The organism is Arthrobacter sp. NPDC093125, assembly GCF_044754225.1.
Classification (GTDB): Bacteria; Actinomycetota; Actinomycetes; order Actinomycetales; family Micrococcaceae; genus Arthrobacter.
The window spans coordinates 517421-572388 of record NZ_JBIVOQ010000002.1 but is presented as its reverse complement, the minus strand read 5'-3'; the positions used below and the strand labels follow the sequence as shown (position 1 = coordinate 572388).

General features: G+C 62.3%; 67 protein-coding genes and 1 pseudogene (2 of these 68 running past the window's edge). 41 read left to right on the top strand and 27 right to left on the bottom strand.

The genetic code is table 11. The features are described 5' to 3' along the window. From fusA to ACIP9X_RS07160, 4 genes are all read left to right on the top strand, one after another. On the top strand, positions 1 to 1341 hold the 3' portion of the coding sequence (gene fusA, locus ACIP9X_RS07175) for an elongation factor G (protein ID WP_400479022.1). Its footprint begins 774 nt before the window's first position; 1341 of the gene's 2115 nt are visible here — the last part of the coding sequence; its start codon lies off the left edge, out of view; it ends in the stop codon at positions 1339 to 1341. 245 nt (positions 1342 to 1586) lie between these two features. Continuing rightward, positions 1587 to 2777: an elongation factor Tu gene (gene tuf, locus ACIP9X_RS07170; RefSeq protein ID WP_400479021.1), complete on the top strand. Its 1191-nt coding sequence runs from the start codon at positions 1587 to 1589 to the stop codon at positions 2775 to 2777. A gap of 396 nt (positions 2778 to 3173) precedes the next feature. Further along, positions 3174 to 7082 carry a hypothetical protein gene (locus ACIP9X_RS07165; RefSeq protein ID WP_400479020.1) on the top strand — a complete coding sequence of 1303 codons (3909 nt, stop codon included), beginning with the start codon at positions 3174 to 3176 and terminating at the stop codon, positions 7080 to 7082. A gap of 79 nt (positions 7083 to 7161) precedes the next feature. Continuing rightward, the gene (locus ACIP9X_RS07160) at positions 7162 to 7287 is read left to right on the top strand and encodes a hypothetical protein (protein ID WP_400479019.1); all 126 of its coding nucleotides are present in this window, start codon (positions 7162 to 7164) and stop codon (positions 7285 to 7287) included. 28 nt (positions 7288 to 7315) lie between these two features. Here ACIP9X_RS07160 and ACIP9X_RS07155 read toward each other — a convergent pair whose 3' ends face one another. Then, complete coding sequence (locus tag ACIP9X_RS07155; protein ID WP_400479018.1) at positions 7316 to 8812, bottom strand: GH1 family beta-glucosidase; 1497 nt, start codon at positions 8810 to 8812, stop codon at positions 7316 to 7318. 447 nt (positions 8813 to 9259) lie between these two features. On the opposite strand from ACIP9X_RS07155, the gene rpsJ reads away from it, so the two are divergent. The 33 genes from rpsJ (at position 9260) to ACIP9X_RS06990 (ending at position 29324) form a co-directional block, all read left to right on the top strand. After that, a complete protein-coding gene (gene rpsJ, locus ACIP9X_RS07150; RefSeq protein WP_003803825.1) occupies positions 9260 to 9568 on the top strand; it encodes a 30S ribosomal protein S10 in 309 nt (102 codons plus the stop codon). A 17-nt stretch (positions 9569 to 9585) separates the two neighbouring features. Beyond that, a complete protein-coding gene (gene rplC / locus ACIP9X_RS07145; RefSeq protein ID WP_400479017.1) occupies positions 9586 to 10236 on the top strand; it encodes a 50S ribosomal protein L3 in 651 nt (216 codons plus the stop codon). A gap of 4 nt (positions 10237 to 10240) precedes the next feature. Continuing rightward, a complete protein-coding gene (rplD, locus tag ACIP9X_RS07140) occupies positions 10241 to 10861 on the top strand; it encodes a 50S ribosomal protein L4 (RefSeq protein ID WP_400479016.1) in 621 nt (206 codons plus the stop codon). Further along, complete coding sequence (rplW, locus tag ACIP9X_RS07135) at positions 10858 to 11163, top strand: 50S ribosomal protein L23 (protein WP_400479015.1); 306 nt, start codon at positions 10858 to 10860, stop codon at positions 11161 to 11163. Before rplD ends, rplW begins: the two co-directional genes overlap by 4 nt. 29 nt (positions 11164 to 11192) lie before the next feature. Beyond that, positions 11193 to 12032, top strand: coding sequence for a 50S ribosomal protein L2 (gene rplB, locus ACIP9X_RS07130; RefSeq protein ID WP_400479014.1), 840 nt, complete (start codon positions 11193 to 11195; stop codon positions 12030 to 12032). Positions 12033 to 12044: 12 nt separating this feature from the next. Then, complete coding sequence (rpsS, locus tag ACIP9X_RS07125) at positions 12045 to 12326, top strand: 30S ribosomal protein S19 (protein WP_003803803.1); 282 nt, start codon at positions 12045 to 12047, stop codon at positions 12324 to 12326. Between the two features lie 38 nt (positions 12327 to 12364). After that, on the top strand, positions 12365 to 12730 hold the full coding sequence (rplV, locus tag ACIP9X_RS07120) for a 50S ribosomal protein L22 (RefSeq protein WP_009358304.1): 366 nt from the start codon (positions 12365 to 12367) through the stop codon (positions 12728 to 12730). Further along, a complete protein-coding gene (gene rpsC / locus ACIP9X_RS07115; RefSeq protein WP_400479013.1) occupies positions 12731 to 13573 on the top strand; it encodes a 30S ribosomal protein S3 in 843 nt (280 codons plus the stop codon). Continuing rightward, on the top strand, positions 13574 to 13990 hold the full coding sequence (rplP, locus tag ACIP9X_RS07110; protein WP_003803795.1) for a 50S ribosomal protein L16: 417 nt from the start codon (positions 13574 to 13576) through the stop codon (positions 13988 to 13990). It begins immediately after the preceding gene. A 2-nt stretch (positions 13991 to 13992) separates the two neighbouring features. Further along, the gene (gene rpmC, locus ACIP9X_RS07105) at positions 13993 to 14328 is read left to right on the top strand and encodes a 50S ribosomal protein L29 (protein ID WP_205652791.1); all 336 of its coding nucleotides are present in this window, start codon (positions 13993 to 13995) and stop codon (positions 14326 to 14328) included. Continuing rightward, the gene (rpsQ, locus tag ACIP9X_RS07100; RefSeq protein ID WP_400479012.1) at positions 14325 to 14630 is read left to right on the top strand and encodes a 30S ribosomal protein S17; all 306 of its coding nucleotides are present in this window, start codon (positions 14325 to 14327) and stop codon (positions 14628 to 14630) included. Before rpmC ends, rpsQ begins: the two co-directional genes overlap by 4 nt. A gap of 552 nt (positions 14631 to 15182) precedes the next feature. Continuing rightward, complete coding sequence (rplN, locus tag ACIP9X_RS07095; RefSeq protein WP_003803789.1) at positions 15183 to 15551, top strand: 50S ribosomal protein L14; 369 nt, start codon at positions 15183 to 15185, stop codon at positions 15549 to 15551. Between the two features lie 3 nt (positions 15552 to 15554). Continuing rightward, positions 15555 to 15914: a 50S ribosomal protein L24 gene (gene rplX, locus ACIP9X_RS07090; protein ID WP_400479011.1), complete on the top strand. Its 360-nt coding sequence runs from the start codon at positions 15555 to 15557 to the stop codon at positions 15912 to 15914. Beyond that, entirely contained in the window at positions 15914 to 16495 is a 582-nt protein-coding gene (rplE, locus tag ACIP9X_RS07085) for a 50S ribosomal protein L5 (protein ID WP_400479010.1), read from the top strand. The genes rplX and rplE overlap by 1 nt, the downstream gene beginning before the upstream one ends. Before the next feature lie 82 nt (positions 16496 to 16577). Further along, entirely contained in the window at positions 16578 to 16976 is a 399-nt protein-coding gene (rpsH, locus tag ACIP9X_RS07080; RefSeq protein WP_400479009.1) for a 30S ribosomal protein S8, read from the top strand. Between the two features lie 18 nt (positions 16977 to 16994). Next, positions 16995 to 17531, top strand: coding sequence for a 50S ribosomal protein L6 (gene rplF, locus ACIP9X_RS07075; protein ID WP_400479008.1), 537 nt, complete (start codon positions 16995 to 16997; stop codon positions 17529 to 17531). A gap of 2 nt (positions 17532 to 17533) precedes the next feature. After that, positions 17534 to 17917, top strand: coding sequence for a 50S ribosomal protein L18 (gene rplR, locus ACIP9X_RS07070; RefSeq protein WP_400479007.1), 384 nt, complete (start codon positions 17534 to 17536; stop codon positions 17915 to 17917). Next, positions 17914 to 18633, top strand: coding sequence for a 30S ribosomal protein S5 (gene rpsE / locus ACIP9X_RS07065; RefSeq protein WP_400479006.1), 720 nt, complete (start codon positions 17914 to 17916; stop codon positions 18631 to 18633). Before rplR ends, rpsE begins: the two co-directional genes overlap by 4 nt. Before the next feature lie 3 nt (positions 18634 to 18636). Then, positions 18637 to 18843 (top strand): 50S ribosomal protein L30, encoded by a 207-nt coding sequence (gene rpmD / locus ACIP9X_RS07060; RefSeq protein ID WP_267275868.1) that lies wholly within the window; start codon positions 18637 to 18639, stop codon positions 18841 to 18843. Further along, the gene (gene rplO, locus ACIP9X_RS07055) at positions 18844 to 19332 is read left to right on the top strand and encodes a 50S ribosomal protein L15 (protein WP_400479005.1); all 489 of its coding nucleotides are present in this window, start codon (positions 18844 to 18846) and stop codon (positions 19330 to 19332) included. A gap of 213 nt (positions 19333 to 19545) precedes the next feature. After that, entirely contained in the window at positions 19546 to 20856 is a 1311-nt protein-coding gene (gene secY / locus ACIP9X_RS07050) for a preprotein translocase subunit SecY (protein ID WP_400479004.1), read from the top strand. A 5-nt stretch (positions 20857 to 20861) separates the two neighbouring features. Next, positions 20862 to 21431 carry an adenylate kinase gene (locus ACIP9X_RS07045; protein ID WP_400479056.1) on the top strand — a complete coding sequence of 190 codons (570 nt, stop codon included), beginning with the start codon at positions 20862 to 20864 and terminating at the stop codon, positions 21429 to 21431. Between the two features lie 117 nt (positions 21432 to 21548). Next, positions 21549 to 22376 (top strand): type I methionyl aminopeptidase, encoded by an 828-nt coding sequence (gene map, locus ACIP9X_RS07040; protein ID WP_400479003.1) that lies wholly within the window; start codon positions 21549 to 21551, stop codon positions 22374 to 22376. A 100-nt stretch (positions 22377 to 22476) separates the two neighbouring features. Next, on the top strand, positions 22477 to 23478 hold the full coding sequence (locus ACIP9X_RS07035) for a P1 family peptidase (protein WP_400479002.1): 1002 nt from the start codon (positions 22477 to 22479) through the stop codon (positions 23476 to 23478). A gap of 247 nt (positions 23479 to 23725) precedes the next feature. After that, positions 23726 to 23947, top strand: coding sequence for a translation initiation factor IF-1 (infA, locus tag ACIP9X_RS07030; RefSeq protein WP_011775571.1), 222 nt, complete (start codon positions 23726 to 23728; stop codon positions 23945 to 23947). A gap of 71 nt (positions 23948 to 24018) precedes the next feature. Then, positions 24019 to 24132, top strand: coding sequence for a 50S ribosomal protein L36 (rpmJ, locus tag ACIP9X_RS07025; RefSeq protein WP_009358722.1), 114 nt, complete (start codon positions 24019 to 24021; stop codon positions 24130 to 24132). Between the two features lie 181 nt (positions 24133 to 24313). Next, complete coding sequence (gene rpsM / locus ACIP9X_RS07020) at positions 24314 to 24688, top strand: 30S ribosomal protein S13 (protein WP_400479001.1); 375 nt, start codon at positions 24314 to 24316, stop codon at positions 24686 to 24688. Between the two features lie 102 nt (positions 24689 to 24790). Then, complete coding sequence (gene rpsK, locus ACIP9X_RS07015; protein ID WP_102973678.1) at positions 24791 to 25192, top strand: 30S ribosomal protein S11; 402 nt, start codon at positions 24791 to 24793, stop codon at positions 25190 to 25192. A 129-nt stretch (positions 25193 to 25321) separates the two neighbouring features. Next, positions 25322 to 26332, top strand: a complete 1011-nt coding sequence (locus tag ACIP9X_RS07010) for a DNA-directed RNA polymerase subunit alpha (RefSeq protein ID WP_003803733.1) — start codon at positions 25322 to 25324, stop codon at positions 26330 to 26332. Positions 26333 to 26410: 78 nt separating this feature from the next. After that, positions 26411 to 26980, top strand: a complete 570-nt coding sequence (gene rplQ, locus ACIP9X_RS07005; RefSeq protein ID WP_400479000.1) for a 50S ribosomal protein L17 — start codon at positions 26411 to 26413, stop codon at positions 26978 to 26980. Between the two features lie 31 nt (positions 26981 to 27011). Beyond that, on the top strand, positions 27012 to 27902 hold the full coding sequence (truA, locus tag ACIP9X_RS07000) for a tRNA pseudouridine(38-40) synthase TruA (RefSeq protein WP_400478999.1): 891 nt from the start codon (positions 27012 to 27014) through the stop codon (positions 27900 to 27902). 104 nt (positions 27903 to 28006) lie between these two features. Beyond that, on the top strand, positions 28007 to 28753 hold the full coding sequence (locus ACIP9X_RS06995; RefSeq protein ID WP_400478998.1) for a response regulator transcription factor: 747 nt from the start codon (positions 28007 to 28009) through the stop codon (positions 28751 to 28753). Between the two features lie 88 nt (positions 28754 to 28841). Then, positions 28842 to 29324: a sensor histidine kinase gene (locus ACIP9X_RS06990; protein WP_400478997.1), complete on the top strand. Its 483-nt coding sequence runs from the start codon at positions 28842 to 28844 to the stop codon at positions 29322 to 29324. Between the two features lie 36 nt (positions 29325 to 29360). Here the strand turns inward: ACIP9X_RS06990 and ACIP9X_RS06985 are convergent, their stop codons facing one another. The 6 genes from ACIP9X_RS06985 to ACIP9X_RS06960 all read right to left on the bottom strand — a co-directional run bounded on the left by ACIP9X_RS06985 (position 29361) and on the right by ACIP9X_RS06960 (position 34595). Next, positions 29361 to 30479: a signal peptidase I gene (locus tag ACIP9X_RS06985; protein WP_400478996.1), complete on the bottom strand. Its 1119-nt coding sequence runs from the start codon at positions 30477 to 30479 to the stop codon at positions 29361 to 29363. 4 nt (positions 30480 to 30483) lie between these two features. Next, the gene (locus tag ACIP9X_RS06980) at positions 30484 to 31062 is read right to left on the bottom strand and encodes a TasA family protein (protein WP_400478995.1); all 579 of its coding nucleotides are present in this window, start codon (positions 31060 to 31062) and stop codon (positions 30484 to 30486) included. A 33-nt stretch (positions 31063 to 31095) separates the two neighbouring features. After that, positions 31096 to 31692 carry a signal peptidase I gene (locus ACIP9X_RS06975; RefSeq protein WP_400478994.1) on the bottom strand — a complete coding sequence of 199 codons (597 nt, stop codon included), beginning with the start codon at positions 31690 to 31692 and terminating at the stop codon, positions 31096 to 31098. Beyond that, a complete protein-coding gene (locus ACIP9X_RS06970; RefSeq protein ID WP_400478993.1) occupies positions 31689 to 32243 on the bottom strand; it encodes a hypothetical protein in 555 nt (184 codons plus the stop codon). The genes ACIP9X_RS06975 and ACIP9X_RS06970 overlap by 4 nt, the downstream gene beginning before the upstream one ends. Positions 32244 to 32274: 31 nt before the next feature. Next, complete coding sequence (locus ACIP9X_RS06965; RefSeq protein WP_400478992.1) at positions 32275 to 32859, bottom strand: alternate-type signal peptide domain-containing protein; 585 nt, start codon at positions 32857 to 32859, stop codon at positions 32275 to 32277. A 173-nt stretch (positions 32860 to 33032) separates the two neighbouring features. Next, on the bottom strand, positions 33033 to 34595 hold the full coding sequence (locus ACIP9X_RS06960) for an ATP-binding protein (protein ID WP_400478991.1): 1563 nt from the start codon (positions 34593 to 34595) through the stop codon (positions 33033 to 33035). Positions 34596 to 34972: 377 nt separating this feature from the next. Between ACIP9X_RS06960 and ACIP9X_RS06955 the strand changes: the two genes are divergently transcribed. After that, on the top strand, positions 34973 to 35752 hold the full coding sequence (locus tag ACIP9X_RS06955; protein ID WP_400478990.1) for a response regulator transcription factor: 780 nt from the start codon (positions 34973 to 34975) through the stop codon (positions 35750 to 35752). Between the two features lie 44 nt (positions 35753 to 35796). On the opposite strand, the gene ACIP9X_RS06950 is transcribed toward ACIP9X_RS06955, so the two are convergent. The 19 genes and pseudogenes from ACIP9X_RS06950 to ACIP9X_RS06860 all read right to left on the bottom strand — a co-directional run bounded on the left by ACIP9X_RS06950 (position 35797) and on the right by ACIP9X_RS06860 (position 51771). Then, complete coding sequence (locus ACIP9X_RS06950; protein WP_400478989.1) at positions 35797 to 36249, bottom strand: Hpt domain-containing protein; 453 nt, start codon at positions 36247 to 36249, stop codon at positions 35797 to 35799. Positions 36250 to 36355: 106 nt separating this feature from the next. Continuing rightward, positions 36356 to 37243, bottom strand: coding sequence for a type II secretion system F family protein (locus ACIP9X_RS06945; protein WP_400478988.1), 888 nt, complete (start codon positions 37241 to 37243; stop codon positions 36356 to 36358). 7 nt (positions 37244 to 37250) lie between these two features. Then, the gene (locus ACIP9X_RS06940; protein WP_400478987.1) at positions 37251 to 38183 is read right to left on the bottom strand and encodes a type II secretion system F family protein; all 933 of its coding nucleotides are present in this window, start codon (positions 38181 to 38183) and stop codon (positions 37251 to 37253) included. A gap of 5 nt (positions 38184 to 38188) precedes the next feature. Beyond that, on the bottom strand, positions 38189 to 39769 hold the full coding sequence (locus ACIP9X_RS06935; protein WP_400478986.1) for a CpaF family protein: 1581 nt from the start codon (positions 39767 to 39769) through the stop codon (positions 38189 to 38191). Beyond that, entirely contained in the window at positions 39770 to 40963 is a 1194-nt protein-coding gene (locus ACIP9X_RS06930; RefSeq protein ID WP_400478985.1) for a CpaE family protein, read from the bottom strand. Then, on the bottom strand, positions 40960 to 41742 hold the full coding sequence (locus ACIP9X_RS06925) for a Flp pilus assembly protein CpaB (RefSeq protein WP_400478984.1): 783 nt from the start codon (positions 41740 to 41742) through the stop codon (positions 40960 to 40962). The genes ACIP9X_RS06930 and ACIP9X_RS06925 overlap by 4 nt, the downstream gene beginning before the upstream one ends. Positions 41743 to 41783: 41 nt before the next feature. Beyond that, positions 41784 to 42812 carry a pilus assembly protein TadG-related protein gene (locus ACIP9X_RS06920; RefSeq protein ID WP_400478983.1) on the bottom strand — a complete coding sequence of 343 codons (1029 nt, stop codon included), beginning with the start codon at positions 42810 to 42812 and terminating at the stop codon, positions 41784 to 41786. Continuing rightward, on the bottom strand, positions 42800 to 43021 hold the full coding sequence (locus ACIP9X_RS06915) for a hypothetical protein (protein WP_400479057.1): 222 nt from the start codon (positions 43019 to 43021) through the stop codon (positions 42800 to 42802). Before ACIP9X_RS06915 ends, ACIP9X_RS06920 begins: the two co-directional genes overlap by 13 nt. A 15-nt stretch (positions 43022 to 43036) precedes the next feature. Continuing rightward, positions 43037 to 43174: pseudogene (locus tag ACIP9X_RS06910) on the bottom strand (TadE/TadG family type IV pilus assembly protein); the annotation flags it as partial. A 77-nt stretch (positions 43175 to 43251) separates the two neighbouring features. Beyond that, a complete protein-coding gene (locus ACIP9X_RS06905; RefSeq protein ID WP_400478982.1) occupies positions 43252 to 43476 on the bottom strand; it encodes a Flp family type IVb pilin in 225 nt (74 codons plus the stop codon). 266 nt (positions 43477 to 43742) lie between these two features. Next, positions 43743 to 44621, bottom strand: a complete 879-nt coding sequence (locus tag ACIP9X_RS06900) for a type II secretion system F family protein (RefSeq protein ID WP_400478981.1) — start codon at positions 44619 to 44621, stop codon at positions 43743 to 43745. A gap of 15 nt (positions 44622 to 44636) precedes the next feature. Next, entirely contained in the window at positions 44637 to 45578 is a 942-nt protein-coding gene (locus tag ACIP9X_RS06895; protein WP_400478980.1) for a type II secretion system F family protein, read from the bottom strand. A 2-nt stretch (positions 45579 to 45580) separates the two neighbouring features. After that, positions 45581 to 47074: a CpaF family protein gene (locus ACIP9X_RS06890; protein ID WP_400478979.1), complete on the bottom strand. Its 1494-nt coding sequence runs from the start codon at positions 47072 to 47074 to the stop codon at positions 45581 to 45583. Beyond that, positions 47071 to 48276 (bottom strand): CpaE family protein, encoded by a 1206-nt coding sequence (locus ACIP9X_RS06885; protein WP_400478978.1) that lies wholly within the window; start codon positions 48274 to 48276, stop codon positions 47071 to 47073. Before ACIP9X_RS06885 ends, ACIP9X_RS06890 begins: the two co-directional genes overlap by 4 nt. Further along, complete coding sequence (locus tag ACIP9X_RS06880; RefSeq protein WP_400478977.1) at positions 48273 to 49040, bottom strand: Flp pilus assembly protein CpaB; 768 nt, start codon at positions 49038 to 49040, stop codon at positions 48273 to 48275. Before ACIP9X_RS06880 ends, ACIP9X_RS06885 begins: the two co-directional genes overlap by 4 nt. A gap of 20 nt (positions 49041 to 49060) precedes the next feature. Beyond that, complete coding sequence (locus ACIP9X_RS06875; RefSeq protein WP_400478976.1) at positions 49061 to 50158, bottom strand: pilus assembly protein TadG-related protein; 1098 nt, start codon at positions 50156 to 50158, stop codon at positions 49061 to 49063. After that, entirely contained in the window at positions 50146 to 50535 is a 390-nt protein-coding gene (locus ACIP9X_RS06870) for a TadE family protein (protein WP_400478975.1), read from the bottom strand. The genes ACIP9X_RS06875 and ACIP9X_RS06870 overlap by 13 nt, the downstream gene beginning before the upstream one ends. A 93-nt stretch (positions 50536 to 50628) precedes the next feature. Beyond that, the gene (locus ACIP9X_RS06865; RefSeq protein ID WP_400478974.1) at positions 50629 to 50835 is read right to left on the bottom strand and encodes a Flp family type IVb pilin; all 207 of its coding nucleotides are present in this window, start codon (positions 50833 to 50835) and stop codon (positions 50629 to 50631) included. Between the two features lie 270 nt (positions 50836 to 51105). Further along, on the bottom strand, positions 51106 to 51771 hold the full coding sequence (locus tag ACIP9X_RS06860; protein ID WP_400478973.1) for a prepilin peptidase: 666 nt from the start codon (positions 51769 to 51771) through the stop codon (positions 51106 to 51108). 299 nt (positions 51772 to 52070) lie between these two features. Between ACIP9X_RS06860 and rplM the strand changes: the two genes are divergently transcribed. The 3 genes from rplM to glmM all read left to right on the top strand — a co-directional run bounded on the left by rplM (position 52071) and on the right by glmM (position 54641). After that, a complete protein-coding gene (gene rplM / locus ACIP9X_RS06855) occupies positions 52071 to 52514 on the top strand; it encodes a 50S ribosomal protein L13 (RefSeq protein WP_400478972.1) in 444 nt (147 codons plus the stop codon). Positions 52515 to 52550: 36 nt separating this feature from the next. Beyond that, positions 52551 to 53057: a 30S ribosomal protein S9 gene (gene rpsI / locus ACIP9X_RS06850; RefSeq protein ID WP_102973654.1), complete on the top strand. Its 507-nt coding sequence runs from the start codon at positions 52551 to 52553 to the stop codon at positions 53055 to 53057. A 228-nt stretch (positions 53058 to 53285) separates the two neighbouring features. Beyond that, positions 53286 to 54641 (top strand): phosphoglucosamine mutase, encoded by a 1356-nt coding sequence (gene glmM, locus ACIP9X_RS06845; RefSeq protein ID WP_400478971.1) that lies wholly within the window; start codon positions 53286 to 53288, stop codon positions 54639 to 54641. 127 nt (positions 54642 to 54768) lie between these two features. Here glmM and mscL read toward each other — a convergent pair whose 3' ends face one another. Beyond that, positions 54769 to 54968, bottom strand: partial view of a large conductance mechanosensitive channel protein MscL gene (mscL, locus tag ACIP9X_RS06840; RefSeq protein ID WP_400478970.1) — the 3' portion only. It continues 196 nt past the right edge of the window; the window shows 200 of its 396 coding nt (coding positions 197-396); its start codon lies beyond the right edge, outside the window; the stop codon is at positions 54769 to 54771.

Below are 54968 nucleotides of genomic sequence, written 5' to 3'. Positions count from 1 at the left end.
TCCGAGATCTACCCGGTCTTCTGTGGTTCTGCATTCAAGAACCGCGGCGTCCAGCCGATGCTCGACGCCGTCGTGGACTACCTGCCGAACCCGCTCGACGTCCCGCCCATGATCGGTCACGATCCGCGCGACGAAGAGAAGGAACTGACCCGTAAGCCTTCTGCGGAAGAGCCGTTCTCGGCTCTGGCGTTCAAGATTGCTGCGCACCCGTTCTTCGGTCAGCTGACCTTCGTCCGCGTGTACTCCGGTCACGTGGAAGCAGGCGCCCAGGTGGTCAACTCCACCAAGGGCAAGAAAGAGCGCATCGGCAAGCTGTTCCAGATGCACGCCAACAAGGAAATGCCCGTTGAGGGCGCTACCGCCGGCCACATCTACGCAGCCATCGGTCTGAAGGACACCACCACGGGCGACACCCTGTGCGATGCCAGCAACCAGATCGTCCTCGAGTCCATGAGCTTCCCGGAGCCCGTGATCTCGGTTGCCATCGAGCCGAACACCAAGGGTGACCAGGAGAAGCTCTCCACGGCCATCCAGAAGCTCTCCGCTGAGGACCCGACCTTCCAGGTCTCCCTCAACGAAGACACCGGCCAGACCATCATCGCCGGCATGGGCGAGCTCCACCTGGACATCCTCGTGGACCGCATGCGCCGCGAGTTCAAGGTTGAGGCCAACGTTGGCAAGCCGCAGGTTGCTTACCGCGAAACCATCAAGCGTGCTGTAGAGCGTCACGACTACACGCACAAGAAGCAGACCGGTGGTTCCGGCCAGTTCGCAAAGATCCAGATTGCGATCGAGCCGCTGGACACCGCTGAAGGCGAGCTGTACGAGTTCGAGAACAAGGTCACTGGTGGCCGTGTTCCGCGCGAATACATCCCGTCGGTGGACGCTGGTATCCAGGATGCGCTGAACGACGGCGTCCTGGCTGGTTACCCGGTCGTCGGCATCAAGGCCACGCTGATTGATGGCGCGTACCACGATGTTGACTCCTCGGAAATGGCGTTCAAGATCGCCGGCCGTATGGCTTTCAAGGAAGCTGCACGCAAGGCGAACCCTGTTCTGCTCGAACCGCTGATGGATGTCGAGGTCCGCACCCCTGAGGAATACATGGGTGAAGTTATCGGTGACCTCAACTCCCGCCGTGGCCAGATGCAGTCCATGGAGGACGCACAGGGCGTCAAGGTCGTCCGTGCACACGTCCCGCTGTCCGGCATGTTCGGCTACATCGGTGACCTGCGCTCCAAGACCCAGGGCCGCGCTGTTTACTCCATGACGTTCAACAGCTACGCCGAGGTCCCGAAGGCAGTTGCCGACGAGATCATCCAGAAGACCCGCGGCGAATAGTCTCCGGACTGCTCACGCGAGCAACTCGGGTGTGTTTCCGGCAACGGCAGCCCACCTGGCGCAGACGGCCGGCCCTGGTTCAGGCCGGAACCGGCCGTCTGTGCGAACAGGCTCTAGGCACTAGTATTAGTTCCTGAATCTGCAATTTCATCAATCCAAAGCCCCCCAAGTAGACTTACTGGAGTTTCTGCCGCGACAAGCGCGGTCGAAGGTAAGTCATTTGAAAAACGTTCTAGGAGGAACCTGTGGCAAAGGCAAAGTTCGAGCGGACTAAGCCGCACGTTAACATCGGTACCATTGGTCACGTTGACCACGGTAAGACGACGTTGACGGCCGCCATTTCCAAGGTGCTGTACGACAAGTACCCGACTCTCAACGAGAAGCGTGACTTCGCGTCGATCGACTCTGCTCCGGAAGAGCGTCAGCGCGGCATTACCATCAACATCTCCCACGTTGAGTACCAGACCGAAAAGCGCCACTACGCACACGTAGACGCTCCCGGTCACGCTGACTACATCAAGAACATGATCACCGGTGCTGCTCAGATGGACGGTGCAATCCTCGTGGTTGCCGCCACTGACGGTCCGATGGCCCAGACCCGCGAGCACGTTCTGCTCGCCCGCCAGGTTGGTGTTCCCTACCTGCTGGTCGCGCTGAACAAGGCTGACATGGTTGATGACGAGGAACTCCTCGACCTCGTCGAAATGGAAGTTCGTGAGCTCCTGAGCTCGCAGGGCTTCGACGGTGACGAAGCTCCCGTCGTTCGCGTTTCCGGCCTCAAGGCTCTGGAAGGCGACCCGGAGTGGGTCAAGTCCGTTGAGGACCTGATGGCTGCTGTCGACGAGTCCGTTCCGGACCCCGTACGTGACCGTGACAAGCCGTTCCTCATGCCCATCGAGGACGTCTTCACCATCACCGGCCGTGGCACCGTTGTGACGGGCCGCGCCGAGCGCGGTACCCTCGCCATCAACTCTGAGGTCGAGATCGTCGGTATCCGCCCGGTCCAGAAGACCACCGTTACCGGTATCGAGATGTTCCACAAGCAGCTCGACGAAGCATGGGCCGGCGAGAACTGTGGCCTCCTGCTCCGCGGTCTGAAGCGCGACGACGTCGAGCGTGGCCAGGTTGTCGTCAAGCCGGGTTCCATCACCCCGCACACCGACTTCGAGGCTAACGTCTACATCCTGTCCAAGGACGAAGGCGGGCGTCACAACCCGTTCTACTCGAACTACCGCCCGCAGTTCTACTTCCGTACCACGGACGTGACCGGCGTTATCACGCTGCCGGAAGGCACCGAAATGGTCATGCCCGGCGACAACACTGAGATGACCGTTGCGCTCATCCAGCCGATCGCTATGGAAGAGGGCCTCGGCTTCGCTATCCGTGAAGGCGGCCGCACCGTTGGTTCGGGACGTGTCACCAACATCATCAAGTAACTACTTGACTGATTCACGGATCTGAGGGCCGGCTGACGGTCCGAAGAACCTAAGAACAGCCCCGCTGCTATTGCAGCGGGGCTGTTTTTTGCTACCATTAATCCATTCGTTGGATTAACTGTTGCCGTCACTTTTGTGTCCGGCAGCGGACGGAAGGCTGCAAAAATGTGGAGCTCCATGGGCGAGGCATACAAGGACGGCTACCGGGCAGGGCATTACCAGGGATGGCAGGATGCTTTGGCTGCAGCTGCCGTGTCCACTGGCGCGTCAGCGCCCGGAGCGGCAGTTCCTCCACAGCCGGCATCAAAGCCTGCTGAACCGCCGACGATACGGACTCCTGCGCCGGCACGGCCTGCGCCACCCCGGACTGCGCCAGCGTCGCGTCCCTCCGTCCCGGTGAAGACGAACGCCCAGCTGCAAGCCGAGCGGGAGAAAGCACGTGAGCGGCGCGAGCAGCAGAACATCAATGTCACGCTCTACGTCGCCAGCCTGCTTCTGGTCGCGGCCGGCGCACTGTTCATTGGCGCCGGCCTTCCGGTGCCGCTGCGGTTTGCGGGCGTATGTGCCGTCACTGCCCTGTTTTACGCGGCAGGCCTTTTGCTGCACGCACGTGCCCCGCGGCTGAAGCCCGCAGCCGTTGCATTCTCCGGCACGGGACTGGCCCTGGTTCCTGTGACAGGTCTGGCGCTGCATACCCTGGTTCTCCACCACGCTCCGCTCGCGTGGCTGCTGACGTCGGTTGCCGGTACAGCTGCTTACGTCCTGGCGGCCGTCCGGCTGGAAAGCAGGGTGCTCGTGTACCTGTCGCTGACGTTCGTCGCCTCGACGGCATGGTCGGGGGTTTCCGTCCTTGGCGGGGCGCTCATGTGGTACTTTACGGCCCTTATCGGGGTGGCGGTGCTCTTCACCCTTCTGGCCGTGGCAAAGCCGCGCTGGCTGCCGCCGCTGTACCTCAGGCCCCTCGCGCAGCTGCATCCGTACATGGTTCCGGCAGTAGCGGTGGCCGCCACGGTGGTCCCGCAGCTGCTGGAGCGCGGGGAATACGCACGGGTCATTGCCATCTGCGGAATCTATTTTGCAGTGACCTCCGTGGCACCACGGGTGCCATTCAGAAGTGCGCAGTTTTTGGCCGCCCGGGCCAGCCTGACAGTTGCTGCTGCTGTGGCTGTCTGGGACCAAACCGGCCGGGGGAGTGCCGGCCTGGCCGCTGCGGCCGTGCTCCTGGCTCTCCAGGTTTTCCTTACGGTCCCGGGAGCGGGACAGCTTCCGCCCGTATTTGCCAGCGTCCTGCGCCACAGCCGGTGGAACGTCGACGCGGCGCTCACCTTCGCGCTGCAGCTGCTGTTGACCGCTGCCTTCGCAGTGGTGCAGCAGCTGGACTTCCTGCCGGGGCTTTCCGGGGCTGACGTCAACCTGCCGTTGGCAGGCCTCACCGTGCTCGCTCTGCTGGCAGGCATGGTGCTCGCCGTCAGGCACAGGGCTGCCGCCGAGTGGGCTCCTGTCGCCGCCCTTGGCCTGGCCATCCTGCTGGCGGACGCGCTGGGTGCCTGGACGCTGACCATACTGCTCGTCGCCGGTGCGGTCTTCTGGCTGGGGCGCTCCCTGTCCGCCGGTGAACCGCTGCGGCTTCATTTTGTCCTCGGCGGCCGCCTTGCACTCACAGTTGCGGCGCCGATCCTGATGGCGGCGATTGTCGCTGATGATGACTCCCGCTTTCCGGCAGCAGTCCTGGCACTGTGCCTTGCCCTCGTGCTTCAACAACTCGTCACCGCTGTGCTGATCCGCGGACAGAAGCGCTCCGTGGCCCCACATCTGAGCCTGGCCCTGTTCACCGCGTCAGGTGTGGGAACCATGACTCTCCTTACGCTCGTGGACCACATCAGCGTCATGCCCCAGCCGGCCTTCCTTCCGCCGGCCGAACACTACGGGGCCATCGCCATTGGGGTGCAGCTCCTGGCAGCACTGGCCGTCGGTCTCATGCTGTTTCCCGTCTATGGAAAGAACGGGACATGGCGCCCCATCGTTGCGGAGGGGGTACCGCTCGGAGTAGCACTCCCTGCCGTGCCTTTGGCCTGCGACGCCGTTTCGCTTCAGATGGGAAACGCAGCGCTGATGCTCGTCGCCGGATACCTCGCTGTCACGGCGCTCCGCGCCAGGAGAGCATCTTCTCCCGGGACGCCAGGTGCGGCAACGCCCGGGGCAGCCATCCATGGCACGCCAATGCTGCAGCGGTGCTACTGGTGGCTCTGCCGAGCCGCAGGAACAGTGCTTGTACTGACACTGTTCCACCAGTTGCAGCGCGACGCCGGGCCCGTGCTGATGGGCGGCGAGACACTCACCCCGTCGACGGTGTTCGCTGCCGCGCTGTCCCTTCAGCTCACTGTTCCCCTGTGGGCGGCGTTCAGGGGCAGGGCGCGGGGACTCGACACGGCGGATGCCGGCGTGCTCCTTGCCGCGCAGGCGGTATCGATGGCCATCACGGAGGCGTCTATGCAGGTGTTCGCTTCCTCACCGGCTCCGTGGCAGGCCATGCTCACGACGGTGCTCCTGGCCGGCGGAGCTGCGGGGGCCGGATATCTGCTGCGCCGGCAGCAGATATCCGCTGCCTTTGCCCCGGCTGCCTTAACCGTGCTGCTGATGCTGCGCGGTGGAACGCTTCCGCACGTCGAAACCGTCCTGGCCATCTTCGCAGTCTTCAGCACAGCAATGGTGGTGGCAGTCGAAGCGCGCATTCTAAAGGGCATCTATTTTGCCGCCGGCCGCGTACTCACTGCGGCCCTGGCCCTGGTGCTCTGCTATGACGTTTCAGCCTCGCCAGCGGCCGTCGCTGTCACCTTCGCGATCGTGTTCGTGGCACAGCACGTGATCCGCTGGCTCATGCGCCACCGCCTGCTGGAAGTGCCATTCCAGCAGGCGGCCGTCTGGATCACACTCGCCGGCCAGGCGGTTCTCCCACTCGCCTACCTGGCCCAGCCCTTCCGGGCGGAACTCCGTTCGGATGACGGCGGGCGGTGGGTGCTGCTGCTGTGTCTGCTTCTGTTGCTGCTATCGGCCATTGTGGCCGGCCGTTTGTTCGCAGCCCGGGGTGCCGTCTACCTGGCCGTCTACGCGGCGCTGTTCGGAGCTGTAGCTCTGGGGCCCCTGATGTCATTTCCGGGTTCTTCCCCGTCCGGTTTCCTAGCTGCGCCGGTACTGAGCCATGCAGGAATGGCACTGGCGCTGCTTGGAATGTCCCTGGCGGCCACCGCCGCTGGAATACTATTCCGGCACAGAAACACCGACGGCGTGGACCACTGGTTATGGCTGACGGCGGCGGGTTCCTTTGGAACCGCATCAGCCGGGCTGGCCCCATCCACGTGGGACTGGATCACCGGTGCTGCCGTGCTCGCCCTTTCGGTGGCATGCTTCGCAGCCTCGCATGTGGAACGCATGCCCTGGTTCTACCGGCCTGCTGCCCTGGCCGCGCTCGCCGGGGGCATTGGGACGGTGGAGGGCATCATCGGGGAGGCGGCGGGGCCGTGGGGCCCGTACCTCCCGTGGCTGGCAGGCGGCGGGACTGCTGCCGCAGCGCTCTATGCCGCCGCAAGGATCCGTGGCCGCATGCTTCGGCGGACGGCCCCGCATCCAGCGGGCCGCGGCGACGACCGGTACCGCTCCCTGGTTGGGGCCGCGGTGCTGGGCCTGGCCGCCGCCGGGTTTGGAGGGCTGCTCCACAGCGCAACGTCGTGGGTAGGCGCAGCTCTGGTGACCCTTACCGCCGTCGTGGTCTGGCTGGAAGTTCCGGCAGCGGTACGACGGCGGGCAGCGGAACTTGGTGCGCTGGCCGTTACCGCCGCCGTCCAGCGGGCAGCCCTTTTTCCGGCAGAGCCGGAGCCCGGCTTCCCGGGGATGGCGGATGACACCTGGTACTACGCCGCAGGCCCTGACCCCTTCTGGACCGTGCAATGGTACGTGGTCCTCGCCGCCATGCTGGGGGTACTCAGATATGGCGCAAGCCAGCGCGACGCCGGCAAGGTGTACCTCGCTGTTGCGGCCGGGCTGCTCTCGGTGAGCGGCCTGCTGGTGATCTTCAGCGGAGACGGCGTCCAGCAGTTCTGGGTGCTGGCACTCTTCGCGGTGCTGCTGGTCGCAGGACTGACATTCAGTGAACGGATGTTTGTCTGGTGGGGAGCTGCCGGGGTGGCACTGTGCATCCTCTGGGCGGTGCGCCACTACACGTACGTGCTGCTCGCCATGATCGCCGGCGCACTCATTGCGCTCGCGCTCTGGAAACTCAGCCAAAGCAAGCCGGCGGGCCCCGAATAAGGGCGGTGCCTGAATAAGCGGGCCGCGGTCGGCAGGCCGGGCCCCCTGCTATCGTTGCTGCAAAGAGAGGAGGCGTGTCATGGAATTCCTGATTTTCCTGGTTGTGGCCGCTGCCGTCGTGTTCGGTCTTGTCCGCGCCAGGAAGTACTTCCGCCACGAGATTGACCGCGCGAAGCGCATCAACCGGTCCAACAAGAACAGATAGTCCAGGCAAGGACGAACCGCCGGATGACTCAGGCCCGTGCCGTCCGTGCACGGCTCAGGGCCTGCAGCCAGTAAAAGGACTTCTTGGGCGTGCGTTGGAGCGTGTCGAAGTCCACGTGGACCAGCCCGAAGCGCTGCGAATAACCGGCCGCCCATTCAAAGTTGTCCAGCAGCGTCCAGACGTAGTACCCGAGCAGTTCCACGTCGTGCGCGATCCCGCCGGGCGAGGTAGACACCATGGCCTGGTGCAGGTGGTGCGCCAGATAGTCGATGCGCCGGGCATCTGCCAGAGGGCCGGTGACATGTTCCGGTTCCGGGAAGCTGGCGCCGTTCTCGGTGATGTAGAGCGGCGGCAGGGCAGGCCCGTACCTGTCCTTCAGCTCACGGAGCAGGATTCCCAGGTGTTCGGGGGCAACGGGCCAGCCGAAGCCTGTGGTGTCGTACTCCGGGAAGGCTGCCAGGTGGAACGGCACCCGCGTCATGGTCTCGGCGGTGCCCGCGGGACTGGTGGCCGGCCCCTGGCCGGCTGCCACCTTCACCGGGTAGTAGTAGTTCACCCCGTAGAAATCCAGCGGCTGGCTGATGAGGCGGAGGTCGTCGTCGGACGCCTTGGCGAGATATCTGAACCAGGGCCGGGCGGCGGCGGGCGGCTTGGGATACCGGCCCAGCAGAATCGGGTCGGCGTAAACGCGGTTGAGCACCAGGTCAAACACCTTGGCCAGCAGGCGGTCCACAAATGTCCGTGATGCCGGGCGCACAGGGGAATGCAGGTTGGTGACGCCGATGCCGCCGGTGACACCGGCCGCCCGCAGGGCCTGGACGGCAAGCCCGTGCGCCAGCAGCTGGTGGTGCACTGACGGTAGGGCCTTGAACAGCAGGTCCCGCCCTGGCGCGTGCACTCCGAGCGCGTAGCCGTTGAGCGTCACGGAGACCGGCTCGTTGAGCGTGACCCACTGTGCCACCCGGTCGCCCAGCCGTTTGCCCGCTGCTGCGGCGTACTCCGCGAAATGCTGCGCCGTGGCGCGGTTCATCCAGCCGCCGCTGCGTTCAAGGGGGAGCGGGGTGTCCCAGTGGTAGAGGGTCGCCATGGGGGAGATGCCGGCGGCCAGCAGCTGGTCGACGAGTCTGTCGTAGAAGTCCAGGCCCTGGGTATTGATTGCCCCGCGGCCGTCAGGCTGGATTCGCGGCCAGGAGAGCGAGAACCGGTAGGAATCGATGCCGAGGTCCCGCATCAGGGCGATGTCCTCAGAAGCCCGGTTATAGTGGTCGCAGGCTACCGCAGGGGAGTGGCCGTTTACGATGTTGCCCGGTTTCTCGGCGAACGCGTCCCAGCCCGAAGGTCCGCGGCCGCCCGAAGTGAGGGAGCCCTCGATCTGGAACGCGGCTGCAGCGACGCCCAGCGTGAAGCCCGGCCGGAGGCGTCCGGCAAGGTCCTGCACAGTCTCCTGCCCAGGGTCCTGCCCAGTGTCCTGCCCAGTGTCCTGCGGAGAAGAGCCTCGTACGGCGTCAGCGTTCTGCCCGGCCATGGTTCTATCATCCATTCGGTGATCGGCTGGGGCAATGAGCGGACAGGGAGGTTGAGCCGGGGAGGTTGAGCGCCGCCCGGCAGGAGTGTCAGGGAAGGACCACAAGGGCTGATTCGCATCCACGGACAAATTCCGGCATACTAGATGAGTTGTTCAAGCGCTTCTTCGCGTCCCGATCCGGATAATGCCGGGTGACAGGGTCCAAGTCGAAGTCCAAACATAACCCACTCCCCATGGAACTGCGGGCTCGCATGTTGTGAAAAGTGCGACACGCCCGACCGCGGGGGTCGGTTACGTCGGCAGGTTGAGGAACCCGGATTCATCCGGATTCAGCTTGTGCGGCGGGTGGTAGTTACGACTTCAAATGCTTCGGCAGCCACATACAACAGGAAAGTGAACAGGGCGGCCCCAACCCGGGGAAGCACGACTGAAAGAGAGTCAGGCGACATGGCGGGACAAAAAATCCGCATCCGGCTGAAGTCATACGACCACGAGGTCATTGACGTTTCAGCACGGAAGATCGTTGAGACGGTCACGCGCGCAGGCGCAACGGTAGTGGGCCCCGTGCCGCTGCCGACGGAGAAGAACGTTTACTGCGTAATCCGCTCTCCCCACAAGTACAAGGACAGCCGCGAGCACTTTGAAATGCGCACGCACAAGCGTCTGATCGACATCATCGACCCCACGCCCAAGGCTGTTGACTCGCTCATGCGTCTCGACCTGCCGGCCGACGTGAACATCGAAATCAAGCTGTAGGGAGGTGCTGAGAAACTATGACCGCAACCCGTAACGTAAAGGGCCTGCTGGGCACGAAGCTCGGCATGACCCAGGTCTGGGACGAGAACAACAAGCTCATCCCCGTCACTGTTGTCCAGGCTGACTCGAACGTCATCACCCAGCTGCGCAATGCAGACGCTGATGGCTATGTCGCCGTTCAGATCGGCTACGGCCAGATCGATCCCCGCAAGGTCACCAAGCCGCTGGCTGGTCACTTTGAGAAGGCAGGCGTCACGCCTCGCCGCCACGTCGTCGAACTCCGTACCGCAGATGCTGCCGAGTACGAGCTGGGCCAGGAGCTCTCTGTAGAGGTCTTCGAAGCCGGCCAGAAGATCGACGTCATCGGCACCACCAAGGGTAAGGGCTTCGCCGGTGTTATGAAGCGTCACGGCTTCCACGGCGTTGGAGCTTCCCACGGTGCCCACAAGAACCACCGTAAGCCCGGTTCAATCGGTGGCGCATCCACCCCGAGCCGCGTCTTCAAGGGCATGAAAATGGCCGGCCGCATGGGCGCCGTTCGTCACACCACGCTGAACCTCACCGTTCACGCGGTTGACGTCGAGAAGTCGCTGCTCCTGATCAAGGGCGCCGTTCCCGGTGCCCGCGGCCAGGTCGTACTCGTACGCACCGCCGTGAAGGGAGCCTAGTTCAATGGCTAACACTGTCCAGGTTGACCTGCCTGCAGAGATCTTCGACGTTCAGACCAACGTGCCGCTGCTGCACCAGGTCGTCGTTGCACAGCTCGCTGCTGCTCGCCAGGGTACCCACAAGACCAAGACCCGCGCCGAAGTTTCCGGTGCAGGCCGCAAGCCGTTCAAGCAGAAGGGTACCGGCCGCGCCCGTCAGGGTTCGATCCGCGCTCCTCACATGACCGGCGGTGGCATTGTCCACGGCCCGACCCCGCGCGACTACAGCCAGCGCACCCCCAAGAAGATGATTGCTGCTGCACTGCGCGGCGCACTGTCTGACCGCGCCCGTAACGGACGCATCCACGTCGTTGCTGAACTGGTTGCCGGCTCCGCGCCGTCCACCAAGGAAGCACTGGCCACGCTGCGCGGCGTTTCCGAGCGCAAGAACCTGCTCGTTGTCATTGAGCGCGCGAACGATGTTGCTGCACTGTCCGTGCGCAACATCGAGGAAGTTCACGTTCTGTACGTAGATCAGCTGAACACCTACGACGTTCTCGTTTCTGACGACGTAGTCTTCACCAAGGCTGCCTACGAAGCATTCGTTGCTGACAAGGCTGCAAAGAACGAGGAGGATGCCAAGTGAGCGCAGCCACCATCAAAGATCCCCGCGACGTCGTCATTGCACCCGTCGTGTCGGAAAAGAGCTACGGCCTGATCGACGAGGGCAAGTACACCTTCCTGGTGGACCCCCGCTCGAACAAGACCGAGATCAAGCTGGCCGTGGAGAAGATTTTCTCCGTCAAGGTCGAATCGATCAACACCATCAACCGTGCCGGTAAGCGCAAGCGGACCAAATTCGGATGGGGAACCCGCAAGAACACCAAGCGTGCGATTGTCACCCTCAAAGAAGGCACTATCGACATCTTCGGCGGTCCGCTCGCGTAGCGGAGACCACTTTAACGAGGAAATGAATTATGGGAATCCGTAAATACAAGCCGACTACCCCGGGCCGTCGCGGCTCGAGCGTAGCGGACTTCACCGAAATCACGCGGTCGACGCCGGAAAAGTCGTTGGTACGTCCGCTGCCCAAAAAGGGCGGCCGTAACAACACCGGTAAGATCACGACCCGTCACAAGGGTGGTGGACACAAGCGTCAGTACCGTCTGATCGACTTCCGCCGCCACGACAAGGACGGCGTCAATGCCCGCGTTGCAGAAATCGAGTACGATCCGAACCGCACGGCTCGCATCGCCCTCCTGCACTACGTTGATGGCACCAAGCGTTACATCATCGCCCCGAACAAGCTCTCCCAGGGCGACTTCGTCGAGGCCGGCGCCAACGCTGACATCAAGCCTGGCAACAACCTGCCCCTGCGCAACATCCCCGTCGGTACCGTGATCCACGCAGTTGAACTGCGTCCGGGTGGCGGCGCCAAGATGGCCCGTTCCGCTGGCGCTTCTGTTCAGCTTGTCGCCAGGGAAGGCCGCTTCGCCCAGCTGCGTCTGCCCTCCGGCGAAATCCGCAACGTCGACGTGCGCTGCCGCGCAACGATCGGCGAGGTCGGCAATGCCGAGCAGTCGAACATCAACTGGGGCAAGGCCGGCCGTAAGCGGTGGAAGGGCGTTCGCCCGACCGTCCGTGGTGTCGCCATGAACCCGGTCGATCACCCGCATGGTGGTGGTGAAGGTAAGACTTCCGGTGGTCGTCACCCGGTCAACCCGAACGGTAAGCCTGAAGGCCGTACCCGCCGTCCCAACAAAGAGAGCGACAAGCTTATTGTTCGTCGCCGTCGTACTGGCAAGAACAAGCGATAGGAGCCTGGACACATGCCACGCAGCCTGAAAAAAGGTCCTTTCGTTGACCAGCACCTCTTTGTGAAGGTAGCAAGGGAAAACGAAAAGGGCACCAAGAACGTCATCAAGACCTGGTCCCGCCGTTCGATGATCATCCCCGACATGCTCGGGCACACGATCGCCGTGCACGACGGACGCAAGCACATCCCGGTGTTTGTCACCGAGTCGATGGTCGGGCACAAGCTCGGCGAATTCGCTCCGACGCGGACATTCCGCGGCCATGTCAAGGACGACCGTAAGGGCAAGCGCCGCTAGGCGCCTGCACTTACGTCAAAGACGAGAGAAGGAAAGCAATGGAAGCCAAGGCAATTGCGCGTCACATCCGCGTAACGCCTATGAAGGCCCGGCGCGTCGTCAACCTTGTTCGTGGTTTGCAAGCGAATGAGGCTCTGGCAATTCTGAAGTTTGCCCCCCAGGCAGCTTCGGAGCCGGTATTCAAGGTAGTTCAGTCGGCAATCTCCAACGCCCGGGTCCTCGCGGACCGCGACGGCGTGGCGTTTGACGAAGGCGACCTCATCATCAGCGAAGCGTTTGTTGATGAAGGCCCGACCATGAAGCGGTTCCAGCCGCGTGCTCAGGGTCGTGCATTTCAGATCAAGAAGCGCACCAGCCACATCACCGTGGTAGTCGCTACCCCGGAGAAAGAGGAGGCTCGCTAAGTGGGACAGAAAGTAAACCCGCACGGGTTCCGACTCGGCATCACCACCGATCACGTATCGCACTGGTTCGCTGACAGCACCAAGTCCGGCCAGCGGTACAAGGACTTCGTTCGCGAAGATATCCGTATCCGCCAGCTCATGTCCACGGGCATGGAGCGCGCCGGCATCGCCAAGGTCGAGATCGAGCGCACCCGTGACCGCGTCCGCGTGGACATCCACACGGCACGTCCGGGCATCGTCATCGGCCGCCGCGGCGCTGAAGCAGACCGCATCCGCGGCGAGCTCGAAAAGCTCACCGGCAAGCAGGTCCAGCTGAACATCCTCGAGGTCAAGAACCCCGAGATGGAAGCCCAGCTTGTTGCCCAGGGCGTTGCTGAGCAGCTGACTTCCCGCGTGGCTTTCCGCCGTGCGATGAAGAAGGCCATGCAGTCCGCACAGCGTGCCGGTGCCAAGGGTATCCGTATCGCTTGCTCGGGCCGTCTGGGTGGCGCAGAAATGTCCCGCTCGGAGTTCTACCGCGAAGGCCGTGTGCCCCTGCACACCCTCCGCGCGAACATCGACTACGGCTTCTACGAAGCCAAGACCACCTTCGGCCGCATCGGCGTGAAGGTCTGGATCTACAAGGGCGATGTCACCTCCAAGGAACTGGCCCAGCAGGCAGCTGCTGCCCCGTCCCGCGGACGCTCCGGCGACCGTCCGGGCCGCCCGGGTGGCGCTGACCGTGGTGACCGCCGCCGTCGTACCGACCGTCCGGCAGCCGACGCAGCTCCTGCTGCTGCAGCTCCGGCAGCCGAGGCTGCTTCTGCCGCTCCGGCACAGGCAGCAGAAGGAGGACAGGCTTAAATGCTTATCCCACGTCGAGTCAAGCACCGTAAGCAGCACCACCCGGGTCGTTCCGGCGCTGCCACGGGCGGCACCAAGGTCTCCTTCGGTGAGTACGGTATCCAGGCCCTGAGCCCGGCATACGTCACGAACCGTCAGATCGAGTCTGCCCGTATCGCGATGACCCGCCACATCAAGCGTGGCGGTAAGGTCTGGATCAACATCTACCCGGACCGTCCGCTGACCAAGAAGCCGGCCGAAACCCGCATGGGTTCCGGTAAGGGTTCCCCGGAGTGGTGGGTCGCCAACGTCAAGCCGGGCCGGGTTCTCTTCGAACTCTCCGGTGTCAATGAAGAGGTAGCTCGCGAGGCCCTGCGCCTGGCAATCCACAAGCTGCCGTTGAAGGCACGCATTGTGCGTCGCGAAGGTGGTGAGTAGAAATGGCAGTAGGGTCGAAGGATCTCGCACCCGCACAGCTGGACGGTTTCGACAACGAGCGTCTCGTTGAAGAACTCCGCAAGTCCAAGGAAGAGCTGTTCAACCTGCGTTTCCAGTCCGCCACCGGTCAGCTGGAGAACCACGGTCGTCTGCGCGCGGTAAAGAAGGACATCGCACGCATCTACACCGTTCTCCGTGAGCGCGAGCTGGGCATTCGTGCCGAGGTTGCCGCACCGGTTGCGGAAGCCAAGGAAGAGAAGAAGTCCAAGAAGTCCGCAGCCAAGGCTGAGAAGGCTGAGAAGCCGGCCGAAGCTGAGACTGAGGAGGACGCCAAGTGAGTGAAAAGGACGAGAACGTGACGGAAACTGGTTCCGCAACGGCAGCTGCCGAGCGCGGTTACCGTAAGATGCGTCGCGGCTACGTGGTCTCGGACAAGATGGAAAAGACCATCGTTGTCCAGGTTGAGGACCGCGTGAAGCACGCCCTGTACGGCAAGGTCATCCGCCGCACGTCGAAGGTGAAGGCCCACGACGAAGAGAACACCGCCGGCATCGGCGACCTCGTTGTGATCGCCGAGACCCGCCCGCTGTCCGCCAGCAAGCGGTGGCGCCTGGTCGAGATCCTCGAAAAGGCCAAGTAACACCTGCAGCTGCGTTTTAGCAGTTGCGCAGGAAACCCCCGTTCCCTTTTGGGAGCGGGGGTTTCCCCGTTTGTAGCCATGTCCGCGCCGTGCCACAACTACGCAGCAGCGACCACTACGCGGCCACCACTCCGCGCGAACGTACACTTGTGGCCCCAAAAGCCCCCGTGTTTGGGGCCACAAGTGTACGTTCGCGCCCCCCTCAGGCGGGGCGGTCTGCCTGGAAAGCCCGACGGCGGCTGGCCGGCTTAACAGCCGGGCCGCAGCTGTGATATGGGGATGGGCCCAATCTGTGCTAAGATTTTGAGTTTGTATGGCGCCTTTTGTGTGCCGTCAGCAAACCTCGTAAACAATCGTGCCACGGCATAGTGCCCCCTTGCGCCTGGACTGCGTCCGGACCCTCTTGGGAAGCAAATGTTTTTGGCACGGGCGTTTAGGCCTGGTCTGGCAAAATCCAGGCAGGTCAAGAGACACCCCGATCAACCGTTCCGCAAGGCTCATTCCGTGGGAAGATTTTCGGTCTGAGAACCGGCGCGACGCAAGGAGTAAATAGTGATTCAGCAGGAGTCGCGACTCAAGGTCGCCGACAACACGGGTGCTAAGGAAATTCTTACCATTCGCGTTCTCGGTGGATCTGGCCGTCGCTACGCAGGCATCGGCGACGTCATCGTCGCCACCGTCAAGGACGCAATCCCGGGCGGCAACGTAAAGAAGGGCGACGTCGTCAAGGCTGTCATCGTCCGTACCAAGAAGGAACGCCGCCGTGCGGATGGTTCCTACATCAAGTTTGACGAGAACGCAGCTGTGATCCTGAAGAACGACGGTGACCCCCGCGGCACCCGTATCTTCGGACCGGTTGGTCGTGAGCTCCGTGACAAGAAGTTCATGAAGATCGTTTCTCTGGCTCCGGAGGTGCTCTAGTCCATGGCTAAGATCAAGAAGGGTGACCTCGTTCAGGTCATCACTGGCGCCAAGGCTGAGCGCGGCGGCGACCGTGGCAAGCAGGGCAAGGTTCTGCGCGTCTTCCCCGACACCAACCGCGTGCTGGTTGAGGGCATCAACCGCGTAACCAAGCACACCAAGGTCGGTCAGTCGCAGCGCGGCACCAAGACCGGTGGCATCGAGGTCGTTGAGGCTCCGATCCACATCTCCAACGTGGCTCTCGTAGACCCGTCGACCAAGAAGCCGACCCGCGTCGGTTTCCGCCTCGACACCGTTGAGAAGGACGGCGTCCAGAAGACCGTCCGTATCCGCGTGGCCAAGAGCTCCGGGAAGGACATCTAATGACTGAGACTCTCGAGACTCCGGCAACGAAGATCGTTCCTCGTCTGAAGACCAAGTACGCAGAAACCATCAAGTCTGCGCTGCAGGAAGAATTCAAGTACGAGAACGTCAACCAGGTTCCCCGTCTGGTCAAGGTTGTTGTGAACATGGGTGTTGGAGATGCCGCCAAGGACTCCAAGCTGATCGACGGCGCTGTCCGCGACCTCACCCTGATCACCGGCCAGAAGCCGCAGGTTACCAAGGCCCGCAAGTCGATCGCCCAGTTCAAGCTGCGCGAAGGCATGCCCATTGGTGCACACGCAACCCTGCGTGGCGACCGCATGTGGGAATTCGTGGACCGTCTGGTCACGCTGGCCCTGCCCCGTATCCGCGACTTCCGCGGCCTCAGCGGCAAGCAGTTTGATGGCAACGGCAACTACACCTTCGGTCTGACCGAGCAGGTTATGTTCCACGAGATCGACCAGGACTCCATCGACCGCACCCGCGGTATGGACATCACGGTTGTGACCACCGCCAAGACCGACGACGAAGGCCGCGCGCTGCTCAAGGCGCTTGGTTTCCCGTTCAAAACCGAAGCTTAATTAACTACGTAAAAGGTCCGGTTGCACTGATCCGCGAGGATCGGCGCGAAGGAAACCGTTACGAGGAAGGGCAAGAGCCCAAATGACAATGACAGATCCTGTCGCAGACATGCTTACGCGTCTGCGCAATGCAAACTCGGCATACCACGACTCCGTGTCTATGCCTTACAGCAAGCTCAAGGCACGCGTTGCCGACATCCTCAAGGCCGAAGGTTTCATCGCCGGCTGGAAGGAAGAGGAAGCTGAAGTCGGCAAGAAGCTGACCCTCGAGCTGAAGTTCGGTCCCAACCGCGAGCGTTCGATCGCCGGTGTCCGTCGTATCTCCAAGCCCGGTCTCCGCGTTTACGCGAAGTCCACCAACCTGCCGCACGTGCTGGGTGGCCTGGGTATCGCAATTCTGTCCACCTCTTCCGGACTCCTGACTGACAAGCAGGCCGGCAAGAAGGGCGTGGGCGGCGAAGTCCTCGCCTACGTCTGGTAACGGGAAAGGAAGAGAATAATGTCACGTATTGGACGTCTCCCCATCACCGTTCCTGCCGGCGTTGAGGTCAAGGTTGACGGCTCTGTCGTCAGCGTCAAGGGTTCCAAGGGCGAGCTGAGCCACACTGTGGCCAGCCCGATCGAGGTTGCTCTGGACGACAACACCCTGACCGTCACCCGCCCGAACGACGAGCGCGCCTCCCGTTCGCTGCACGGCCTGACCCGCACCCTGATCTCCAACATGATCCAGGGCGTCACGGCTGGCTACGAAAAGAAGCTTGAAATCGTTGGTACCGGTTACCGCGTTCAGGCCAAGGGATCTGACCTGGAGTTCGCTCTCGGCTACAGCCACCCGGTCAGCGTTACGGCACCGGCCGGCATCACCTTTGCAGTAGAGGGGCCGACCAAGCTCTCTGTCTCAGGCATCAACAAGCAGCAGGTCGGCGAGGTTGCTGCCAACATTCGCAAGCTGCGCAAGCCGGACCCCTACAAGGGCAAGGGCATTCGCTACGCCGGCGAAGTCATCCGCCGCAAGGTCGGAAAGGCTGGTAAGTAACCATGGCCATCTCAATTAACAAGAAGCGTACGAACAAGAGCAAGTCTGCTTCGCGCAGCCGCCGCCAGCTTCGTATCCGCAAGCGCATTTCCGGAACGGCTGTACGTCCCCGTCTGGTCGTCAACCGCTCCGCACGCCACGTATTTGTCCAGGTTGTCGACGACACCATCGGCCAGACCGTAGCGAGCGCATCCACACTGGAAGCCGACCTTCGTGCATTCGACGGTGACAAGACCGCCAAGGCCAAGCGCGTTGGCGAGCTCGTAGCCGAGCGCGCCAAGGCGGCCGGCGTCGAAGCTGTTGTCTTCGACCGTGGTGGTAACAAGTACCACGGCCGGATCGCCGCCGTCGCTGACGGTGCACGTGAAGGTGGGCTGTCACTGTGACGGAAGCAAACAAGGAAAAGGACACTGTGTCTGCAGATCAGAAGGCGACTGAAGCCGTAGCTGCTGAGGCCACCGCTCCCGCCGCTGGCGACGACCGCCGTGGCGGTGCCCGTCGCGGCGAGCGTGGCGACCGTGGCCAGGGCCGCGGCGACCGTGGTGGCCGTGGCGGCCGCGACGGCGGCCGTGAAGCCGAGAAGAGCCAGTTCGTAGAGCGCGTTGTTACCATCAACCGCGTTTCCAAGGTCGTCAAGGGTGGTCGTCGCTTCAGCTTCACCGCACTCGTCGTCGTTGGTGACGGTAACGGTATGGTCGGCGTCGGCTACGGCAAGGCCAAGGAAGTTCCCGCTGCAATCGCGAAGGGCGTTGAAGAGGCTAAGAAGTCCTTCTTCCGCGTTCCCCGCGTTGGCAACACCATCCCTCACCGCGTCCAGGGCGAAGCTGCCGCAGGTGTCGTAATGCTGCGTCCGGCTTCCGCCGGTACCGGTGTTATCGCCGGTGGCCCGGTCCGTGCAGTACTGGAGTGCGTGGGTATCCACGACATCCTCTCCAAGTCGCTCGGTTCCTCCAACGCCATCAACATCGTTCACGCGACCGTTGATGCCCTGAAGCGCCTCGAAGAGCCGGCAGCCGTGGCAGCACGCCGTGGCCTGCCGCTGGACGAGATCGCTCCGCCGTCTCTGGTGCGCGCCCTGCTGAACCAGAAGGCGGGTGTCTAAGCAATGGCTAAGAACCTGATTCCCTCCGACGCCCAGTTGGAGATCACTCAGATCAAGTCCGTCATTGGCGGCAAGCAGAACCAGCGCGACACCCTGCGGTCACTCGGCCTGAAGCGGATCGGACACACCGTTGTCCGCACCGCCGACGCCGTGACCGTCGGAATGCTCAACACGGTTCCGCACCTGGTAAAGGTAGAGGAGGCGAAGTAAATGGCAGACAAGAACAACGCCGCAGAGCAGGGCGCTGCTGAGAAGCAGAACGCGCTGAAGGTTCACCACCTGCGTCCCGCCCCGGGTGCCAAGACCGCCAAGACCCGTGTGGGTCGTGGTGAAGGTTCCAAGGGTAAGACCGCCGGTCGCGGTACCAAGGGTACAGCTGCCCGCTACCAGATCAAGGCTGGCTTTGCCGGCGGCCAGCTGCCGCTGCACATGCGCCTGCCGAAGCTGCGCGGCTTCAAGAACCCGTTCCGGGTTGAGTTCCAGGTTGTTAACCTGGACCGTCTCAACGAGCTGTTCCCGGAAGGTGGCACTGTCACCGTGGAGGATCTGGTTGCGAAGGGCGCCGTTCGCAAGAACCAGCCCGTGAAGGTGCTGGGCACCGGCGACATCACCGTCAAGGTTGACGTCACCGCTCACGCATTCTCCGCCAGCGCTTCTGAGAAGATCGCTGCAGCAGGCGGAAGCACCACCGCTCTCTAGAGCCGGTGGGCGAAAGCCCGTTGTTGAACTCCCGGTGACCGGGGCCACGGCCCCGGTCACCGGGAGTTTTTCACATCCGCCGGACGTATTTTCGACGCCATCCGGCGCATATTCACCACCGCGGATTGTTCGCATGGTGCAATCAACCGTTAGACTCGGTTGTTGGGTTTATTGATCCGCACCACAAGTCTTAATAACTTCTGAGGAGGACGCTTGCTTAGCGCATTCGGCCGGGCTTTTCGAACGCCTGATCTGCGACGCAAGTTGTTGTTCACGCTGGGAATCATCACAATCTTCCGCTTGGGAGCCTTCATCCCCTCGCCTGGTGTGAACTACCAGAATGTCCAGCAATGCTTGTCGACCGGGCAGACCTCGGGCGGGATCTACCAGCTCGTCAATCTTTTCAGCGGCGGTGCACTGCTGCAGGTCTCCATCTTTGCGTTGGGAATCATGCCGTACATCACGGCCAGCATCATCGTGCAGCTGCTCCGGGTGGTCATTCCCCGCTTCCAGCAGCTGCATGAAGAAGGCGCTTCCGGCCAGTCGAAGCTGACGCAGTACACGCGTTACCTCACTATCGCCCTCGGCCTGCTGAACGCCACCACTTTGGTGTCCCTCGCGCGGTCCGGCCAGCTGCTGCCCGGCTGTGCGCTGCCGATCATCCCTGATAACAGCGTCATCACCACCATCCTGCTCATCATCACGCTGACGGCCGGCACCGGCCTCATCATGTGGATGGGCGAGCTGGTGACCGAAAAGGGTGTGGGCAACGGCATGTCCCTCCTCATCTTCACGGCGATTGCCGCCGGCTTCCCCACTTCCCTGGGCGCGATCTGGACCTCGCAGGGTCCTGGCACGTTCTTCATCGTCCTGGCCATCGGCCTCCTGACGGTTGCCCTGGTTGTCTTCGTGGAGCAGTCGCAGCGCCGCATTCCGGTGCAGTATGCCAAGCGGATGATCGGACGCCGGACTGTGGGCGGCACCAGCACCTACATTCCCATCAAGGTGAACATGGCCGGTGTCATCCCGGTAATCTTCGCCTCCTCGATGCTCTACCTGCCGGCGCTGATCTCCCAGTTCAACCAGCCGAGGGCGGGGGAGCAGGTGCAGCCCTGGGTTGAGTGGATTAACAACAACCTGACCCGCGGGGACCACCCCATCTACATGGCGCTCTACTTCGCCATGATTGTTTTCTTTACATACTTCTACGTCGCGATCACCTTCAACCCTGAAGAGGTCTCGGACAACATGAAGAAATACGGCGGCTTTATCCCGGGTATCCGTGCCGGCAAGCCGACCGCGGATTACCTGCAGTACGTCCTGTCTCGGATCACGCTCCCCGGCGCCATTTACCTTGGCTTCGTGGCTCTGATCCCGCTGGTGGCGCTCGTGCTGATCAACGCGAACCAGAACTTCCCGTTCGGTGGCACCTCGATCCTGATCATGGTGGGCGTTGGCTTGGAAACCGTCAAGCAAATTGACGCGCAGCTACAGCAGCGTCACTACGAAGGGCTATTGCGATGACCAGAATGTTGATTATCGGACCTCCGGGTTCCGGCAAGGGTACGCAGGCGGAACGCATTTCGGAGCGCCTGGGCGTCGTTGCGATCTCCACCGGCGACATCTTCCGTGCCAACGTTAAAGGCGAGACCCCGCTGGGCGTCGAAGCCAAGAAGTACATGGATGCCGGAGACTTTGTTCCGGACAGCGTGACCAACAAGATGGTCCGCGACCGTCTCAGCGAGGCCGACGTCGAGGACGGCTTCCTGCTGGACGGCTACCCCCGCACCACCGCGCAGGTTGACTACCTTGATCAGATCCTGGCCAACGGTGACCAGAAGCTCGACGTCGTCCTCCAGCTCACCGCTGACGACGAGGAACTGGTCGCCAGGCTCCTGGGCCGTGCCAAGGAAACCGGCCGCAGCGACGACAACGAGGCCGTCATCCGCCACCGGCTGGACCTGTACCACGAGCAGACCGAGGCGGTTGTTGCAAAGTACGCCGAGCGCGGCATCCTGACCCAGGTTGACGGCATCGGCGCCATCGATGAAGTCACCGACCGCGTCATGCAGGCCATCAAGTCGGCTCAGGCAGCCTGAGCCAGCACCACGCCACGAGGCTCCTCCCGGTACATCGGGAGGGGCCTCCGGCTTTTGGCCCAAGGGCCAGCCCTGCCGGCAACCATGCGGCGGGGGCACCACTGAGAGGAAAAACAGATGGCATTCGGCCAGCCACGGATTGAGTACAAGACCAACGCCCAGATGCGTACCATGCACGAGGCCGGGCTGGTCCTGAGCCGTGCCCTGGACGCAGCGGTTGCGGCCGCGGTCCCCGGCGTCACCACGAAGCACCTCGACGACGTGTTCGCGGCGGTGCTCCTGGAGGCGGGTGCCAAGTCGAACTTCCGGGGCTACCACGGCTTCCCGGCCACCATCTGCACCTCCGTCAACGAGGAAGTGGTCCACGGCATCCCCGGGTCCCGCGTCCTGCAGGACGGCGACATCATTTCCATCGACGGCGGTGCCATCGTTGACGGCTGGCACTCGGACTCCGCGCGGACGGTCATCGTCGGCACTCCCGATCCCGAGGACCAGCGCCTTTCCGACGTCACGCAGGCCGCTTTGTGGCGGGGGATCGCGGCGCTGGCCACCGGCAAGTTTGTGGGCGACATCGGCTGCGCCGTGGATGACTACGTCTCGTCCGTTCCGGGCAAGCCCCTGGGGATCCTCGAGGACTACGTCGGCCACGGCATCGGTTCCGAGATGCATATGGCCCCGGACGTGCTCAACTACCGCACCAGCCACCGGGGCCCGAAGATCCGTCCGGGCCTGTGCCTGGCCATCGAACCGATGCTTGTCCGCGGCAGCATCGAAACAGCTGTCCTGGAGGACGACTGGACCGTGGTGACCACCGACGGCAAGCGCTCCTGCCAGTGGGAGCATTCCGTCGCGGTTCATGAGAAGGGCATCTGGGTCCTTTCAGCGCCCGACGGCGGTGCGGCCCAGCTCGCGCCGCTCGGCGTTGTGCCCGTGCCGATTCCCTGACCCAACCCCGCACCTTCGTGCCCAACTAGGTAGCAGTTCGCGTCGTTCCCAGCGCTGAGAACGACCCAATGTGCTACCTAGTTGGGGGAGGCGGGGCAGAATGGGAGCCATGGGAGGCATAGGAGCGCAGGGAAAGATTACGGACGTGCCGGGCCTGCGGGTCGGGCAGGAGCAGAAGGCCGACGGCGGCTGGCTGAGCGGAGTGACCGTGGTCCTGCCGCCGCCGGGAACCGCCGGCTCGGTGGATGTCCGCGGCGGCGGCCCCGCGACCCACGAAACCGACGCGCTGGACGCCACCGCACTGGTCTCCACCGTGGATGCCGTGGTGCTGACGGGCGGCAGCGCCTACGGCCTCGTCACTGCCCGCGGTGTCCAGCGCTGGTGCGAGGAGCAGGGGAGGGGCTTCGCCGTTGACGGCGGCGTGGTTCCCATTGTCCCGGCGGCCTCGATTTTCGACCTGGGCCGGGGCGGCGACTTTTCCGCCCGCCCGGATGAGGCCATGGGCTACGCCGCTGCTGCCGCCGCCGGCGCGGAGACTGAAGGGCACGACGTCGGACGCGGCAACGTGGGAGCCGGCACCGGCGCACTGCTCGCCCGCCGCCAGTTCAAAGGGGGAGTGGGCACGGCGTCGATCACCCTGGAGGAGGTCTCACCGGACGGCCCTGTAGTAGTCGGAGCCCTGGCCGTGGTCAACGCGCTCGGGACGAAGTTCAGTCCGCCGGTTGAGCCTGATTTCGACAAGCCGGACCAGGACAAGCCCAACCAGCAGGGAGGCCTGCCGCCGCTGAACACCACCCTTGTTGTGGTCGCCACCAATGCGGTCCTGGACAAGGCCGAGTGTAAGCGGACCGCTTCGGCTGCCCATGCCGGCATCGCCCGGGCCCTGCACCCGTCCCACACCCTCGCGGACGGCGATGTCGTCTTTTCGCTGGCGACAGGGCAGGTGCCGCTGGACCGGAGTACGGACGAGGCCCGCTACGTAAGTCTCATCACCCTGCAAAGTGCGGCAGCCGACGTCGTCCGCTCGGCGATCCTGGACGGGATCAGCAGCGCGGAGACCATCACCACTCCCGCGGGCACCTTTCCCGCCTACGGATCCTGACTGAGGAAGATCCCGAGGCGCGAAGATTCTGATGCACTCAAGCTTTTGTGGTGCACGGAGGCGCGTTGTGCGCTACCATTGCTGGATTTAACATTCCGGGCCAAATGCCGTAGTGTTGCTTGTTGGTTGTCTGCCCCGCCACGCCCTTTTGCGGCCAGGGGCGCCAGCCAAAATCACATCAAAAAACGTCCGCAGCCATGCCCGGTGCAAATCGGCAGGCTGAGGCAACCAACAGTTAGCGGAGGATATGGCCAAGAAGGACGGGGTCATAGAGATCGAGGGCGTAGTGACTGAGGCGCTGCCCAACGCGATGTTTCGTGTTGAGCTCACCAACAAGCACGTCGTTCTGGCACACATCTCTGGAAAAATGCGTCAGCACTACATCAGGATTCTCCCTGAGGACCGGGTAGTGGTGGAGCTGAGCCCTTACGACCTCACGCGTGGTCGTATCGTCTACCGCTACAAGTAAACGTTGGGCGGCCAGAGGCACAGCCGAAGGCCGGTCTATCGGACCCAACTGCTATCACGCAAAGGAACGCCATGAAGGTCAAGCCGAGCGTCAAGCAGATCTGCGAAAAGTGCAAAGTGATCCGCCGTAATGGCCGGGTCATGGTGATCTGCGAGAACCCGCGCCACAAGCAGCGCCAGGGCTAAATTCCCTCCGGGGAATCCTGGGTTGCAACCCACGCAAGTAAATAAAAGGCAGCACAAGCTGAACTGGAACATTGAGCTCAAAAGAGTCCGGACAGCTAACCCCCGGTCGGAGGCTGGGGCCGCACCGAAAGTGCGGGTGTACTGCCTACGACCTCCGGTTTATTCAAGGAGCACTGCCACTATGGCTCGTCTCGCTGGCGTAGACATTCCCCGCGAAAAGCGGCTGGAAATTGCGCTTACTTACATCTACGGCGTGGGCAAGACCCGTGCACACGAAACCCTGGCTGCCACCGGCATCAGCGCTGACGTCCGCGTTAAGGACCTGAGCGACGCTGATCTGGTCCAGCTGCGTGACTACATTGAAGGCAACTACAAGGTTGAGGGTGACCTTCGCCGCGAAGTGGCAGCAGATATCCGCCGCAAGGTTGAGATCGGCAGCTACGAAGGCCTGCGTCACCGCAAGGGCCTGCCCGTACGCGGTCAGCGTACGAAGACCAACGCTCGTACCCGCAAGGGCCCGAAGCGCACCGTCGCCGGCAAGAAGAAGGCTCGCTAAATCCCATCTGCCCCCTGAAACCGCTGGTGCGGTTTCCAGGAACAAGGCATATGTGGGACCCAGCGATGGCTTTCCCCCAAATAACTTTCTGTAGGAGAAGAAATGCCCCCGAAGACTCGTGGCGCGGTTCGCAAGCCGCGTAAGAAGGACAAGAAGAATATCGCGCTTGGCCAGGCGCACATCAAGAGCACCTTTAACAACACCATCGTGTCCATCACGGACCCGTCCGGTGCTGTCATCTCCTGGGCTTCCGCCGGTGAGGTTGGATTCAAGGGCTCGCGTAAGTCCACCCCGTTCGCTGCACAGATGGCTGCCGAAGCTGCTGCCAAGCGTGCACAGGAGCACGGCCTGAAGAAGGTTGACGTGTTCGTGAAGGGACCGGGCTCCGGACGCGAAACCGCGATCCGTTCGCTGCAGGCTGCCGGCCTCGAGGTTGGCTCCATCCAGGACGTCACCCCCGCCGCCCACAACGGCTGCCGTCCGCCGAAGCGCCGCCGCGTCTAAGCTTTTCCGCTGCCTTGAGCTTGCCCGGACCCTCAAGGGTCCGGGCAAGCCCAGCGCGTTAAGTCTCAGACCGATTTTCCACCACCTGTGTTGCGTCATATAGCGGATGCTCGCCGAAAGGAAACCTAAGTGCTCATTGCACAGCGCCCCACCCTCTCCGAAGAGGTCGTCTCCGAAAACCGCTCCCGTTTCATCATTGAACCGCTGGAGCCGGGCTTCGGTTACACCCTCGGAAACTCCCTCCGCCGTACCCTGCTCTCCTCCATCCCCGGTGCCGCTGTAACCAGCATCCGGATCGATGGCGTGCTGCACGAGTTCACCACGGTTCCGGGTGTCAAGGAAGATGTCACTGAGATCATCCTGAACATCAAGAACCTGTCCGTGTCCTCCGAGCACGACGAGCCGGTTGTTGCTTACCTGCGCAAGCAGGGACCCGGAGTCGTCACCGCCGCGGACATCGCTCCGCCGGCTGGCGTCGAATTCCACAACCCGGATCTGCACATTGCCACGCTGAACTCGAAGGGCAAGTTCGAACTCGAACTGACCATCGAGCGCGGCCGCGGCTACGTTTCGGCAGCTCAGAACAAGTCCGGCGACGCAGAGATCGGCCGTATCCCGGTTGACTCCATCTACTCGCCGGTGCTGAAGGTTACTTTCCGCGTGGAAGCCACCCGTGTTGAGCAGCGCACTGACTTCGACAAGCTCATTGTCGACGTCGAGACCAAGCAGGCCATCGCCCCGCGCGATGCGGTTGCTTCGGCAGGCACCACCCTGGTGGAGCTGTTCGGTCTGGCCCGCGAGCTGAACACCGCAGCTGAAGGTATCGAGATTGGCCCGTCGCCGACGGACGCTGCCCTGGCAGCGGACATGGCACTGCCGATCGAGGATCTGGACCTCACCGTCCGTTCCTACAACTGCCTCAAGCGTGAGGGCATCCACACCGTGGGTGAACTCGTTGCCCGCTCCGAGGCTGACCTGATGGACATCCGTAACTTCGGTGCCAAGTCCATCGATGAGGTCAAGGCAAAGCTGGTTGAACTGGGACTGTCCCTCAAGGATTCGCCTCCCGGCTTCGACCTCGCCGCCCGCGCCGCAGCCATCGAAGAGGACGACGCCGCGTTCAGCGACGACGAGCTCTAACAAGCAGATCTTGGCCGGCGGGTTGGATGCACCATGGTGTGCGCAGCCCCACCGGCTTCCATATGAGGAGAAACAATTATGCCTACCCCCACTAAGGGCCCGCGCCTCGGTGGCGGCCCGGCTCACGAGCGCCTGATGCTCGCGAACCTGGCTTCCGCACTGTTCGAGCACAAGCGGATCACCACCACGGTCACGAAGGCCAAGCGCCTGAAGCCGTACGCAGAGCGTCTGGTCACCTTCGCCAAGCGCGGAGACCTCGCTTCCCGCCGCCGCGTTCTCGGCCTGATCAGCAACAAGGGCGTCGTCCACGAGCTGTTCACCGACATCGCGCAGGCAGTGGAGAACCGCGACGGCGGCTACACCCGCATCACCAAGATCGGCAACCGCAAGGGCGACAACGCTCCCATGGCTGTCATCGAGCTGGTTCTTGAACCGGTTTCCGCTAAGCAGGCTGTTGTAGCCGAGGCCACCCAGGCCGCCGCTGCTGCTGCTCCGGCCGCCGAGGAAGCTCCCGAGGCTGAGGTTGTCGAGACCGAAGCTGCAACCGAAGAGGCTCCGGCCGCTGAGGAAGCTCCGGCTGAAGAGGCTGCTGCTGAGGAAGCTCCCGCCGAGGAAGCTGCTGCTGACGAGGCAAAGGACGCGAAGTAATTCGCTAGCTCCTTCGCATAGACTTGAGTCTATGAACGACCAAAAACCCGCGGCCCCCGTTTTGGGGGGCGGCGGGTTTTTGCGTATCCGGCTTGATCTGGCGTACGACGGCGGCTCCTTCAGCGGGTGGGCAGTGCAGCCGGGACGGCGCACAGTTCAGGGAACCCTGGAAGCTGCGCTGGAGCTGGTGCTCCGGCGGCCGGTGCGGGTTACCGTCGCCGGGCGTACCGACGCGGGCGTCCACGCCCGCGGGCAGGTGGTCCACCTCGACCTGACGGAACCCGAGTGGCTGGGACTGAACCGCGGCGCTGAGCTCGATCCCGCCGTCGCACTTTTGCGCAGGCTGCGGGGCGCCTTGAGCCGGGAACTCGGTGACCTCACCGGATCCATCGTGGTGCACGAGGCGGCCATCGCTCCGGAGGGCTTTGACGCGCGGTTCTCCGCCCTGTGGCGCCGCTACAGCTACCGGATCGCGGACGGGCTGGAGCTGTGGGATCCGCTCAGCCGCTACGACACGCTCTGGCACAAGACGCCCCTGGACGTGGACCTGCTCAATGCGGGGTCGGCGCAGCTGCTGGGCCTGCACAACTTCCTGTCCTACTGCAAGCCGCGCGAAGGCGCCACCACCATCCGGGAGCTGCAGCGCTTCGAGTTCGCGCGCGATGCGGACGGCGTCATTGTGGCCACCGTCCAGGCTGACGCGTTCTGCCACAACATGGTCCGCGCCCTCGTGGGGTCGGCGCTGTATGTGGGGGAGGGGCAGGAGCGTCCCGAGTGGCTGCATGAGCGGCTGCTGGCGAAAAAACGCGACGCACGATCTGTACTCGCCGCGCCGCATCCGCTGGTGCTGGAGGAAGTGGCCTATCCGTCGGACGCTGAACTGCTGGCGCGGGCTGAACGGACCCGTGCTTTGCGGGAGTAAGTCTTCACATCAACCGCTTCTGAGGGTCCTGCCTCAGTTGCGGCAGCGTTGCTAGTAGGCTGGGAGGCAGTCTTTAGTCATGTCGTCCTTACAGGGGGTAAGGGATGGACGAGCGGCGCGTTGTTGTCGTTATTGAGCCGGATAAGCATGTCTGTGCGCTGTTGTGCGGCACCCTCAGTGACGCCGGTTTCACGGTGTACTGTGCGGATTCCGGCGAGGCCGGGATTGCCCTGGTGCGTGCCAAGCAGCCGGATACTGTCACGCTGGATACCGCCCTGCCTGATATCGACGGGCTCGAGGTGGCCCGGCGCATCCGTAGGTTCAGCCACGCGTACCTGCTAATCCTCACTGCAAGCAGTGACCTCGGGGCTACCGTGCAGGCCTTTGACGCCGGGGCGGACGACTATGTGGTCAAGCCGATCCGGCCCCGCGAACTCCGGGTGCGCGTTGACGGAATGCTCCGGCGGCCGCGGCATCTCATCATCCCGCCGATAGTGACGCCGCGGGTGCCGCCTGCAGTATCGCCCCGCAACCGCCGCCTGCATCACAACGGCCTGGAGGTGGACGCCGTCACCCGTTCTGTGCGCCTTGCCGGCCGGGCGTTGGAGCTCACCCGGACGGAGTTCGAGCTGCTCCGCATCATCCTGGAGCAGGGGAAACGCGTGGTGACGAAGGCAGAGCTGGCCGACCACCTGCAGCTCGAGGATTTTGGCCCGGGTCGCCCCCGGAAAGTCGATACCGACCGCATCATCGAAGTCCACATCGGGAACCTGAGGCGCAAGCTGGGGGATAATGCGCGGTCGCCGAAGTGGCTGAAAACCGTCCGGGGACTGGGCTACACGCTCACCTAAGAGGTGGCCGGAACCCGGCCCCTTCAAACGGGGGAGTGGCTGGGAAAACCCTAGGAAAATGACAAGGGTGCGGGAGCACCGTAGAAGCATGAAGTCACTATCAAGCAACGAAGTTGTTGCAGTCCGAGGCGTTCTCACCGATACGCATCCGGTCGATTTCTATGTGCTTGGCGTCGCGGGGGCAATTGACCGTCTGACCCTTCCGCTGCGGGAGCGCGGGACCGTGGTGCACCTGGAAGCACCGCACCACGGCATGGAAGTGGACCGGAAGTCTGCCACGCTGCTGTACCGGGCGGCGCAGGAGCTGCTCAGCAACGTCCACAAATACGCCCAGGCCTCAGCGGTGACTGTCTGTCTCAGATTCGTCTGCCATCCCGCCCTCTGCCACGAGGTCCAGCTAAAAGTCATTGATGACGGCACCGGATTCGACATCCAGGCGGCGACGCAGGGCCGGCACTCGGGGATGGGGCTGCGTCTCATGCGCCTGGCCGTGGAAACGGTTGGTGGCCGCATGGCTATCGACTCGTCCTCCGCCGGCACGAGCGTGAACATCACGCTGCCGCTGGATTGAAGACCTTGCCTAGATCTTGCGGGGTCTCACGAAAACCTAGCCCGAGGTCGGGCATTGCAGCTTCGCCGGAACTGCCCCAAGTATGCCGCCTAGCAGGCCTGCCGTGTAGTTCAGATTTACAGCGTCCGGGATTGATTCCCACGTACCGTATCGTGAATAGATCCTGACGACGGTGTTGGCGGTCAGAGTGCCGGTGGAATAATTTCTGACCGTAACTACCGGCTGCAATAGCTCACCCGCAGACTCGTTGCTGCCAGCTTTCTGCGTCGTCAACCTGTAGGCAGTGGGGCTTATACCTACGCCACTTGAGGGCTGCCACTTCACCTCGACCCACGTTGGCGTACTCCCCGCTAGGCCCTCGTTGGTGTAATGCTGCACGCAAGTGACATCGGGGGCTTCGGGCTGGACTGCCGATAGCGTGGCTGCTGCATTGGCACTGTCGGTGAACGCCGCGTGGCTGGGGGTGGCTGTATGAAGAGCCGAGCCCGTAAGGGCGAGGACACTGGCCACGGTTGTGCCTGCAAGCAGTCGAATCCGCCGCTTGTCCTGTCCTGAATGGCGGCCGGTCCGGCTCCGGCGGTGGATTTTCCTGCCAGCCGAAGCTCTGCCCAGCTTGGTGCCACCATCCCCGGACGTCGGAGGCCTTGAGGCCACCCGCTGGCCAAAGGCCAGATACAGCAGATAGGCCGTAAACAAGCCCCCTGCGAATACCGCTGCGGAGCTGTTAAGCCATGCGACGACGTAGCCCAAAAGCGGAGCGGAGAAGATGACGCGATCCGCTTCACGCAAGGTGTAGGGAGCCGCGTCAGGAACACCGTTGGCATCGCCCTTCAGAGTGACGGATGCGATCCCGTTGTTAATGTCGACCCTGACGACACGGTGGGTGACGCGAATTCCGGAGGTATTCTCGACGCTCAATACATCTCCGACACGAATCTCTGACGCTTGCACTGGGACGCTCACCCCGAGTGCGCCGGTGGTTATCGCGGGTGACATAGAGCCGGAACGGAAGATCAACGGCTTCGCGCCCACAAGCAGCCCGGCCAAGGTTGCGATTACGCACAAGGATCCCAGCACGGAGCCGACGGTAAGGAGCCTGTTGTGCGTTCGGGACAGTTCCCGCACCTCCGTAGGCGATATCGAACTCTTTGCCATGGGATCAGGTGTTTTCGGCGGTGAATGTGAACGTGGTTTCTGCTGTCTTACCCTGGTAGCTGTCAGGAGCGTCAGCCGGCAAGGAGACCTTGAAGCAAAGAGTTTCGGTGTTGGACGGCGCAGTCGCTGCCAGCGGGCGCGAGTTGATTATGAGTGCGTTAGTCAGTGTGGTGGAGCCCGTGCTTACAACTACACCGCCGCTCGACGTAACGTTCTGGCAGGTTGTGGCTGAACTTCGGATCTCGACGGCGAGTCCCGCGCCTAACCCGGTCCCCGTCACAGCAGTCGCCATGCGATAGGTCACGCTGAGGTCGCCGGTGTTATTAATCCGGACAGGAGCCACCAAGACGTCTCCCGGTTTCATTGCAGCCGAACTGAAGACGACAGCCCCTGTCTCCGAACCATTAACATTGATGTCTACGTCTCCTGCGCTGAAAGTCGCGGTAGCGGTCGTCACGTCCGTCCATGCTGCAAGAGTCCCGACGGCGCCGAGACCCAGGACCATTCCCAAGGACAGGAGTGCTCGGGCCCTCACGCTACGGGTAGTGGGCGCATGCGGTCCACGTGCACTACGACGTCCCATGGTCGTGTCCTCTCTTCCTAAGCCGTGGACTGCTCATGCTGCCCCAACCGTACTTTTCGCAGGATCGGTCACCCTTTTAGACCGTCGCGATTCGATGACGGCTGAGGTGCACATCAAGGCAGAGTAGCTGAGCAGCAGGACCACAGCGGTGCCGACCCCCCAAATACGCTGTTCGCCAGTCAGCCACAGGTTGACGTAGCCAAGCAGTGGAATGCTGTACAACACGACACCGCGGATTTGCCCCGTTTTGACGGGCGCTTCATCAGGTGCCGGGTTAGCATCGCCTTGGGTTACGAAAGTGGTGTCTCCTCCCAGTGAATGCGATACCGCGACAATCCGGTGGGTGACAACCTCGGGCTCACCTGAACGGATCTGGTAGGTAATAGCGTCACCGGTTTTGAGGGTTGCAGGTTCTACGGGTTTGGTGACGACGAGGCTGCCGGGTGGCATGCTGGGGCGCATCGACCCGGTGAGGACCGTGTACGGAGTGGAGCCGGTGAGTTTCGGTACGGCAATGGTCGCCGCCAGCAGGGCCAGCATCGTCAGCAGCAACACCCAGGAGGCAACCTGCCGCAGCCACCATCCGACGCCGGTTACGTTCGATTCGGCACCCCGTTTCCCCTCGCTCACAATCTCTGATCCCCCCTGAAGGTGAAGCTAATGGATGTAGTGCCTGAGGCGGCCGCGACGGGTGCGTCCGGGCCAAGGGCAATCTCGATACAAAGTGTTTCCGAAACTGACGGCGTCAGCGCCCTGCCTGAGAATGCAGGTGCTGAATTGAGCGGGATCTGATTGACCAGAGGCTCTCCTGCAGGAGGAGTCTCACCGCAGTCACTGGCAACAGTTACTGTTAGCAGGAGTGCGGCTGACAGTTCTTGATCAGCGGCGCTTTCCGCTGTTGTGGCAACTGAAGCCAATCCGTACTTCATATCCGTGCTCCCGCCGTTGCTAATGGTCAGTGGTGCGCGAACGGATTGTCCCGGAGCCAGATTGACGGCGTTGAGCGCGTCGAAAACGTAGGCTTCTGGATCTCCGCCCGCCAGCAGCACAAGGCTGCCGGTGGGGAGGGTTCCAGCATCGACTACGGCCTCGTCACTCCAAAAAGCTCCGGTGGTGCTCATCGTGGTCATTGCGACGAGCACTACCGTCCCCACGAGCGTGAGCCATAGTCTGCTTTTCATCGAACTTATAGTCCAGGGCGGCTAGATAGCGTTACTTCTGCTGAAGCGTAAAGGCCAAGGCTTTGGTCAGGTCTACGTTCAGGTTCTGATCCTGCGTGGAGGCAGTGCCGAGCGGGAAGTTGACGGTGATGGTCACCGGGATGGTGTACGTCTTCTCATCCGCGAACGTGAGCACGTTGTTCGCCTCGGTCAGGTCGTCGTCTGGTGAAACGCCAAGTCCGTTAACCCCGTCCTCGTCAATATTCATCGTGACAAGCAGCTCCTCCGGAACCACCGTCTCCGAGGGATCTACGTCATTAGTGACCTCAGCCGCCAAGGTCTCGGGAACTGCAAGCACTGCCTTCAGATTCTCACCTTCAGCCTTAACCGTCACGGTAGTTGTGTAGGTGATACTGTCGCCCGGCACGATCTGAAAAGTTTCAGGATCGATCGGTACTAGGGGAGCGGCTGTTTCGGTCCACTTGCCTTCAGCAGCCGACAGGCTGAGCTGACCGGTCGATACCGTACTGGCGTCTACTGTGGCGGAGTCCCGCCAGGTCGCGAATGTGCCGGCTCCGCCCAGAAGCAGCATGCCTGCTGCGCCGGCGGCGATGGCGCCCTTTATTGCTTTATTCATGTGAAGTCCCCCCGGGGCTCTCTTTGATGAGTCGGTGGGCTGGCTGCCCTAGGGAAGACTTTGTCGACACAGCGTCAAGAAGTCACCATGGATTCTCCAAGGTTTCCATCAAGATTGGCGGAACTGCACCGTTGCATAGGCACGTGAAGCAGCGCCTCGCCTTTGCAGGTGTCCTAGGAGAGCGGGGCGTCTTCGGCCGGCAGCGTCATGGTGAATGTGGTCCCGGCTCCGGGTTTGCTTTGGCAGGTGATATTGCCGCCGTGGCGTTCCACGATGGTCTTGGTGATGGAAAGGCCCAGGCCCACTCCGGGGATTGCCGCCTGGCGGGCAGCTTGGGTGCGGAAGAACCGCGTGAAGATCCGGGACGCTTCCTCTTCGCTGATGCCCATCCCCGTGTCCTGGACCTCCAGCTGCACCCAGTCCTCGCCGGTGCGGGCGCTGACGGTTACCTCGCCGCCGTCGGGCGAGTATTTGATGGCGTTGGATACGAGGTTGTCCAGGGCCTGCGAGATGCGAAGGGGATCCGCGTTCGCCCAGAGGGGTGCCGGAACGTCCGTGTGAAGAGAGACATGGGACGCGTCGGCCTGTGCCTGAGCCGATCCTATGGTTGTCTGAACCAGACCGGCCAAATCAGTCCGCCGTGGGTGGACCGCCAGCACCGTCGAAGCTGAGACGAGCAAGTCAGAGACCAGCTCGAGGAGTCGTTCGGCATTGCGCTGTACAACTTCCAGTCGCTGTGCTGCTGCTGCTGACAGGGCATCCGCCTCGTCCAGCACCAGGTCAACATTGCCCAAGATCGACATCAGCGGGCTTCGGAATTCATGGGAGACGTTGGAGATCAGCTCTTCTTTGCCAGACAGGGCCTCAACAAGTCCCGTCACATCGGTATAAACGATGACAGCGCCGCTGAACCCGCCGTCGTCGTTCTGAATGATCCGCGCCGCCGTCGAAACGGCGCGGCGGGAACTGCCCTCACCGAGCCACACCAAATAGTCGGCAAAGGTTTCACCCGCGATGGCCCGGTTAATCGGGCGCTTATCCTCGGGCAGCGGGGTGACTTTATCCTGCCCAAACATGAGCTGCAGCGATTCCTGGTTTTCCGTGACTGACCCGGCGGGGGAAGCAGCCTGCTGGAACACCTTTTGTTGATCGTTGACGAGCACTTTACGGCCTTCAGCGTCAACGGCGACAATGCCGACGTCAATAGTGTCCAGGATGGTTTTGAGGAGCTTTTCGCGACTCCTGCTCTGAATGAGCAGCTCGCGGAGTTCCGCATCCTTTATTTCCAGCCGCCGGCGCTGAATGCGAACGCTGGCGCTCGCGAACCGTATTGCCAGTGAAACTGCGAGCATCATCAGCGGAAGCAGAATTGCCGTGGCAACGTCCGATGGTGAAATGTTGGGAAACTTCTGCAGTACTGACGGCGCTGTGATGAGCAGGGTCCCGAAGAAGCTGAGGAAGATTGAGGTGCGGGCGTACGACCCGGAGGCAGAGAGCCAGATGACAGGAAAGATGGCCAGCACTCCAAGCCCCGGCACTGCCGGAACGGCGCCGTTGCGGGCCAGCCCGATGACCACCAGATCCAGAATCGGGATGACGAGATAGGCGTTGGCCGGAAGCCGCTCCCACGGAATCACAAAACAGGCTAGGAACAAGGCGCCCATCAGGATAATGGAGGCGATAAAGACGGGGCTTTCAATAAGCGTGGGCCAGATGGCAGGCGCAGCAATAGCCATCGCAGCAAGAATAAGCGTTACCGGAAGCTGGCAGAGGGCAACCTGCACTCTTCGCTGAAGCCGTCTGAAAAAGCGGTCGGTGTCACCGACCAGTACATGTTCACCCACCGGAGCACCCGCCCTTGGGGTGGACTATTGCAACGCGAGACCGTATTTCTTTGTACCCACCCATGGTGCCATTATGCACACCAATTCACCTGTGTTTGCAGTGCCTGCTGGCTTCCGGTTCCTTCCCTGCAACGACTTCTGCGGGTTCCTTGCAAAAGATATGCAGAATTACGGTCTCTGGACACTTAGACGTTGTAGCCTAGGTAATCTGGTACTGCTTACCGCATTGCGCTGGGTGATGCGGTGGTTTTACCTGATATGGGGTAGTCGTGGGCGAACTTGGCGTGGCCGTGGTGATTGAGGACGACGACGACGTCCGCAATCTGCTTGGCGCGGTTCTTCAGCAGGCTGGCTTCGAGGTGCACTCGGCAGCCACGGGACGTGATGGGGTTGACGTAGCGCGTCAACACCGGGTCAATGTGATCACACTTGACGTAGGTCTTCCGGACATCGACGGTTTCGAGGTCCTGCGCAGAATCAGACAGTTCAGCGACGCGTACGTCGTCATGCTTACTGGCAGGGACGAGGAGCTGGACACGATAACCGCGCTGCAGGGCGGCGCCGATGACTACATCACCAAGCCGTTCCGGCCGCGAGAACTTCGGGCGCGGATTCAGGCGATGATGCGACGGCCCCGGCAGGGCCCCTCCGAGGAGGCTGAGCCGCCGGTGCTGCGGACCGGCGGAGCCGGCGGAACCGGAACCATACGGCGGGGCAAGGTGCTCCAGCACAACGGTCTGGCCCTCGACACGGAGACCCGGACGGTTGCACTTCGGGGCATGCCAGTCGGCCTGACCAGGAGCGAGTTCGACCTCCTGCAGGAACTGCTGAAGGGGAATGGGGCTGTACGCACCCGCGCTGACCTGGTCCGCGTGGTCCGCGGAGAGTTCTACGGCGAGGACACCTACATCAGCGAAGCGGACGAGCGGGCAGTCGAGGTGCACATCGGCAACCTGCGCCGCAAGCTCCGCGAGGATCCTGCCAATCCGCGGTGGCTCGTTACGGTACGCGGCGTAGGGTACCGGCTGGCTCCTAAGCAGGCCGAGTAGCTCTCCGCGTCTGTTGGTGGTAGCTCTGTCTTGGTGACTGGGCTTCAGCGTCCGTGGCGCAGGTAGGTCTTCTTCAACGCAGTGACGGTGTCGTGGCCGGTCTGTGCGACCACCGGCAGCAAGCTTCGCACCGCGGGGAGGTCGCCTGCCCTGATCAGGCGCTCCAGTTCCACGGCCAGGCTGGCGAGCTGTAACCCGCCAACCATAAACGCGGAATTCTTCAGGCTCAGGACCGCGTCCATCGCGAGCTCGGAATCGTTGTTCCGGACTGATTGCTCCAGGTATCCCTGCCGCTTGTCCCAGATACCGATATAGTCCTTGGCGAACGCACGGGCCACGCCGCTGCCGCCCATGTCCTCCGCCAGCTCCTGAAGGACCTTGAGGTCCAGGATGGGGAGGCCCTGCGGCTGTTCCGGCTCGTCATCTGTGGCCCCGGCCTCCGGCAGGCAGACGCCTTGAGCGCCGCCGTCGCCTGTGCTGGAACCTGAAGTGGACATGAGTTAAGGCTACTTTCTGACCTTGTGAAAAAGCTGATCTACCTTGGATCCTGTGGAAACCCTGCGGCTTCCTTGTGTTGCGTGGGAACCCTGCGGAATCCGGGGCCTACTGACCGCTAAACGTCTCGATTGTGTTGATGACTGCGGGGCCGAGGATGGCAATGAAGAGCACCGGGAAGATGAAGAACAGCAGCGGGAAGAGGATCATGACCGGCAGCTTCATGGCCTTCTCTTCCGCGCGCTGCCGGCGCTTGACGCGCATCACCTTCGCCTGGACCCTCAGGACGCGGCTGATGGCGATTCCGTAGGTATCGGCCTGCACCACTGCCTGGACGAAGCTGCGCAGCTCTGGAACGTTTGTGCGCTCGGCCAGGGCCAGGTACGACTCCCGCCGGCTGCGGCCTACCTGCATGTCCTGCAGCGTCCGGACCAGTTCCTCCGCCAGCGGGCCCTTGCCGTTCTCGCCTGCCCGGGCCATGGCTCCTTCGAAGCCGAGGCCGGCTTCCACGGAAATGAGCATCTGGTCCAGGGTGTTGGCGAGCTCCAGCTGCATGGCCTTCTGCCGCTCCTGCCCCTTGCTGTAGAGCAGCAGATCGGGAATGAAGTAGCCAAGGAACAGGATGAACAGGCCCACGAGCTTGATGATCGGCGTCGTGGCGATGGAACTGAGCCATAGCCCGACGAGGCCGCCCACGAGACCCAGGGCAGGCTTGGCTGCGAGGACGCGGCCCAGTGGAAGGTTTGCCGGGCGGCCGGCGAGGGAGAGCAGATGGTCGAGCTTCTGCACGTAGGCCGTGGGGGTGAGCCGGCGGCCGATCTTCTCAAGGGTGCCGAGGCTGGTTTTCTTCTCCACTTCTTCGGCACGGTGCGCGCCCCTGGACAGGATTTCGCGGGCAACTGCCTGGCCTTTTTTATCCGCGGAGAGCAGGGACCAGGCGAGGTAGGCAAGCGGCAGGCAGACCAGGAGGAGGGAAAGGAGAATCATCGCGTTCACGGCAGCCTCAGAACTTCAGGTCAATGATCTTGCGCATCCACAGACCGCCGATGGTCATCAGGATGATCGAGGCAACGATCATGACCCAGCCGAGCGGGTGCGTGAACATCTTGTCCATGTAGCCCGGGCTGACAAGCGTCAGCATGGCTACGATGCCGATGGGGAGTGCCATGAGGATGTAGGCGGAGAACTTGCCCTCGGCGGCCAGGGCTTTGATGTGTCCTTTGATCTCGTTGCGTTCGCGGATGGTCTCGTTGACCTGGTCCAGGACTTCGGCCAGGTTGCCGCCCACCTCGCGATTGATCTGGATGGCCTGGGAGATCCAGACGAAGTCCTCGTTCTGCATGCGCTCCGCGGTGTCGTTGAGTGACACGAGCAAGTCCCGGCCGAGGCTGGTCTCCGAAACGACCCGGCGCATTTCCTCGGAGGTAGGAGCCTGCGATTCGTTGGCTGCGGCATCAATGGCCCGCAGGATGCTGTGCCCGGCACGAAGGCTGCCGGACAGCAATTGCAGGGTATCGCCTAGCTGGTCACCGAACTTCGTCCGCCTTTTGCCCGTGAGGAAGCCAAGTACCAGGTGGCCAGCGAAGGGCGCCGCGATGACCAGGAGGACGGCCAGCAAGGGTCCGGCGACGACGAGACCCATCATTGCCCCCACGAAGGCTCCGATGATCACCAGGAGCAGGAAGTCTGCCTGGCTCAGGCGCAGCCCGGCGTTTTCGAGGGTCTCACGGTTGAAGTAGCGGAAGTTGCGCTTCCCAAGGAAGCGCTCAATTCCCTGAACTGCTGATCCTGCGAAGCGCGTCAGCTGCGAATCTGATTCGGTGCGGAATGGCCGACGCCGGTCCAACGGCACTGTCGGGGTACGCGGGATCATCACCGCCACGCCAGCAAGGACGATGGCGGCAATCACCAGGATGATGCCAAGGGTCAGGACCATGAATGTTACTGCTTTCCGTTCGAGGCCAGGGGGGCGCCGAAGACGGCAGCCGAGACGTGGATGCCCATATCCTCAAAGCGGTCGATGAACCGCGGACGGATGCCTGTGGGAACGGGAGAGCCCAGGAACTTCCCGTGCTGGTCCACGCCCGCCGAATAGTCGAAGACGAAGGCGTCCTGGAGCGTGACGATGTCGCCCTCCATGCCTTGGACCTCGGTCACGTGCGTAATGCGCCGGGTGCCGTCCCGGAGACGGGAGATCTGGATGATGAGGTTCACGGCCGAGGCGATCTGCTCGCGGATGGCCCGCAGCGGCAGGTCCATTCCGGCCATGAGGACCAAGGTCTCCAAACGGGCCACGGCGTCCCGGGGCGAGTTGGAGTGGACGGTGGACAGCGAACCGTCGTGGCCCGTGTTCATCGCTTGGAGCATATCGAGGGATTCTCCGCCACGGACCTCGCCCACCACGATGCGGTCAGGCCGCATACGGAGCGAGTTCCGGAGCAGTTCGCGGATGGTGACCTCGCCCTTGCCCTCGGTGTTCGGGGGCCGGCTTTCCAGACGTACCACGTGCTCCTGCTGGATCTGGAGTTCCACCGCGTCCTCGATGGTCACGATGCGCTCGTTGCCCGGAAGGAACGACGAAAGCACGTTGAGCAACGTGGTCTTACCCGTTCCTGTACCACCCGAGACGATGATGTTCAGCTTGGCCTTGACGCAGGCGTTGAGGAGTTCTGCCATTTCCGGAGTGAGGGTTCCGAAGTCGATGAGGTTCTTAACCGTCAGGGGCACCTTGCTAAATTTACGGATCGTAAGCGAGGAACCGCCCACGGCCAGCGGAGGGATTACGGCGTTGACACGGGAGCCGTCCTCCAAGCGGGCGTCAACCAACGGAGACGACTCGTCGATGCGCCGTCCCACCTTGGACACGATGCGCTCAATGACCTTGCGCAGGTGCTCCTCCGAGCTGAACCGGGATTCGGTCAGGGTCAGTTGGCCCTTGCGCTCCACGTATATCTGGTCCATCCGGTTGACCATGATTTCGGTGACTGCTGCATCATCTAGAAGCCGCTGCAGCGGACCGTAGCCGAGCACGTCATCGGCCACGTCCGCGACAAGACGTGAGCGTTCCTCAGCAGTCAGCGGAACCTGCTCGGCATCGATGATGCGGCTGAGCTCCTCCCGGGCGGTGCTACGCAGCTCATTTTCCGTGATGGCGGAGTCGTTGAATCGCGCTCCCATCCGTTCAAACAGCGCAGTTGCCGCCCGTTGTTTCATGGCGGCGAAGGCATCCACCGGCTGCTGGGCTTTGGGCTTGATGGCTTCCTTAAGCACAGCCGACGGCTGTGCTGGCTTAGCTGCCGTTTCCTGCCGGGCCGGCTTCGGCTGGCCGGAGTCACGCCGCACTGCGGGGGCAGTTGCCATGGCATCTGTGCGCGCCTCGGGAAGGTTCCTCCCGGTCCGGGGCCGGAGAGGAGCCACCGCGGGAGGCGGGGCGGCGGCAACTGCGGCTGCCACCGCCACTGGGGCGACAGCAGCAGGCTGGGACTTCGCCTGGGCGGCCTGAATGCGTTCGGACAGCTTCATTTAGATCACCACCCTTCGGTGACTTTGGCGTGCGCCCTTGGCTTGGCCGGCGGGGCTGAACCGTTCCACGAGCTGGTCCAGGCCTTTGACTGCCGGATCCTTCTTGGCTTCCTGAAGGACCGGAACACCGCGGTTGGTGGAAAAGGCGACGGCACGGGAACGCGGGACACTGACATCGACAGGAGCACCGATTGTGGATTCAACGTCCTGAACAGAGAGTCCGCATTTTGGGTCCGCCATGTTGAGGACTACGTGCCTTCCCTCGGGCAAAATGTCGAGTTGGCGGAGGATGTCCAGGCCGGAACGCAGGCCGCGAACGCTAGGAATGTCCATGGCGCTGACCCAAACTACGTCAGTGCAGGCCTCCATGGCGGCAAGTCCTATCTCCGGCAGGCCGGGTGCGGTGTCTACTACTACATATTGGAATTCTTCCGCCAGCTGCTCGAGCAGACGGGTGACCTGTTCAGGTGCGATGTGGTCGGCTTCAACTGGGTTATCCGGTGCGCACAGGGCATAGATGCTCGAAGGGTGAACCGTGAGGAACGCCTTGAGCACAAGGGTGTCCTCGCTGGCCGCGGGGGACACTGCATCGGTTACAGTGTGCTCCGGGTTCAGGTAGAGTCCGGACGCGACGTCGCCGAACTGTAAGTCAAGGTCCACTACCACAACGCTCATTGGAGCAACCTTGCCCAGACCGACCGCGAGGTTGGTGGCGATGGTGGTCTTACCCACTCCGCCTTTGGGGGAGAAGACGCCGATCACCCGCCCCTTGCTGCTATGCGATTGCTGCGGCTGTCCCATCCGGTGGCGGCTGGCGAACGACTGGCAGGCGCGCTCCAGCAGCACACGCAACTGGTCGGGGTCGGCGGACGGGCTGAGGATGTCGCGGACGCCGGCGCGCATGGCCTGCAGGATGAGCTCCGGGTCAGGCTCGCTGACCAGGAGGACAGTCAGTTCCGGCACCTGGACGTCGAGCACTGTGGCTAGGCGTAGAGCCTCGTCAATGGGCACATCCGGGCCGAGGATGAGGACTTCCGGCTGCTCTTGGTTCAACTGGGCAAACAGGTCGTAGGGGCCAGCCGGCAAGACGTTCGTGAAGAACGTCTGGACCCCGCCTTGCAGCCCACCAGCCACTGCCTGCCGCAGGCGGCTGTCAAAGTCCGCGTTCGGAGTGATCAGGACAAAGCGGCTCACTTGTAAACCTCACTCCGCTGGATGATCCGGGGACCGCTGTCCTTGGCGTTGGTGGGCTCCTTGCTGAGCCACATCTTGGCGTATTCGGCGGCGAAAACGATCTTGGCTGCATCGACATCGCTGACGGCGACGGTGAGCATGAGCGACCCCACGGGAAGGGTGGTATCCCGGGGATCGGCTGCATTGAGGTCAGTGCTGGCGGTGGCTGTCGGAGCCGGGGCGGCAGTGGGGGCCGCTTCCGGCGCTCGCTGAACGGCCGTTACGAGGGCCTTGCGCACGGTCAGTTTGGTGGTTTCCTTGTCTGCCCTGTCCTCAAGTCCGCCTTCATCCATCGAGACGAATACACCGACGTGGTCACCAGGAGCCAGTCGGCCGCCGACGACGCGGTCCGGTTCCAGCTTGAAGGAGACCTCCTGCAGGCCAGCGGGCACTTTCACCGAGCCCTGCGTCTTTAGCTCCTCAGGTGCGACCAGGCGTTCTGCCACGAGTTGCTCTCCCGGCACCAGATCGACGGCGGCCACCTTACCCTTGGAACCGTCGAGTGACTTGAGCGAAGAGTCGGTGACTGCAGTGCCCGGCAGCTGTTCGGTCGTCACAGCAGCCGTCATGGATTCGACAGGAGTACCGGCCGGAATGGCCGTCTTCACGACCAGCACCGCTACAGGCTCAAGGTCCTTGACGGCTCGCTGGTCCGCGCCCTGGGCGTAGGAGATGACCAACATCGCACCGACGATGGCGAGGACCGCCGCTGCCGCTCCTGCCAACAACCGAGACTTCACGAACTGCTCCTGGGGTTTTTGAATCAATGGATTTGCACTGACTAGCTGGTTAATTCCACGACTGTGGCGCCGTAAGGGCTGACCGGACCAAGCTTGTAGCCGTCCGTAAGCGAAACGTACTTGACGAACTGGCCGATGATGCCCCGACACTCACCCTTACACTCCAAGTTTTTGTCTCCCCCAGCTGGAACGTTGTTGTACACCAGAGGTAACTTGTCCACGCCGCTGAACTTCCAGCCCTGAACACTGAAAGATGCGAAAGCCAACAGATCGTAGGAGGCCCCGGAACCGGTTCCGCTGACGTCTTCGTAAACGGGTAGCAAGATGGTGACACTTTTCCCGGAGCCAAGATCAGCGGCCCATTTGTTCAGAATTGCATCGCAATTCGAGGGACCGTCGTTGCCGGTGTCGCTGCCGCTCTGGTTGACAGCCAGGTTGACGTAGCCGCCGCACTGACCGGTGCTTTGAACGATCCAGGCGAAGCCGCCCGGGACTGTTTTACCAGCGGGACCCAAGTTGCAGTCCGTGTTGGCATTGGAGTTATGATTCTGCAGCAACTGAGGTGCGCCGTTTACCATGCCCGAAACCTGGCAAACTGAGAAGGCTAATGGGAATGGCGTGGTGCCCTCAAGGGGACTTCCCCATCGCACGCTTGACGTGGCTAACACTTCTGCGTTTGGGATTCCGAGGACTCCGGCAAAGAAAAGGGACACACTGTTTGTGGTGCCTCCCGCTTCTTTCGCGCCGGCCGTTACTTCGACGGTGCGGTTGAGCTTATCGAGGGTAATGGACTTCACGTTGCTGAGGCTATCCACGGCGTTTTTATTTGCCAGGTCCGCTGCCAGGGGCGAGGTGGGAGAGCATTCGGGGTCGCTTTCGTTCTTCGCGCACTTTTGCGCCAGCATGAATGCCGCCGAATCCGACCCGTTTTGCAGTTGGGCCCGCTCAGAGTAAAGCAGTGCGATGTCAAGGGAGATAGCAGCGAAGCCGAGTAGCACCACCATCAGAATTGCGACGATAACAGCAATTCCGCCACGTTCCTTGTCTTTAGGAGCCGCTAGCCGCCGCACAGCATGGTTCCTTTTCCCGACATGGCGAATGGACCGGCTATGCCGGTCATCGTGGTAAGCGTGTAGTTAATAGTCACGGTCATCTGCGCGCCGACAGTGCAGTTCGCTGTGCTAAAGGTGATGTTGTCATCCGTCAGAACTGGGTTGAGCTGGGTCGCCGCGTTCTTTGCGGCAGTCCGGGCGGCCGCCTGGCTGTTATTGATCGCCATGCTGCGGACACCTTCTCGCGCGGCATTGGTCAACGTTGTCTGTGCGTTGTAAGCCCTGCCAAATTCCATGATTCCGAGCAGGATCAGGACAAGTACAGGGGCTAGGAGTGCAAACTCGACCGCGGTTGCACCACGCTCGGATGCCCTCGACATGCGGAGCCTCTCAGTGATTGGTTTAGCAATCGGCGGCGGTTCGTAAACCGCCGCCGAAGGCTTTTGCCGTTGGCTAATTACGCTTTGCAGGCCTTTGCGACCGCATCCCACTTCGGCGTCGTCGGGCTGCCGATCTGGCACTTAACCCCTTGGAACATGTCAGTCAGGCTGCCACCGAGGGCGGTTACTGCGACGATGATGGCAACGGCGATCAGGGCAACCATGATTCCGTATTCAACGGCGGTAGCACCCTTTTCATTGCGGTGGAGGCGGGCATAGATGTTGGTATAAAGAGCAAGCACTTTGAACTCCTGAGCGAGTGAAGGGAAGCTGGTCCGTCACCAGCTCTGTAAATAGAATGCAACGAGTTTTCCCTCAGTAGTACGCAATTTGCCAGTTCCTGCGCCAAGCTTTCCCAAGCTGTGCATTTCCTGCGGTTACACTGCGTCAACCTTGCATGTGCTACCTTTCCAGCACACAAAAGGACCCCCTCGGTGCTGGGATCCGAGGGGGTCCGGTCTTTGCGCGGCCGCCGACTAGTTGGGCAGCTTGGTGCTAGAGGAAGTAGTCAGCCGCTGAATATCGAGATGATGCTCATGACTGTCGGCCCGAGGACCACGATGAACAGCGTGGGCAGGATGAAGAAGATGAGCGGGAACAGCATCTTCACCGGCATCTTCATCGCGTGTTCCTCGGCACGTTGCTTCCTCTTGATGCGCATGTCGCTCGCCTGTGCCTTGAGAACGCCTGCGATAGCCACCCCGTATGCGTCTGCCTGGACAACTGCCCGTATGAAGCTGCGCACGTCCGGCACATCTACACGCTCTGACATAGCGAGGTAAGCGTCCTTGCGGGAAAGACCCACCTGGATGTCCTGCAGCGTCCGGACCAGCTCCTCAGCCATCGGTCCCGAGCCGTTCGCTCCGGCCCGTCCCATCGCCGCTTCAAACCCCAAACCCGCCTGGACGGAAATGAGCATCTGGTCCAGTGCCGTCGGCAGCTCCAGTCGTATCGCGGCCCGGCGTTTCTGAGCACGGTTGCGCACCAGCAGATCCGGGGTGAAGTAACACATTGCCGTGATACCCAGCAGCGCGAGGAAGCGGGGAGCCGAAGGGGATCCCGCAAAATACAGATAACCGATCACCGCACCGGCAATAGCCAGGAGGGGCTTGACCATGATGAGCCTGGCCAGAGGCCACTCCTTCGGACGACCCGCACCCGCCAGCTGTTTGTCCAGCCAACCGGCGTAGCCCTTCGGCATGATTCGCTGGCTTGCCAACACGAGTCTTTCGTTGGCGCTGAGCGAGGGACCCTTGGCCTTGGAGGTCCTGCCTAGGTTGGCTTGAACGTTGCGAAGGCCGGCTCGGTCGCCAGTGAAGGCAAACCACGTCATGACCGTAAGCGGCGCGATCACGGCCAGAATCGCTGCATAAGCAGGAGGTTGCATAACGATGGCTCCTTTCTAGAATTTCGGTTTGACGATGCTTTTGAGCCAGCAGCCGCCCGCTGTCAGCAGCACGGCGGCGGCCGCGATCATGAGGTAGCCGGGGAGGGTGCTGGTAAAAACGCGGGAGTACATGTCGTTGAGCAGGGTGAGTCCGATGAACATCACGATCGGCAGTGCCATGAGGACGATGGCGGACATCCGCCCCTCCGCGCTCAAGGCGCGAACCTGGCCCCGCAGCTGATTACGGTCACGGACCGTATCGCCGAGGTGGTCCAGCACTTCGGCCAGATCGCCGCCCACCTCGCGGTGAATCTCGATGGCCTGGGAAATGGCGAGGAAGTCCTCGCTTCTGGTTCGGCTGGCAACGTCAGTCAGTGACTCACCGAGATCGCGGCCAATCCTGGTCTCGTTGACGATCCGGCTCAGTTCCTCCGACATGGGCGGTTGGCTTTCCTGGGCGGCCGCGTCCACAGCCCGCAGCAGACTATGCCCGGCACGCAGGCCTCCGGCAAACATCTGGAGAGTGTCCGGCACCTGCTGATCAAACTGGCCCCGGCGTCGGCTAGCCAGCAGATTCAGCAGAAGATGGAGGGCCAAGGGCGTCAGCAGGGTCGCCATGACCGCAGCGAAGAATCCGCCGAGGAAGAAGCCGACGACCGCAAACGTCAGCGTCATGATGCCAGCCGTGAGCAGGTAATCGCCCGGATCTTTCTTAAGCCCGCATTCGTCCAACCGGTCCCGGCTCAGCAGCCCCGGACCTCGCTTCTTTATGCCCCTGTCCAAAGCTCCGACAGCGTGGTCTGTCATCCGGCTCAGCATCGACTTTTGTGCGGGTGCATCGGGCTGCCGCCGCGAGAGCGGCAGAGCCGACTGTGATTTCAGCACCACCCCGAAGAGGAGAAAGATGGCCAAATAGACCAGAACGAGGCCGGCAACGAAAATGCCGGTGTCGCCCACGCCTACCGCCCCCTTCCGCGTAGGCCACCGGACGTTGCAGCCCCGAAGACAGCTGGCGAAACCTCGATACCAAGCTCAGCGAAACGGTCCGTGAACCTAGGTCGGACACCGGTGGGTACTGGCCTACCCAGGAAACGCCCGTTGGCGTCGATTCCAGCGGAATAATCGAAGACGAAAGCGTCTTGGAGTGTCACGATGTCGCCCTCCATGCCTTGGACTTCAGTCACGTGGGTGACCCTGCGGGAGCCGTCGCGGAGACGGGTGATCTGCACGATGAGGTTCACGGCAGAGGCAACCTGTTCGCGGATAGCACGGAGGGGGATGTCCATTCCTGCCATCAGCACCAGCGTTTCCAAGCGGGCGATGGCGTCCCGAGGAGAGTTCGCGTGGACCGTGGAGATGGAGCCGTCGTGGCCGGTGTTCATGGCCTGCAGCATGTCCAGGCACTCGCCGCCACGGACCTCGCCGACCACTATCCGGTCCGGCCGCATTCGCAGTGAATTCCTCACAAGGTCCCGGATGGAAACCTCGCCTTTGCCCTCAATGTTCTGGGGACGGCTTTCGAGGCGGATCACGTGGTCCTGCTGCAGCTGAAGCTCGACGGCGTCCTCGATCGTCACGATCCTGTCATCGGAAGGGATGAAGGAAGACAACACATTGAGGAGCGTCGTCTTTCCCGTTCCAGTACCACCCGAGACGATGATGTTCATTCGCGCCCGAACGCAGGCCTGTAGGAGTTCCGCCATCTCAGGCGAGAGGCTCCCCAGGGAAATAAGGTTCTGGACCGTGAGCGGATCCCGGCCGAACTTGCGGATCGTGAGAGCAGGTCCGTTCACTGCCAAGGGCGGGATGATGGCATTGACGCGTGATCCGTCAGCCAGCCGCGCATCCACCAGAGGGGAGGACTCGTCGATACGCCGCCCCACCTTCGAGACGATTCGTTCTATCACTCTTCGCAAGGAATTGTCCGACGTGAATTTGGTATCCGTCATCTGCAAGCGCCCTTGGCGTTCCACGTAGACCTGGTCGAAGCGGTTCACCATGACCTCAGTAATGGTGGGGTCATCGAGAAAGCGCTGGATTGGTCCGTGGCCAAGAACGTCATCGATTATTTCCCGAATCAGGCGCTGCCGTTCCGTGGTGGACAGTGGAACCTGTTCCTCGTCCACCACAATCTTCAGTTCGTCGCGGACAAATTGGTGCAGCGCCTCATCCTCGAGAGAAGAATCTGTGATCCGCGAACCGAGACGTTCAAACAGGCTTTGGGTGGCCCGTTCCTTCAGCGCGTTCAAGGCTTCGCTGGCCACAGATACGGGCTGCGGCTGCTCCAGGGCGGCGTTAGCGTTTGCCGCTGCTTCGGCGGTCTGCGCTTCGTGCTTTTGGCCAAGTGTTGCCGGAGCCAGTTTCGGCTGGAACACGCCCTCGAAGACTTCAGGTGTTTTGGGTTCAGCCTTGGACTCGCCGCGGAGCTGCTGAAACCGGTCTGTGAGGTTCACTGGACTACCGCCCTTCGATGGAGCTTCTTGTGTGGTCTTTCTTCCCAGTCGGGTTTAAACCGTTCCACCAGTTGGCGGAGCCCTTTCGCGGCCGGATCCCGGCTGCCTTCCTGCAGAATCGGAACACCCTTGTTCGTCGAGAAGGGCAGCGTCTTCGACCGGGGGAGCGCAACGTCCACAGGGGCGCCAATGGTGGCTTCAATGTCCTGCAGAGTGAGGCCGCCGCGCCGGTCGGTCATATTCAGCACGACATGACGCTGGTTGGGAACCAGATCGAGCTCGCTGAGGATTTGGAAACCGGTCCGAAGACCCCGGATGCTGGGGACGTCCATGCCGCAGATCCAGACAGCATCGGTAGCCTGCTCGAGCGTCGCCAGGACGTGCTCTCCGAGTCCCGGAGCGGTGTCAACTACGATGTAGTGGAACTCCTCGCGGAGCTGATTGATCAGCCTGGCGACGTGCTCACCCGAAATCCTGTCCATCTCCACCGGGTTCCGCGGAGCGCAGAGGGCATAGATGCCCGCCGGGTGGACGGTCAGGTACGTCTTAAGGACCATAGAGTCCTGGCTGGCGGCCCCCACTACGGCGTCAGTGATGGTGTGTTCAGGATCCAGCAGAAGTCCGCTGGCTACGTCGCCGAACTGAAGGTCAAGATCCACGATCACGACGCTCATGGGAGCGGATTTTCCAAGACCAACTGCCAGGTTCGTTGCCACCGTGGTCTTGCCGACACCACCCTTAGGGGACATGACCGCGATGACCCTTCCGCCGGCTCCATGGTCGGCGTGCTCTGAGGTTCCGGGAGCCAAACCCCGACGGCGGCCCGCAGCGGCGAGGCTTGCGCGCTCCAACAGGACCCGAATTGAGTCCGGGTCTGCGACGGGATCGAGGAGGTCACGGACTCCGGACCTCATCGCCTGCAGCACTACTTCGGTGGTTTCCGGGACTACGAGGATCACACTGATCTCGGGGTACTGGAGATCCATAACCGCCGCTAGCTTGAGGGACCCCTCCTCGGGAAGCCCCGGACCCAGTACGAGGACTTCGGGAGGTTCGCCCACGAGCTGGCGGAGGAATTCGTGAGGACCGTCGGGAAGATAATCGGCTTGGAACACCTGGAGGGAGCCGTGCATGCCGGCCACGGCCAGCTGCATCCTGTGTTCGAAGTCAGCGTTTGGCGAAATGAGAACGAAGCGGCTCATCGGAACAGCCTTGCGCTGGTAACGACCCCTGAACTCGCCTCGACGGCGTTTGCCGGCTCCTTCGAGAGGTAGACGCTTCCAAATTCGGTAGCGAAAATGATTCGTTCGGCATCGGCAGCGTTACGGGCCAGCGTGATCATGTAAGTGTCATCTGAGGTGTCCGACTTCTTGGCGGTGAGGGCGCCGGCCGTCTTTTCCCCATCTGCCGTGTCATCCTGTGTCTTGGCCGCGCTGCCGTTGCTGAACTGGGCAGCGGTCACCAGAACCTTGTGGAACGTCAACTGCGTCCCGCTGGCACCGCCCGTGGCGGCTTCTGCTGACAGGAAGACGCCCACGGTGTCGCCAGCTGCGATCTTTCCGCCAACGACCCGCTCAATGGGGAGCTTTAAGGTGATCTCCTGCATGCCGACGGGCACCTTGACCCGGGATGGCCCCAGGAATGCATCAGCATCTACCAGCCGGGCGGAGAGCAGCTGCTCACCGGGCACCAGGGCCACTGCGGTGACTTTTTCGACGACTTCGTTAAGGTCGGTGACGGCTCCAGCTCCGACGGCCAGCTTCGGAATTTCCTTCTTGACGACGGCGTCTGACATCTTGTCCACTCCGGTGCCTGCAGCGACTGCTTTCTCGACGACGTAGACGGTTTCCGTTTCGGTGTCGGCCAAGGCACGTTTGTCCGCGTTCTGAACATAGGTGACCAAAAAAACAGTTCCGACTATTGCCACAATTAATGCGGCGATGCCTCCCAGTAGGCGAGTTTTCACTTTATCCCCCTCGAAAAGGATTAATCGATAAGATCAATGACAACGACGTTGCCATTTGGAGTTGTTGATCCGCCTGTAAACAGGGAGGGATCGGCTGCATATCCAACAAAAGTTCCATAGAGCCCGGTTTCCCCGCCGGCGAATATCCCGGGGGAGGGGTCATAACTGTGCCCTGGAAAGTTCCAGCGTTCAATTTTGAAGCCGGCCCACTTTTGAATCATGTATTCCGTGTGGCTGCCGGTGCACTTGGCCATTCCTTCGCAGGTGTAGGCATAGACGGGGAGTGCCACCGTCCGGTCCTTCAGGGATGGTGTCGCGTCCGGATCGAAAAGGTCTTTGCACTCCGTTGGTATGGCGAGCCCTTCGCTGCCGTCGCTCCACTCACCGACGGTGGCTTTCACTTCGCACTCCACATCACGATTAGGCTTGAGCCAGGCGAAGCCACCCGGAACGATCTGTCCGGAGGGGTTCGTTGAGTTGCAGTCCGCGGGGTTCTTGGGCCCGGATCCGGAAATGTCGTCTTTCTCCTTACCCTTGCCCTTGTCGTCGCTTTCTTTGGGCGGGCTTTCTTTGGCTGGAGTTGAGCTGCCAGCAGAACCGCCGTGAGTGAGTATCTTGTGAGGCTCTCCGTCATCCACGAACTCGCATGTAGCAAACACCAGCGGCAGGATGGAGACCCCGGTCGGGGGATAGAGGAAGGTGGCCGTAGCGTGCGCGCCGACGGTCACGGCCGGTGCATCCAGGGCGCTGGCAAACATTTTTGTGAGGAAGCTGTTGCTGCCGCTTTGAGTTGTGGTCCGGACAGTCACGTGGTTGGCCACAGATAGGTCGACCTCGGCAACGTTTGACTCGCCATCGTTGGAGTTGGCGTTGGCCAAGCTTTCGGCAATGGATTCCGCGTCTTGTTGGCTGCAGGGAGTTTCGTAGCAGGTTTCGACCACGGCCAGCGCGCCGGAATCTGCCGCATTTTGCAATTGCGCACGTTCCGCATAGATCTGGCCAACATCCACTGCCAGGGCGCCTGCGCCGATGAGCACGAGCATCGTGACAGCAACGAGGACGCCGGCCGCGCCGCGCTCGCTCCCGGGCTGTTGTGGATCATCTTTCAGCCGCCGCATCGCATTGCCCCTACTCCGGTGACGGTGACGGTGCTGCCGAAGAGGCCCGTCAAGGTGGCTGCTGGATAGGTGACAGTCACGGTGATGTCGTCTTCGTCGCTGCAGGCCGCTGGCGAGAAGGCCAGCTCGAAGTCGTCGCCATTCAACCCGGGAGCTCCGGCAATCGCAGCCAGTGCGGCTTTGGTCTGGTCGTCTTTGATGGCCATGGTTCGGGCGGCTTCACGGGCGGCCTGAGTGACGGAGATTTGCAGGTTGTAGGCGTGTGAAAACTCCACGATGCCGGCAACCAGGGCGAGGAGGATTGGGGCAACGAGTGCGAATTCGACGGCGACTGCCCCGCGATCGCGCCAAGTTGTTCTTAAACTGCTGGGTTCCACTGGTTCTCCCCGAGAATAGCTACACCTGGAAGATGGTGATGCGCCGCGACTAGATGGAGGAGGCGGCGCACCACCGTATGGGACGATGAGCGCTTAGTTGGACCAAAGGGCAACGTGGTCGCCCAGCTCGTCGAACCACCCGTTCAAAGCCGTACCGAAGGCGCCGACGCCGATGACGATGGCGAATGCAATGAACGCAATAAGCAGCGAGTATTCCGTCGCTGTGGCGCCCTTTTCCGATGACACACGGTCCTTAACTCCCGAAACGAAAGCAAGAACTGAGACCATGAGAGTAGTCATTGTAATTTCCTTAAATTCGATGGAATAATTCATCGAACTCCGGCTCCCCCCATATCCGCGAAGGGCCGGCGCTTCGATAGCAAAAGAATTGCATCGAGGCGGAAAAGCAACAATGCGTAGCCATACCCGAATTTCCCAGGGGGCTAACAAGTAATCCCCTCAAGGCGGTACGCAGTTAGGAAACTCCAAGGTTGGAAAACTACTTGGATTGATAAGCGGGGCTGGCTTTTATGTCCTGTGAATTGCCGTTCGGGTCGTGTAAAGCAGGCGTCAGGCCGTGAACAAAACGACCCCGAGTGTCGCCGCAAGCATGGATGGCCCGAAGGCCACTTCCGAGGATTTCCCCGCGCGCTTTAACGAAATCAAAACGACGGAGAAAATACCGCCCAGCACGAAGCCCAGAGCGCCTCCGTAGAACAGGTGACTCCAGCCCAAGTAACCCAAGTACAGGCCCACGGGCGCGGCGAGCTTCACGTCACCCATTCCAATGCCGCTGGGAGAAATAAGGGCCAGAACCAGGTAGACAAGGAACAAAATCGCCGCTCCGATGACTGCCCGCAGCAGGGGGGACCAGCCTGCGGAGGCGGTGCTGCTCACGGTGAAGAGCGCCAGGCCGGCGATGAGCAGGGCCAGAACGAGGGGGTTGGGGAGCAGGTGGTGGGCCAGATCGATCCGCGCCAGCTGCACGGCGAGCACCGCAAGGGCCAGGAAGGCCGGCAGTGACCAGTCGCCTCCCACTCGCAGAGCCAAGGCGGCGTACAGAGCCCCGGTGAGTGCCGCCGTCGTAATTCTTGTCCGCATGGACGGCAGGCCGCCGAGACGGGGGAGTGACCGGGCGATGAGCACCTCAGTGACCGTGCAGAGAAGCACGCCGAGCAGGCCCGCCGCGACGGCGAAGAGTGGCCCTGATCCTGCGGCAATGCTTACTGTGGACACGAAATCTCCCTGGCTGGAAAGGCCCGGCGCGCGCGAGAGCCTCCCAGCCCCAGCCACCGGATACCCCATTTTGACCCTGAAGCCCCGTTCGCGCTATTCTTGGGAGTCGTTGTGCGTGTCCTTTCTCGATGATGCGTGCCCGCCCGGGGATCCAGTTGCAGGATCGCTAACTCGGCGGACATGGTCGGGACTACTGGTTACATAGAGCCCTCACCTCTGTTCCGGTCGCGCATAGATAGTAGGCGCACCCCGTGTGACGCCTAAAACAAGAACGCCAGAACAAGAACGAGGCAAACACCGTGCGTACGTACACCCCGAAGCCCGGCGATATCAACCGCCAGTGGCACGTCATTGACGCCACCGACGTTGTCCTGGGTCGTCTTGCCAGCCAGACCGCAACACTGCTGCGCGGAAAGCACAAGCCGACCTTTGCTCCCCACATGGACATGGGCGACTTCGTCATCATCATCAACGCTGAAAAGGTTGCCCTCACCGGCGCCAAGCTGGAGCAGAAGCGCGCATACCGCCACTCCGGCTACCCGGGCGGCCTGACCTCCGTCAACTACGCGGAACTGCTGGAATCCAACCCGGTCCGCGCCGTTGAGAAGGCCATCAAGGGCATGCTCCCCAAGAACTCCCTCGCTGCACAGCAGCTGGGCAAGCTGAAGGTCTACCGCGGTGCAGAGCACCCGCACGCAGCCCAGCAGCCCAAGACTTTCGAAATCACCCAGGTCGCCCAGTAGTCCTGGCCACCAACACTTTTATCTACAAGGAGAACCGTGGCTCAGAACGATGAACTGACCACCGAAGCCGTTGAGGCTGAGGAAAACCTGACCAGCTACACCTCGGAAAGCGGCGCTACCGAGGCTGCCCCGAAGAAGGAGCGCCCGGCACTGACCGTTGCCGGCGCAGCTGTTGGCCGCCGCAAGGAAGCCGTTGCACGCGTCCGCGTTGTGCCGGGCTCCGGCAAGTGGACCATCAACGGCCGCGAGCTGGACAACTACTTCCCGAACAAGCTGCACCAGCAGGACGTCAACGAGCCCTTCAAGATCCTCGATCTCGAAGGCGCCTACGACGTCATCGCCCGCATCCACGGCGGTGGCCCCTCCGGCCAGGCCGGTGCACTGCGTCTCGGCATCGCCCGTTCGCTGAACGAGATCGACGTCGAGAACAACCGCGCCACGCTGAAGAAGGCCGGCTACCTCACCCGTGACGCCCGCGTCATCGAGCGTAAGAAGGCCGGTCTCAAGAAGGCCCGCAAGGCTCAGCAGTACTCCAAGCGCTAAATCCGCTTGCCCAGAAGCCCGTCCCGCCATTCGGCGGGGCGGGCTTTTGCCGTTATGTCCTGTTCACGGATGAGCCGGGCCTGACCCGCGCTCGGGGCGGCCCCCGCGCCAGCCGCTGCTGTGTGACCCGGGCGGAGTGGCGCGTGAGCAGGGACAACGCCGAAACAAGGCTGTCCGGAGACTGTCGGCGGCGGGTTCCTGGACCCGCATCGTCTAAACTTGGACGCGATGTCTACATTATTTGGAACAGACGGTGTCCGGGGCCTGGCGAATGGGCTGCTGACCGCCGAGCTCGCAATGCAGCTGGCCCAGGCCGCCGCCGTCGTGCTCGGCCATGAACGCACCAGCGGCGGTGCACGGCCGCGCGCCGTGGTGGCGAGGGACCCGCGGGCCAGCGGCGAATTCATCGCCGCGGCCGTGGAGGCAGGGCTTTCCAGCTCGGGGATCGACGTCTATGACGCCGGCGTCCTCCCCACCCCAGCCACTGCCTACCTCGTGGCGGACCTGAACGCGGACTTCGGCGTGATGATTTCCGCCTCCCACAACCCCGCGCCGGACAACGGCATTAAGTTCTTCGCCCGCGGCGGCCAGAAGCTGCCGGACGAGGTGGAGAACGCCATCGAGGCGCAGATGGGCAAAGAGCCTGTCCGTCCGCAGGGCGGCGAAGTGGGACGCATCCAGCGTTTCTCCGACGCCGAGGACCGGTACATCGTCCACCTCCTGGGCACCCTTCCGCACAACCTCGAGGGCCTCAAAGTGGTCCTGGACTGCGCCCACGGTGCCGCCAGCGGCTGTTCCCCGCAGGTTTTCAAGGACGCCGGTGCCGACGTGGTGGTCATCGGAGCCGAGCCGGACGGCCTGAACATCAACGAAGGCGTGGGCTCCACCCACCTCGGTCCCCTGAAGGCCGCCGTGGTGGCCCACGGTGCTGACCTCGGCATTGCCCACGACGGCGACGCCGACCGCTGCCTCGCCGTGGACCACGAAGGCAACGAGGTGGACGGCGACCAGATCATGGCCATCCTCGCCATTGCCCTGAAGAAGGCCGGGAAACTCACGGACAACGTCCTGGTGGCAACAGTGATGAGCAACCTCGGCCTGAAGATCGCACTGAAGGGTGCCGGCATCGAGATCCGCGAAACAGGCGTGGGTGACCGGTACGTTCTGGAGCAAATGCGCGACGGCGGGTTCAACCTCGGCGGCGAACAGTCCGGGCACGTGATTCTCGCCGACTACGCCACGACAGGCGACGGCGTGCTGACCGGCCTGCAGCTGGCGGCGCAGGTGGCCCTCACCGGCAAGCCGCTCAAGGAGCTCGCCACGGTGATGACCAAGCTCCCGCAGGTGCTCATCAACGTCAAGGGCGTGGACCGCACCAGGGTCAGCGGCGACGCAGTGCTCGCAGCCGCCGTGAAGGCCGCTGAAGCCGAGCTCGGCGACACCGGACGCGTACTGCTCCGCCCCTCCGGCACCGAGCCCGTTGTCCGCGTCATGGTGGAGGCAGGGGACCAGGCCACGGCCCAGGTCATCGCGGAGCGCCTGGCGCAGGTCGTCCAGACAGAACTGGCCCTGACTGCTGCATAGGCCACCGAACTGGTGACATAACCGAACTGGTGACATAGTGAAAACGCGAAAAGCGGTCCGCTTCCCGTCAAGCAGGCGGACCGCTTTTTTCGGCTGCTTTGTTCTTCGGTGAAGTATTGGCGGAAGTCTATTTGGCGGGCAGGTTGCGCAGTTCGTCGCGGATTTCCTTCAGCAGCGCGATCTGCGGATCCTCGGCGGCTTCCTTCTTCGCTTCCTGGCCGATGCCCAGTTTCCGGTTCCGGTGCTCGATCAGCCGGTTCATGGGCGTGATGATGACGAAGTAGATCGCTGCGGCCACCAGCAGGAAGTTGACCACTGCCGTCAGCA

Excerpts from the sequence above, each read along its gene's own strand:
- ACIP9X_RS06965 (WP_400478992.1), bottom strand. The coding sequence starts at position 32,859 with ATGAATAAAGCAATAAAGGGCGCCATCGCCGCCGGCGCAGCAGGCATG.
- ACIP9X_RS06900 (WP_400478981.1), bottom strand. The coding sequence starts at position 44,621 with ATGCAACCTCCTGCTTATGCAGCGATTCTGGCCGTGATCGCGCCGCTT.
- ACIP9X_RS07155 (WP_400479018.1), bottom strand. The coding sequence starts at position 8,812 with ATGGCCGGGCAGAACGCTGACGCCGTACGAGGCTCTTCTCCGCAGGAC.
- ACIP9X_RS06940 (WP_400478987.1), bottom strand. The coding sequence starts at position 38,183 with ATGGTCCTGACCCTTGGCATCATCCTGGTGATTGCCGCCATCGTCCTT.
- ACIP9X_RS06865 (WP_400478974.1), bottom strand. The coding sequence starts at position 50,835 with ATGACTACTCTCATGGTCTCAGTTCTTGCTTTCGTTTCGGGAGTTAAG.
- rplD (WP_400479016.1), top strand. The coding sequence starts at position 10,241 with ATGGCTAACACTGTCCAGGTTGACCTGCCTGCAGAGATCTTCGACGTT.
- rplF (WP_400479008.1), top strand. The coding sequence starts at position 16,995 with ATGTCACGTATTGGACGTCTCCCCATCACCGTTCCTGCCGGCGTTGAG.
- rpsH (WP_400479009.1), top strand. The coding sequence starts at position 16,578 with ATGACAATGACAGATCCTGTCGCAGACATGCTTACGCGTCTGCGCAAT.
- glmM (WP_400478971.1), top strand. The coding sequence starts at position 53,286 with ATGTCTACATTATTTGGAACAGACGGTGTCCGGGGCCTGGCGAATGGG.
- ACIP9X_RS06980 (WP_400478995.1), bottom strand. The coding sequence starts at position 31,062 with ATGGGACGTCGTAGTGCACGTGGACCGCATGCGCCCACTACCCGTAGC.
- rpmC (WP_205652791.1), top strand. The coding sequence starts at position 13,993 with ATGGCAGTAGGGTCGAAGGATCTCGCACCCGCACAGCTGGACGGTTTC.
- ACIP9X_RS06990 (WP_400478997.1), top strand. The coding sequence starts at position 28,842 with ATGAAGTCACTATCAAGCAACGAAGTTGTTGCAGTCCGAGGCGTTCTC.
- rplX (WP_400479011.1), top strand. The coding sequence starts at position 15,555 with ATGGCTAAGATCAAGAAGGGTGACCTCGTTCAGGTCATCACTGGCGCC.
- map (WP_400479003.1), top strand. The coding sequence starts at position 21,549 with ATGGCATTCGGCCAGCCACGGATTGAGTACAAGACCAACGCCCAGATG.
- rplE (WP_400479010.1), top strand. The coding sequence starts at position 15,914 with ATGACTGAGACTCTCGAGACTCCGGCAACGAAGATCGTTCCTCGTCTG.
- ACIP9X_RS06995 (WP_400478998.1), top strand. The coding sequence starts at position 28,007 with ATGGACGAGCGGCGCGTTGTTGTCGTTATTGAGCCGGATAAGCATGTC.
- rplR (WP_400479007.1), top strand. The coding sequence starts at position 17,534 with ATGGCCATCTCAATTAACAAGAAGCGTACGAACAAGAGCAAGTCTGCT.
- ACIP9X_RS07160 (WP_400479019.1), top strand. The coding sequence starts at position 7,162 with ATGGAATTCCTGATTTTCCTGGTTGTGGCCGCTGCCGTCGTGTTCGGT.
- rplP (WP_003803795.1), top strand. The coding sequence starts at position 13,574 with ATGCTTATCCCACGTCGAGTCAAGCACCGTAAGCAGCACCACCCGGGT.
- rplO (WP_400479005.1), top strand. The coding sequence starts at position 18,844 with ATGGCAGACAAGAACAACGCCGCAGAGCAGGGCGCTGCTGAGAAGCAG.
- ACIP9X_RS06960 (WP_400478991.1), bottom strand. The coding sequence starts at position 34,595 with ATGGCTATTGCTGCGCCTGCCATCTGGCCCACGCTTATTGAAAGCCCC.
- rplQ (WP_400479000.1), top strand. The coding sequence starts at position 26,411 with ATGCCTACCCCCACTAAGGGCCCGCGCCTCGGTGGCGGCCCGGCTCAC.
- infA (WP_011775571.1), top strand. The coding sequence starts at position 23,726 with ATGGCCAAGAAGGACGGGGTCATAGAGATCGAGGGCGTAGTGACTGAG.
- rpsS (WP_003803803.1), top strand. The coding sequence starts at position 12,045 with ATGCCACGCAGCCTGAAAAAAGGTCCTTTCGTTGACCAGCACCTCTTT.
- ACIP9X_RS07035 (WP_400479002.1), top strand. The coding sequence starts at position 22,477 with ATGGGAGCCATGGGAGGCATAGGAGCGCAGGGAAAGATTACGGACGTG.
- ACIP9X_RS06950 (WP_400478989.1), bottom strand. The coding sequence starts at position 36,249 with ATGTCCACTTCAGGTTCCAGCACAGGCGACGGCGGCGCTCAAGGCGTC.
- ACIP9X_RS07045 (WP_400479056.1), top strand. The coding sequence starts at position 20,862 with ATGTTGATTATCGGACCTCCGGGTTCCGGCAAGGGTACGCAGGCGGAA.
- ACIP9X_RS06970 (WP_400478993.1), bottom strand. The coding sequence starts at position 32,243 with ATGAAAAGCAGACTATGGCTCACGCTCGTGGGGACGGTAGTGCTCGTC.
- rpmD (WP_267275868.1), top strand. The coding sequence starts at position 18,637 with ATGGCTAAGAACCTGATTCCCTCCGACGCCCAGTTGGAGATCACTCAG.
- rplC (WP_400479017.1), top strand. The coding sequence starts at position 9,586 with ATGACCGCAACCCGTAACGTAAAGGGCCTGCTGGGCACGAAGCTCGGC.
- rpsJ (WP_003803825.1), top strand. The coding sequence starts at position 9,260 with ATGGCGGGACAAAAAATCCGCATCCGGCTGAAGTCATACGACCACGAG.
- rpmJ (WP_009358722.1), top strand. The coding sequence starts at position 24,019 with ATGAAGGTCAAGCCGAGCGTCAAGCAGATCTGCGAAAAGTGCAAAGTG.
- rplB (WP_400479014.1), top strand. The coding sequence starts at position 11,193 with ATGGGAATCCGTAAATACAAGCCGACTACCCCGGGCCGTCGCGGCTCG.
- ACIP9X_RS06915 (WP_400479057.1), bottom strand. The coding sequence starts at position 43,021 with ATGGCGATCAATAACAGCCAGGCGGCCGCCCGGACTGCCGCAAAGAAC.
- ACIP9X_RS06885 (WP_400478978.1), bottom strand. The coding sequence starts at position 48,276 with ATGAGCCGCTTCGTTCTCATTTCGCCAAACGCTGACTTCGAACACAGG.
- rplV (WP_009358304.1), top strand. The coding sequence starts at position 12,365 with ATGGAAGCCAAGGCAATTGCGCGTCACATCCGCGTAACGCCTATGAAG.
- truA (WP_400478999.1), top strand. The coding sequence starts at position 27,012 with ATGAACGACCAAAAACCCGCGGCCCCCGTTTTGGGGGGCGGCGGGTTT.
- rpsK (WP_102973678.1), top strand. The coding sequence starts at position 24,791 with ATGCCCCCGAAGACTCGTGGCGCGGTTCGCAAGCCGCGTAAGAAGGAC.
- rpsM (WP_400479001.1), top strand. The coding sequence starts at position 24,314 with ATGGCTCGTCTCGCTGGCGTAGACATTCCCCGCGAAAAGCGGCTGGAA.
- ACIP9X_RS06875 (WP_400478976.1), bottom strand. The coding sequence starts at position 50,158 with ATGCGGCGGCTGAAAGATGATCCACAACAGCCCGGGAGCGAGCGCGGC.
- ACIP9X_RS06935 (WP_400478986.1), bottom strand. The coding sequence starts at position 39,769 with ATGAAGCTGTCCGAACGCATTCAGGCCGCCCAGGCGAAGTCCCAGCCT.
- ACIP9X_RS06985 (WP_400478996.1), bottom strand. The coding sequence starts at position 30,479 with ATGGCAAAGAGTTCGATATCGCCTACGGAGGTGCGGGAACTGTCCCGA.